Below are 57,671 nucleotides of genomic sequence, written 5' to 3'. Positions count from 1 at the left end.
ATAATCTTCTCCTAGCCATTTTTTGCTTAATTTTGTCAATGTTCCGTCTTCTTTTATTTCTTTTAGCGCTTTATCAACATCTTTTTGTAAACCTGTTTCATTTTTTCGAAGCATAAAATATACTTTTGAATTTGAAATAGCAGGTCCCACAACTTTTTGCTCTGCGTCCGCTTGCTTATTGACAAAGTCAACTGCAAACGGCGTACTAATTGTAGCGTCCGCACGTCCTGTTTTTAGCTGCGTTTTTGTATCATCAGATCCTTGACCTGAATAAACGATATCAATTTTATTTCCATGTTCTTTGTTATACTTATCAATTAAGTTAGCAGAGTTACTCGTTGCTCCTACAATTACCTTTTTACCGCTCAAATCTTTAATTGATTTAATTGACGTATTTTTTTCATTTACAACTACATGTAGCGGAAAGATATTATAAGGTTCTTTATTAAACAGGAACTTTTGTTTTCTTTCTTCATTCACTTCCATCTGATGGGCGACTAAATCAATTTTGTTGGATTCCAAGCTCAAAAGTAAATTAGAAAAATCCATCGTTTTGAATTCAAACTTATAGTTTGGAAGACGTTTGTCTATTTCTTTAACAAGCTCTACGTCATACCCCGTTAGATTTCCTTTATTGTCAAGAAAGCAAATGTTGGGAAATTGCGTACCCGTTCCTACAATAATTTTTTGCACTTTGTCTTTGCTTGCGTTAGCTGCTGTTTCTTTATTGGGTGTTCCGCAAGCGGCTAATAATAAAAGAAGTGATAAAAAGATAGCTGTCAGCTGTAGTTTTTTCATGTGTTTGGTCCCTCACTATGTCTCAAAATAATTTATTGTTTTAACGAGTTAATAAAATGGATGTTGCAGCTATTTAACGATTGGTGAATAGTCTTCAATCAACTTTTCTATTTGTTCATAATCTTTTTCAATAACTCCTTTAAACTGCCCCTTATCTCCAATTTCAACGACCGGTACATGACGAATACCGTATTTAATTTCAAGTAAATCTCGCAAATAATCTTTTCCTTCTACATCGATACTTTCATATTGATGGCCTTTTTCATGAAAATATGCTTTTAGTTCTTCGCAATGATGACAACCTTTTCGATTCCATAATAAAATTTTTACTGACATGGTTTCTCCTCTTTTCTTTTAAATGATTAATTAGCTTGTTGTAACTCCTTGTGTTTTTCTAACTCATATCTTTCGGGATGTAAGATCTTCCTTAAGAATACGCCTTTTCCTTCTTCTCCTTGATCGACTTCAAAAAAGCGTTCATACCCTTTTCTTTCATACATAGGAATCAGCCATGGGTGTCGATCAGAAGTAGCTAATGTAACAGCAGGAGCCCCCAGTTGATCTCGAATAACCGTTTCTTCAACCCACGTTAAGAGTTTAGAACCTACTCCTTTCTTTTTAAGCAAAGGATCTACCGCAAACCACCATAAGAAAGGCCAGTTCGTTATTTCTTTATACGTTCTTGCTGTAATCGTAGCTACGATTTTTTCATCACTTTCCAGCACGTAGCAGCGGCTGTTTTGAATGTTTTCTTTTACAAGTTGAATCGTTGCCGTCGCAGCAGGAAATTTAATTCCTAGCTTTCGAATCGGCTCATATGCTCGAAGCGTTAAATCCAACAGTTCTTCAGCATCTTCTACGGTAGCTAATCGAAATAATTCACTCATTTTTTTCACCTCATTTTATAAATGTTTGAAGGGATAGATTACCTTTGTAAATCAGCTCATCCACCGCTTCCTTTAAACGACTTTTGGCATTCGCATTGTTAATACCTGTAAAAGAGACGTATTCATGCAGTAGAAAAAGACTGCTGAGCCAGTAAGGTCTACCTAAAAAAGACGCTAAAAGTTTTAAATCATACTTAGCTTTTAGTAAAGAATTCACATTTTCACCAATAAGAATTGGCAGAAGTATTTTTTTATACAATAAATCTTCTGGCAATATTTTTGTTAGCCGTTCAAAAGATTCTACGTATGTTTCATTTACTCCCGATAACAGAACGACAATGCTTTTAGCTTGGTTCATTTTCGAAATAAATGCCTTTACTTCTTTCTGCGCTTCCTGCTTCAAAGCGTGTACATCATGATACGAGATAGCTTCGGCGTGCACTCCTTTTGAGGTTAAGCAAGCTTCTAGCTCATCTTTCACTGAGGCTATTTGTTGATAATTATGAGAGCTTCCGTTATATAAAATACATACATCGCTCACCTTTTCCCCCTCCTTTTTACAGCAAAAAGGCTCCTAGCGTTTCCTCAGGAGCCTTTGGTAGACCAATCAGCTTTAACTGTTTTTTGATAAAACCGGAGAATGAAGTGAAGTGTCTTTGAAACATACTCACTCAATTCTTATTTATCCAAGTTGTTTTATCGGCTTTTCTATTTGATGATTCAACTATATAGCCTCAAAATGGCAAAGTCAACTTATTTTTCAAAAAATATTTTTCTTTAAAAAAACTCTTTTCATCTGGAAAATCCTTTGCTAAAATTAATCCCAATTATTCTTACCTTTTTTATCAACTTTAAGGAGTGTTTTCAGTGAAATTAAGTATTTTAGATCAAAGCCCGCGTTATGAAGGTGAGCGTGCTGAAGATGCATTTCAGCATACCATTCAATTAGCTCAGCTAGCAGAAGAACTTGGCTACCACCGTTTTTGGGTAGCGGAGCATCATGACTCTGAACATGTTGTAGGATCATCACCCGAAGTGTTAATTTCTCACCTGCTCGCCAAAACACATCATATCCGTATCGGCTCAGGCGGTGTTATGCTTCAACACTACAGCCCTTATAAAGTAGCAGAAAATTTTAACGTTTTAGCCTCATTATCTCCAAATCGCATCGATCTTGGAATCGGCAGAGCACCAGGAGGACTACCTCATTCTACTCAAGCCTTGCAACAAAACTCTCAGCCCACTAAGTCCTTAACAGACAAACTGATAGAACTTAAACAATACCTAAACGATAAGCTGCCGGAAGATCACCCTCTTTACGGTTTAAAAGCCTATCCAAGGCCCCAAAAAGCAGCAGATATGTTTTTACTGGGAGCAAGTGCTTCAAGCGCAGAGCTAGCGGCATCTCTAAATCTTCCTTATGTATTTGCTCAATTCATTAATGGTGATCAAAAAGTGCTAGAAGAAGCGATTTCCGTCTATAATCAGCACGTTTCATCCCATGCACGCTCGCTTGTCGTTGCCCTTTCCGTCATCGTAGCGGATACCGTAGAAGAAGCAAAAGCATTAGCATCCAGCACAAAAATATTTAAAGTATACTTACAAAATGGGAAATCCGCTACATTAGGCTCCAAAGAAAAAGCGGAAGAATTTGGTCAGCAGTCTAAAGAAAGCTATCGAATTGAAGAAAAAGAAGCAAACGTCATATACGGTACAAAAGAAACCGTTCGTCAAAAGCTCCAAGCTTTGAAACAGGCATTTTCTATTGATGAATTTATTATTCTTACTGCTCTTCAAGATTTTGAACAAAAAAAGCGGTCTTATACGCTCTTAAAAGAAGCTTTCAGTGAAGGAGATGCTCAGAAAACGAATCAAACTCTAGCAGCTTACTAATCAAGAGGCTGAAATAAAAGAATTTTAGTCGAAGTAAAATACGAAGTAATAATCAAAATGATTGATTATTACTTCGTATTTTTTCGTTGTCATGGTAAACGTAGCTTTCATGTGTTTAATTGCTTTTAGCTATTGATTGGGCTGTTTTAGCTATGTCTCAAGTTCTTTGTTTCATCTACTTACGGGGCGTTCAAACAAAGTATACGCATGCTTCTTGTTTTCAAAAAATCATTAAATTGAATCAAACGTTTTTTTATAGTACCATATGAAGATATGAGTCTAGTAGAAGAAGGGAATTTAAAATTATGCCTTACAAAATGATTGTTTTAGATTTGGATGATACACTATTATGCGATGATCACACTATTTCTCCCCGCACAAAAGAAGCATTAATGAAGGCGCAAGAATCGGGAGTAAAAGTTGTACTTGCTTCTGGCCGACCAACTTACGGAATGGTTCACATCGCCAAAGAACTGGAGTTAGAAAAGTACGGAAGCTTTATTTTATCGTTTAACGGGGCGAAAATTATTAATTGCTTAACAAATGAAGAGCTATTTAGCAGCACATTATCTCCGAGAACCGTTGCACGTCTCGACGATATTAGCCGCGAAGAAGGAGTTTTAATTCATACGTACGTTGGAGATGAAATTATAACAGAAGTAGAAAATAAATTTACGGATATTGAAAGTGACATTACAGGTCTGCCGATCCGTGTTGTTTCATCTTTTACTGATGCCGTTACAGAACCTGTTGTAAAAGTACTCATGCTTGCAGAACCGGAAATGCTGGTTCACGTTGAAAAGAAACTTCAAAAGCAGCTTCAAGGAGAGCTAAGCGTAATGCGCTCTAAACCATACTTCCTTGAATTCACAGAAGAAGGTGTCACAAAAGGGACAAGCTTACATTTATTAATTCAGCAGCTTGGCATTACACGCGATGAAGTGATTGCTATTGGCGACAGTTATAATGATCTTGCCATGATTGAATTTGCTGGACTTGGCGTAGCAATGGGAAATGCTCCTGAAGATATTAAAGAAAAAGCCAACCACGTAACAGATACAAACATGAACGACGGTGTGGCAAAAGTTGTGGAAGAATTCATCTTAAAACCTGTTAGTGTTTCATAAGACAAAAAAAGCAGCTCGTACGAACCGAGCTGCTTTTTTATTTTGATTTTATACTCCTAAAAGTTTCATAAGAAGCGTAGCTAAAATAACAGTAGAAGCGCCTCCAAGTCTTGTTGCTACTTGAGCAAATGGCATAAGTGACATACGGTTGGAAGCTGATAAAATCGCTACGTCTCCCGTACCTCCTAAACCGCTGTGACAGCCGGTTACAATTGCTGCATCCACCGGATGCATTTTCATCATTTTACCTACAAAATAACCGGTTGCTACCATAGCCATAACAACTGCTGCACATACGACTACATAACCTGGTGTCACAATTTTCACTACATCTTCAAGAGGAATATACAAAATTCCTAGGCCTACCATTAACGGCCATGTCAAGCTCGTAGAAATGAATTTGTACATATGGTAAGCACCTTGCTCCATCTTAGCAGGCATTACTTGTAAACATTTGACTAGCGTTGCCGCTACGATCATTAAAACTGGACCTGGAATCCCTAAAAACTTATGTGCTAAGCCTCCGAAAATAAAGAAACTACATGCAATTAAAAGACCTGCGCCCATTAACGAAAAATCTACTGGTTTCTTGATATTTGTATCTTCTGAGATGCCATCTCCGCCTTTTGTCTTCACAAGAACTCCATTACCTGTTAATTCTGGCTTTTTCTCTCCTAGACGTTTCATTAAGCCAGCACATACGATAGCAACGATGTTTCCAATAACAGCAGCTGGAATCATTTGCGACACAAAAGATTCTGCTGAACTACCTAAAATTTGAGAATAAGCAAGTGAAAGCGGTAAAATACCTTCACCAATTCCTCCTCCAATGATTGGTACAACAATATAGAAAAATGTATGTTTTGCTCCGTAACCAAATAACATCCCAACGGCTACGCCTGCAGCTACAGCGGCTAGCGTACCTAACACAAGCGGTACGAACATACGTGTAAAGCCTTGAATTAAAACTTTACGGTTCATGCCCAGAATACTTCCGGCTACTAAACAAGAAATATAAAGGTATAAAAAGTTTGATGTTTTCATCAAAGTTGTTACCGCTTCCATAGACGCGGGATTTAAAACATTATAAAAAACTAATACGGAAGGTACAAGCAGTGATAAAATAGCTGGTCCGCCAATATCTTTTAAAATCGGAATTTTTAATCCTAAATCACCAAGTAGCATTCCCATTACCATAATAATCGCAAATCCGCCAATCATATCTGGAGGAAGTTCGTTGTAAACGGCCGCGCCATATACAATTAATGCAAGTAAAACGTATAGCGGTAGAGGAATAACTCCTACTTTAATATTGTTGATTCGGTTCCAAAAACCCTTATTTTCAGGCTGTGAATCTTGAGTAAACGTTTCCAATTTACGTGCTGTATTCATCTCATAACCCCCTGTGGTTCTAATATAGAGAATCATACACAAGTTTAAAAAAACTATATACGTTATGTAACTTAAGAATTCTTTTTGTAACTAAAAAAAGCACAGCTTCTGAAAAAAGAAGCTGTGCTTTTTCTATCTAAAAATTAAGCATTTACTGTTTCTAAAGCTTTAATTTCTTTGTATGTTGGTTCCCACATTGCTGCTTTTACTGCCGCTTTTACATCTGTTGGAACTTCTTTTGCAACGCCATCTTTAATTGCTGCGTTAGCAACCGCTAAAGCAACGTTATATGATACTTCACGTAATTCTTCTACGCGTGGTAGTAATGAAGCTCCTGGTTTGCTGCTGTCTACCATTTGAGCTACAGCGTGTGCACATGCTGCGAACATGCTGTCTGTAATAACTTCTGCTTTTACCACGATTGATCCAAGACCAAGACCAGGGAAAACAAAAGCATTATTAGATTGACCAATTTCATATTCCACACCATCGTAGTTAACTGGTTCAAACGGACTTCCAGTTGCTACAAGTGCTTTTCCTTCTGTCCAATTTAATAGGTTTTCAGGAGTAGCTTCCGCAAGCGGAGTTGGATTTGACATTGGTAAAATAGCTGGGCGTTCTACATGCTTCGCCATTTCTTTTACGATTTCTTCTGAGAATGCGCCTGCTACACCAGACGTACCAATTAAGATTGTTGGCTTAACTTGTCTGACAACTTCTAAAAGAGAAATTTTGTCTTCTTCACGGTTCCAGTCCTTCACTTCTTCTGCTTTTCGTGCATAAGGCGTTTGGAAACCTAATAAGTCGTCCATGTCATCTGTTAAAAGGCCTCGGAAATCGACTGCCCAGAAGTTTTTGTATGCTTCTTCTTCTGTAATACCGTCTAATACCATTGCATCACGTACTTGATCTGCAATACCGATACCTGCTGTACCTGGTCCAAAGATTAAAACACGGTGGTCACGAAGTGGCATTTTAGACACTTGAACTGCTGAGAAAATAGCGGCAAGCGTTACGGCACCTGTGCCTTGAATATCATCATTAAACGTTAGAATTTCTTTTCCGTACTTGTTAATAATATTACGAGCATTTACATTACCGAAATCTTCCCAGTGTAACAGTGCATTAGGGAATATTTCAAGAGATTTTGAAATAAATTGATCTACGAAATGATCATAGCGCTCACCGCGGACACGTTCATGGCGGTTTCCGATATATAAAGGATCATTTAATAATTTTTCATTGTTTGTTCCTACATCAAGAACAACTGGAAGTACTCTGCTTGGATCGATTCCTGCTGCAGCTGTGTACACGGCTAATTTACCGATAGCAATATTAATACCACCAACGCCCCAGTCACCAATTCCTAAAATACTTTCTGAATCTGTAATAACCATTAAATCAATGTCTTCACTATTTGCATCGATATTTTTAAGAGCTTCTTCAATGCCTTCTACATTATCGATTGACAAGTATACGCCACCCGGACGGCGATATTCGTGGCTGTATTCTTGGATTGCTTGTCCAACTGTTGGTGTATAAACAACCGGAAGCATTTCTTTTAAGTGATCTTGCAATAAACGATAAAATAATACAGCATTACGGTTTTGTAAATCGTTTAAATACACATTCTTACCAAGGTTATCTGCCTGAGCTAAAAATTGCTCATATGCACGTTTTGCCTGCTCATCTAAACTTAAAGTCATTGGAGGAAGTAAACCTTCTAATCCTAACGTTTTACGCTCTTCTTTTGTAAAAGCTACTCCTTTGTTTAACATTGGAGCTCCTAAAATTTCTTTCCCACGTAAAGTCGTTTCAATTGTTTCATTATCTGTAAAAAATACGTTGCGCATACGACTATCTTCCTTTCTGTAGACTTGTATGACAAGCATACAAGTTGGTTAGATTTAAGTAATTGATACCTTATATGGATATTACTCATATTATTCAAATGTCCGTTAACTTTTTATGAATAGCTTGCTAATTCATTTGACAATAGTATATTTTATGCCTATCTATTTCTGCTGTCAACTATTTTAGTAGAGCAATTTTTTAGTTATAAAGAGGTAGAAATTTCTGAATTTAATATCTTTTATCAATTTTCTTTTTATATAGGTACTAAGAACCCTTTTTATTCTATTCATCTCTTTTGGAAAGTCAAAATAATCCTTTAATATGGAAAAAATGTTTAATTATAAAAAATTTATTTTGAAATAATTTTAGTTTGCCTATAAAAGAATATTTTTTATTTTTTTGTCTATGCTGATTAGTGAATTACTATGAATATTCTTTCCTTTCTATCTATACATATAAACTACATAGTTCTTTTTTATAATAATGGAGGTTATTATATGTTAAAACCAGATACAGCTATTATTTTTGGATTTCTTATCGAAGAAGCGGCCAGTCGATTAGACGATCAAGAGATTAAAGAAATTGCGTCTAAAGAGCTAGAGAATGGAGAATTGGTGTTTGAAGAAGCCAGTTATTTTTATAAACGCTTTTTTATCCCTGCTTCCTCTGAATTAAGACAAGCTCTTCGCCGAGAGGTCTTATCGCTTCATTTAACATTAAATCAAATTAAAAATGCTTATGCCAACGGATCCATGTCTAAGATTGCTCATATGCATCAAATTATTGCAGAAACTGAAAAATCAACAAACGAACTTAACAGACTTTTAAATCTTGCGTTCTATGAGGGGGAGGACGATCAGACATACGCCTCCTTCATGAATATTTTTTCAAATAAATCATAAAAAAAACCGCCCTTAAGGACGGTTTTTTTTATTGAACACCTTTCATTAAACGCTGAATTTTTGGCGAAATCATTAGTACAATTACACCTAAAATGACCGACACTCCGCCCAATGCAGCAAAATAAACAACTTGCGAAATGTTTTCATAGTATTGAACAAGCTGAGCATTGATTGCCTGCGCCGCTGCGCTTGTTAAGAACCATAAACTCATTGTCTGAGCAGAAAACGCTGCAGGTGCTAGTTTTGTGGTAGTTGATAGCCCTACTGGTGATAAACAAAGCTCTCCAACTACAACTAAGAAGAAGCTTAATACTAGCCATAGCGGGCTCGCTAACGTTTCGTTTCCATGAATACTAGCCGGGATAACCATGACAAGGAAAGAAAGCCCTGCAAATAAAAGTCCTAATGAAAACTTCTTTGGTGTAGAAGGCTGTCTGTTTCCTAATTTCACCCAAAGTGCTGCAAAAACTGGGGCAAATATAATAATAAATAACGGATTTAACGATTGGAACCAGCCAACTGGAATTTTAAAGCCGCCATACGTTAGCTGTGTATGATCTTTTGCATACGTTGCTAAAATTGTTGACCCCTGCTCTTGAATTGCCCAGAACATTACTCCAGAAATAAAAAGAGGGATATAAGCTAATACGCGTGAACGCTCATCAGCTGTTGTCTTGGGACTCTTATACATAACCACAAAGTAAATAATAGGAATAACAATCGCTAAAATACTTACAAATAAAATAACGCCTTCAACTGTTAAAATACCTGCTAAAGAAGTCAGTACAATAAAGATAGCAAGTACAACTACAGCAAGTGCAATAGTACCAAAAACTTTTTTGCGCTCTTCTGGTTTTAAAGGGTTTGGAACTTGTCTACCTGCACGCCCTAGGTTTTTACCTCGTGTAGCCATAAATACAATTAGACCTAAAAGCATTCCTACTGCCGCGATTCCAAAACCTAAGTGGTAGTTATACTTTTCACCTACTGTTGAAACAACTAGCGGCGCGATAAATGCTCCAGCATTTACACCCATATAGAAGATACTAAATCCAGCATCTCGACGGTTATCAGTCGGGCTATACATATCGCCCACAACGCTTGAAACGTTTGGTTTTAATAAACCTGTTCCAATGATAATCAAGAACATTGAAATAAACAGCGCTGTTACACCTGCTGGCAATGCAAGCACTAAATGCCCCAGCATAATAAATATACCGCCGTAAAACACCGTATTAGACGTACCTAAAATGCGGTCTGCAATCCAACCGCCAATAATTCCAGACATATAAACAAGAGAACCATAAATAGAAAAGATCGCTAAAGCGGTTCCTTGTTCCATTCCTAATCCACCGTTTGCAATTGTATCGTACATGTACAATACAAGTAGCGCACGCATTCCATAGTATGAAAAACGCTCCCAGAATTCTGTAAAGAACAAGGTAAATAAACCTTTAGGATGTCCGAAGAATCCTTTTTGAGGAACTGTTTCATACACTTTTTCTCTCTCTACCGACATATTCCTTAACCTCTCTTTCAACCGTAAACCACCATAGACAAAACTGTCAAAAAATTATGATGATATAAAAAAATAGAAACAAGAAAATTTTATTCTTATAAAATGATTCTGTCAATATCAGAATTTTACAATGAGTGCATAATATACGGTTTTTCATTATAAAATTGCACCTATAAAAAGCTTTAAATCAAGATTTCCTTTCTTAAAATATCTTTTTGAAAATTTTTTTATACAAAACCCTTGATTACAAAGCATCTGATTATCTACTTTTCATACAACCAGATAATATTTTTCTTTTTGGGGAATTTTTCTTTATATTTAAAAAGAAGCTTTATTCTTTTTAAATTATGCTTCCCTCAATCAAAAATATACTTTTTTAAAATAATAAAACCTTCTTTAAAAATGTCTCTTTTGTTATAGTAGATACTCTTTTTTCACCTATGTAATACTTTTAATATAAGTCATCCTCATTTTTTTATGTAAAAAAAGAGATAAAAGGTTTATTTTTCATCTCTTTTTTCACTGTGCCTACAATTTTACGTATTCACCATTTACCATTTGTCCTTTGTGAAGAGGAAACACACCTTCTTCTTTAGTGTATACAATCGTTCCTCTATTAATGGTAGTTAAAATAACGCTATTAAATACCGTTCCTTCATATATACTGTGCTTATGTTTGAAAACCATTCCTTCTTTTGTCACTTTTTCAGTTTGATCCAGATCAACGATAACCAAATCCGCATCGGCTCCTAGCAAAATGCTTCCTTTTTTGGGATATAAGCCGAATCGTTTAGCTGGATTGGTTGATACAAGCTTTGAAATGTGAGAAAGAGAAATCCCTCTAGTGATCGCTCCTTCACTAATCATTGCTTGCAAAGAGTACTGACCGCCTGATATTCCACCCCAAACTTTAAATAAATCATTCTGATGAACTGTTTTTAACTCAATCGGGCAAGGAGAATGATCCGAAGAAATCATATCTACTTCTTCTGATTGAATACATGCCCATAATTTTTCTTTTTGACTCCTGCTGCGAAGAGGAGGTGCACACTTAGCCGTTACGCCAATTTCTTCAAAGTCTTCCTCTGTAAAAAGTAAATAATGCGGACAAGTTTCCAGCGTAACGTTCATTCCATTCTTCTTTGCTTCCGTAATAAGCTGCACTGCTTCATAGCTGCTAATGTGTACAAAGTGAAGCGGACATCCCGTTTCTTCACCGTACTCAAGCGCTTGCTTTACTGCGTTTACTTCTGCTACAACCGGTCGCGTTTCTAAATAATCTTTAATAGCCGTTTGCTTTTGATTCTGTTTAGCCTGTTCAAGCTTTTGTATTAAGTCATTTCTTTCAGCATGCAGGGCAAGCACTTTATTTAGTTTTGCAATCTCTTTCATTCCTTCGTATAATGTGAGGTCATCTGAGAAATCAAATTCAGAACCTGCTTCTGACATAAATGCTTTAAAACCTATTACACCCGAATGAGCCATTTTGGCTAATTCTTCTTTATTACCAGGAACCAACCCTCCCCATAGACCGTAATCTACTACTGACTTTTGATCAGCCAGCTTTTTCTTTTCCCACAGCGCTGCTTCTGTTACGGTAGGAGGAACGCCGTTTAAAGGCATATCAAAATATGTAGTGCAGCCTCCTGCGGCCATAGATGCTGAACCGTAGTCAAACCCTTCCCAATGGTCTCGGCTCGGTTCATCAAAATGCACGTGAATATCAATCATTCCAGGCAGAACATATTTGCCTTTAGCATCTACGTATTTTTTTGCTGGTATGCTAACACCTTGCGCTATTTCTGCAATCTTTCCTTTTTTAACACCTATGTCCGCTTTTACTATTTCGTCTTCTAATACGACCGAACCATCCCGAATAATTAAATCGTACATATTATCAAACTCCCCTTTACTTACTTCATCTTTTTGTTAAACGAAGTAGTCTGCTATTGTTCTATCATGCACTGTTTGCTTTAAAAAGTCTTTATCATTGTAAAGAACCCTGACACACAGACTGATTATTACGTCAGTTAATATAACTGAATTATCCGATTTTTTCATTCGCCATTTTGTCTAAACTTTTCTTTTTCATTTGGTCACTTTCACTAACTGAAAAGAGATGCAGACATAACTAAATCAACGGACGAACAAATTGGATAAATGAAACCTACCTCCACTCTAACCATAAAAAAATCCGAACGAGTTTAATTCTCCATCAAGAATCAAACTCGTTCGGATCTTCCTTCAACTAATTTTGTCACAGTCTCTTTTAACTCTTTTTTACTTTTTGTGACATTGGCAACCTTACTGTAAATGTACTTCCTTTTTCTTGTTCACTTTCTACATCAATTTTGCCTTTATGTGTTTCTACGATCCATTTAGCGATTGCTAGGCCTAGCCCGTGACCTCCCATTTGACGGGATCGGGATTTATCAGCACGATAAAAGCGGTCGAAGATTCGATCCTTTTCGTCGGGATGAATTCCAACCCCTGTATCACGTACTTTTAATGTACATTCACTCCCGTGCTGAACCACCTGAATGTTTACACTTCCATGAGGAGTCGTATATTTAATCGCATTGTCTAACAAAATGTAAATCAGCTGAGTGAGGCGCTCTTGATCTCCAGTTACAACTAATTTTTCAGGCGTATCCAGCTGCAAATCAATATGTTTAGAAATCGCTAGAGTTTCAACCGATTCCATTACCTTTTGTACCGCATCTGTAATATCAAATGGCATCATTGCTTTTTCTACTTTATTAGAGTCTGAGCGTGCAAGCGTAAGTAAATCACTGACGAGACTCGTCATCCGCTTCACTTCAGCTTTCATATTATTAATTAATTTTTTAGAGAAGGGATCTTCTGTTACTTCCTCCTGCATTTCTAAAGCGTTGATAGAAGAAAGCATAACGCTAAGCGGTGTCCTTAGCTCATGGGATGCATCCGCCACAAATTCTTTTTGCTTTTGGAAAGCTGTTTCAATTGGGACCATGGCACGTTTTGACATTAAGCGGCTGATATAAATGGCTACTCCTACAAACAGTACCGTAAGGCTCAGCATAATAATGAGGAGCCACTTTAACAGCTGATAAAGAAACGAAACGTCTTTTCCAATATAAAGCATCCCTAAAAATTGGCCTTTATAAAAAATAGGTTCCCCCGCCATCATTAAATCAATATCTATTTTGCCTTCCCCGTTTTGCCCTTTTACTCCTTCGATGTGCTCAAAACTAGGACGCGGGGCTTTTATTCGTTCTTTTCGCACTTCGTTTTCAATAGGGATCCATCCATCAATTAAATCTAACAAGTTAGAGCGAAGACGCTCACTCGCTTCGTTGCCCATAATAAGGTCCCCTTCAGGACTGATGACATAATAAAAAAACTGGTCTTCACCGGCTACGACAATGTTTTTATACTCTTCTTTCGACTGTTGATTCGAACTGTTTACCGCTTGTTTAATTAAGATGCTTTGGACAATTCGAGACTCTTGTTTTAACATGCTATTTAAGTTTTGCTGCTGACTATTGGATACAACCACATACACCAATGCATAAACAATAAATACGAATAAAAGCAGAAACAGCATTAGCAATGCGCTGTATCGGAATGTTAAACGATTTTGCGTCTGGCTGAATAAATCTTGCTTTACTTTTTGTTTTACTTTCTGTTTAGCCCTCGTAAGAAGTTTAGCTTTCAATTTTGTAGCCTACTCCGCGAATGCTTTGAATAAGATCTTGTTTGTTAAATTTCTCTAGTTTTTTTCGCAAAAGTTTAACCGTCGCATCAATCGTTTTAATCGAAACATCTGATTCATATCCCCATACCCTGTCTAAAATAATATCCCGGGAAAGAACTTGTCCTTTGTTTTTTACTAAAAAATCTAGCAGTTGAAATTCACGAGGACTTAATTGAATAAACTCCTCGTCAAACTGCACGGTTTGACTTGCTCTTTTTAATATCATGCTGGCAATCTCTACTTCTTCTTCTAAAATTGGTGCATAATTACGACGAGCCAAAGCGCGAAGCCTTGCAAGCAGCTCGTCAATTTCAAATGGCTTAATAACGTAATCATCCGCTCCCGCATCTAAGCCTTGTATACGATCTTGAACCGCATCTTTTGCTGTTAACATAAGAATGGCTCCGGCGTATCCTTCTTTTCTTAGACGTTTGCATACATCGATTCCGTCTCCATTGGGCATCATCCAGTCAAGAATTAACACATCATAATGTGCTTCAGATGCATAGTCATATGCATCATTCCCTTCCGTCACCCATTCGACGTTATAGCCTCCTTTTTTCTTCAGCATATAACTAACTAATTCACCTAGCTGCAAATCATCTTCTGCTAGCAGTACGTTCATTCTGCGTAACTCCTTCCTTCGTTTGATACATTTCCCTGCATCCTTTTGTTTACTTTATTATACAAAAAGAATCAGCAGAAACAAGCTGCCTCTACTGATCTCTTTTCATTTTAATTTTCCCTACCTGTATTAAGAACGAGAGCAAACTGCTGTTCAGTCGTTCTCGTCTTTTGTACTTTTATGAATGACTAACGATTTGATTTGAATATGAAGGATTTGATCCATTAACAGTTTCTGTGACCTTTACAACACGCCGGCATATTTCAGCTCGTACACCTCTGTGCTTCAATTGTTCGACGATTTTTTCTAATTTGCTATAAGACGCTGTTTGTTTCATATCCATCCCCTCATTTCGTTAAGGTATTATTTATGAATCAAGTTTGTTTGTAATATCATACTTTTTCTTTAGCTTTTGTAACCATGTTGGATACTCTGTTTGGTATTTTTGATCAAGCAGCGTTTGCTTGATTTTTGCTTTGCTGTTTTCATATGTTGCTTTTTGCGCTTCTTTTTTGCCTGTTACTTTAATAATATGGTAACCGTATTCTGTTTTAACAGGATCACTTACTTCATTTACCTTCATTGAAAATGCTTTGTTGGCAAAAGCTTCGACCATATCGCCTTTTTTGAAGTATCCAAGGTTTCCGCCATCTGATTTAGAAGCTGTATCCGTTGAATATTCTTTTGCTAGCTTTGCAAAATCTTCTCCTTTATCAAGCTTTTCCTTTACTTCTTTTGCTGTTTTTTCGTCTGCTACTAAGATATGACTAGCTTTTACCTGTGCTTCTGTAGCTAGTGAATCTTTATTTTGATTAAAGTACGATTTCATTTCACTATCTTTAATATTAATAGTCGACTCGACCATTTTTTTTGCTTCAATATTCGTCTTTAAATCTTTTTTCAGCTCTGACAATTTTACACCGCTAGATGCTAATGCTTGATTTAGTGCATCTTCTCCACCGTACTGACTTTTAAGGTTTTCTAATTCAGCATTAATTTCTTTATCGGTTACTTTAATATTTTGTTTAGCTGCTTCTTTTGAAATGACTTTTTGTTCGATTAGTGAATCAAGGACGCTTGATCCTCCTTGAGCAAGAAGAGCATCATACAGCTGATCTTTTGTGATTTTTTCATCACCAACGGTAGCAACTACCTTTGATTTATTCATTGCTACGGCACCAATAGCTACTGCAGCAATAATGACAACGGCTGCGATAATCATAATTATTTTGTTTTTAGACATCATTAAACTCCTTTTCCATTTCTCACTACTTACCTAAACTTAAACTTTTGCGCGTTGGTAACGGTTTAAGCTCAATTAAAGGCCTTGCAATCGTAGATACGTATTTACTCGACAACAGCCACGCCACTCCACAAGCTCCAATCAAAAGAATGCTGTATCCTTGTACACTTTCTATCCAGTCTCCAAAAGAAGATAAGCGAATATATTTAATCAGAAATCCATGTAGCAAATACACATAAAAGGTTTGAGCACCTCGAGATGTAAAAGACATCGTCTGTGTAGGGATCAAAGCTAAAAAGGAAACCGTCATTGCTAAGCTGATGCTATAAAATAGTGTACGAATGATCATTCCCTCTACTTGATTTACACCTAAGGAGGCATAGGATTTTGAACCAAATAGCCACTCCTTCTCAAAATCCGGTGCTACGTACTGGATCCACAGAGCAATAATAAGCAATGTGCCTCCAGCTATTTTCTTACAAGAAACAGACGTCAACTTTTTAAAATGTTCTTTTTTCATATAAAACCCTGCTAAGAAGAAGGGGAAGAATACAAATGTTCTAGAAAGACTTAACGTTGTTTCTAGCGGTTCACATAAGCCAATCATAATTCCTAAAACTGCCGCGACGGCTAAAGGATATTTGATCTTTGTAAAAATGAACAGCATCGCATTCCAACAAAATAAACTTAGTAAAAACCACAGTGACCAAGCTGGCTGAAATACTGAAACTTCAAATGACGATTCATCATACAGTTTATAATCATATACCGCATAGATAAGTTGAAAGATAATATAAGGAAGTAATACTTTCTTCGCCATCTTCCACATATATCCTTTCTTTCGGTATCCCTTTGCAAAATATCCGCTTATTAAAATAAACGCTGGCATATGAAAAGTATAAATAAATATGTAGAGTGTTCGTAACCACTGTTCATCATTAATGAAGGGAGTTAACAAATGGCCAAACACTACCAGTACAATTAAGATAAATTTCACGTTATCAAAATACGCATCCCGCTTAGCCATTTGACTTCCTCCTTTCTTTTACGTTCTATGGATTTGTACGACGTGCTGCTGCGAATATCTTTTCTTTACATCCCTTACTATACATAGTGAAAATGAAAAAACAGTGAAAACTTTTCTTTTTTCTATTTTTAAATAAGGCGCGGCTAAATAAGTTTGACAAATGGCGCCTCTTTCTCTACTATATAGATACGCACCCTATCCAATTCAATTTCGCTTGTTGCGGGACACTTAACCAGTACGGATGGATAGGGTGTTTTTGTATGCAAAAAAAAAGCAGAAGACCTAGGTCTTCTGCTTTTTATTTTGCTATAGGCTGACTGTCATCTTTTCCGTTTTCTTTTTTGCTTTTTAAATAATAAAACAGATAACAAAAAAGGACAAATGGGATACCGCAGTATAATGCGATACGCTGACTCTTATCAAAAGCAAGTCCTACACAAGCAGCAAAGCATAAAACGAATGCTAAGATAGGAACGAGAGGATATAAAGGAGCTTTGTAAACAAGCTTTGATACATCATTTCCTTCTTTAATATAGCGTCTTCTGAACATAAAATGAGAAGCTGCAATAGCCATCCATACAGCTACCACCGCAAATCCAGAAATAGAAACTAATACTAAGTAAACAGTAGTTGGTGCAACCACGCTTGACAGCAAGGACAGACAAGCCACTCCCATGCTGATAAGCAACGAATTAAATGGAACTCCTTTAGACGTTACTTTCCCTAACCAGCTGCTAACCATTTTTTGATCGGATAATGACCAGAGCATTCTCGAGCATGCATATAAGCCTGCATTAGCGTTTGATAGTAAAGCTGTTAAAATAACCAAGTTCATAATATCTGCTGCATAAGGAATACCTATTTGATCAAACACCGTCACAAAAGGACTTTCTAACACTCCTGCTTGTTTCCATGAGATCAACCCAGATAGTACAAACATGGCGCCGATAAAGAAGAAGAATGTACGCCAAATGATATTTTTAATGGCTCGAGGTATGTTCTTTTCTGGATCTTCGGTTTCTCCCGCCGTAATACCAATTAATTCTGTTCCTGAAAAAGCAAAACTTACGGAAACCATCGTAATTAATACAGGCATAAGTCCATTTGGAAATAAACCGCCCTCTCCTGTAAAATGAGAAAGCATCGGCGCTTTTTCATGACCGCTAAGGGGAATGAATCCAAACATCGCTGCTGCGCCTAAAATAATAAATACAATAATCGTTAATACTTTAATACTTGAAAACCAAAATTCTGTTTCGCCGAAAAAACGTACAGATGTTGCATTTAAACCAAATAATAAAAGAGCAAACAGCGCGCTCCATATCCAAACCGAAACTTCAGGAAACCATCTTTGCATAAGCAGCCCAGACGCTGTAAACTCCGAACCGACAGATACTACCCAAGTCAGCCAGTAGAGCCAGCCCACCGCAAAACCAGTTCCCGGCCCTATAAACTTTGTAGCGTATACTTGAAATGATCCTGACACAGGCATTGCTACGCTTAGTTCCCCTAGACATATCATGACTAAATACATAATTAATCCACCGATTAAATAAGCAAGGAGCGTTCCCCCAGGACCTGCTGCATTAATTGTATAGCCAGAATTAAGAAACAACCCCGTACCGATAACACCGCCAAGGGAAATCATAAATAAATGACGGCTTTTCATTTTTCTTTGTAACTGATTCATAGATGTTGTATTCTCACCCATTATGTACCTCCTTTTTTATAGTAAACCCATCCAAAAACTTGGTTTTTTTACATATTCTCTATAGTCTCTTCTCTTCAGGAATAGGCTCTATTTCTTCGATATGTACGAATTTTGTATATTGTATACAATATACACTTCTTAAATCTTTTTACGATTATATCATTTTTCAGATTTTTTACAACAATGAATAGTAAAAAATATTTCAATAATTCTATTTTTTTATATTCTAACTAAGATTAAATGAAGTGATATGATATGATTATTTTTACACCTGTACGTTCTTTCTTGCTATTTTTATACTCTTTCATCACCATGACATGAAGAGAAAGAACAGCTGATGCGATATTTATTTTAGGGGGAAACAATGAACAAGGGGCCTATGATTTATCATTCATTAAAAGATCATGTATATAACTACATAGCAAGTCAAATTCAAGAAGGTACACTGCTGCCTAACGACAAAATAAATGAAGCCAGTATTTGTTCTCAGCTGAATGTCAGCCGAACGCCTGTAAGAGAAGCGCTTATTAAATTAGCTTCAGACAACCTATTAGAATACAGACCGCGCAGAGGGTTTACTGTAAAGGAAATTGATACACACAAAAAACTAGAAGTGTTTGAAATCGTCGGTGCTTTAGATGGTCTGGCAGCTGCCTTGTCGATTGATCACTTAACTGAAGAAGATTTTACGAAGATGGATGAGCTTATTAAAAAAATCGATGTTTCGATTGAATCAGAAAATTATCAGGATTATCAAAAATATCAAACGTATTTTCATCGAGTATATTTGAACCGATGCGATAATGTGACCTTAAAAGAACAGCTTATGTCTTTACAAGACGGATTCATCAGACAAACGTACTTTAGCGATGACACCAAAGAGCTATACGCCATTTTACGCGTAATGAATGAACATCACCGCCATATTCTAAAACTTCTGCAGCAGAAAAAAAAGGCCGATGTTCAGCTTTACCTTCAAAATGTTCACTGGAAAATCGAATACCCAGAAATGATTTGATCAAAAAGAACTCGAGACATGACTAAATCAATTCGATCAACAGCTAGAAGAAACGAAATACATGAAACCTACGTTTATCATACCAATGAAAAAATCCGAACGAAGTTGATTCTTCATTAAGAATCTCAATTCATCGTTCGGATTTTTCTTCAACTAAAACTCTTTTGTCCCAGCCTCTTTTATTTTGCTATAGCAGAACGCTGTTTTTCTTCTTTTACGTACCAAATGAATTTCCCTGTATATCCGTAAACAATCGCCAAAATAATAGAGACAAAACTGAGCCACATAAACGGCAGATAAGCGAATGTAGAGATCCCAAGCGTTGTAGCTAGAAATACACCGTTATCCGTCCACGGAACCATTCCAGAAGTTAAGGTTCCCCCTACTTCTGAGTTACGGGCAAGCACTAGACGCTGTATCCTTAACTTATCGTAACTTTTCTCCATAATTTTCGGTGTTAAAATTAATGAAACATACATCGCACAACCAAATATATTTCCTAATAATCCAACGAAAATAGTAGAAGCCGTAACGTTTCCTGAATTGACAAGAATTTTTTCAAATTTAGATAGCAGGACTTCTAAGACGCCGAGCTCATCTAATAACCCGCCAAATCCTAGTCCAAAAATAATGACAATAATAGAACCGACCATGCTTAAAATTCCGCCACGATTTAATAGCTCACTTAAAAATGTGTTGTCGGTATTAATTTTAAATCCTTCATAAGCCGTATTAAATGCGCTCGCCACATCCATATGTTGAAAGACAACTGCCCATATAATTCCTAATAATGAACCAACCGCAATTGCTGGAAGAGAAGGTTTCTTTAATGCTAAAAGGACAATGACAGCCAAAGCCGGAATCAGCATCCACCCGCTGATGTGAAATGTATCCAACAGCGAAGATTTTAATTCTTCTACCCGTCCAGCATCAAAATCTTTTCCCCCATACATAAACCCTGTTACCGTAAATAATACTGCCGTAATGAGATAAGCAGGAATATCCAATACTAACATTGCTTTTACGTGATCGATAACGTTCACTCGGGCCATTGACGCAGATAAAATGGTACTGTCAGAAAGAGGAGAAAGCTTGTCTCCAAAATAAGCTCCTGAAATCACGGCTCCAGCTACTAAAGGAAGCGGCATACCTAAGCCTTGTCCGATTCCCATCATCGCGATTCCGGCTGTACCAACCGTTCCCCAAGATGTTCCTGTTGAAATCGAGGTAATAGAGCAAATGATAAGTGTAGCAAGTAAAAAGAATGTTGGATTAATAAACTCTAATCCAAAATAAATAAGAGAAGGAACAACTCCTCCGGCAATCCATGTTCCAATTAACGTACCGACGGCTAATAAAATTAAAATAGCTTCTAAGCCGTTTGATATTCCTCTTGTAATGGCCCCTTGCAGCTGATTATACGTATACCCAAGTCGTACTCCTAGCGCCATAACAATAAACCATGAAATAAATAAAGCGAGCTGAATAGGTAAATCAAAAACAGTTGCAAACGAAATAACAACAGCTAAAAATAAAGCAAGCACAATCATTATTTCCCACATAGATGGTAAACGGGTTGTGTTCAAACTAGCTCCTCCTAAACTGGTATGTAGATTCTGGAATGTGGTATCGTTTAAGAGCAAAACGTCCTTATTTTTTAATTGTTCCTCTTACTGCTCCAACGTATGTATTTCTATGAGTACTTAAACAATAAACTGCATCTTTTTAAGAACATAAAATAAGGATACTCGCGTAAACAATAAGCCATCTTTCTTTTATCCAGTGGTCATAATACCATAAGAGTGTGCTTTCTTACAAGACTCGTTATAAAGCGCTTTCTGTTTGTTTATACATTTTAATATATAAATATATTTTCATTTATTTTATTCAACGAAAAGAGGAAAGTAACATGAAAGAATATGCAACGTTTGCAGGAGGATGCTTTTGGTGCATGGTCGCTCCTTTTGATCAGCTTACAGGAATCATTAGTATCCGCTCGGGCTACGCTAGAGATGAACAAATCGCTTCTGAAGCTAAACAGGAAAGCGAGTACGTAGAGGCCGTGCAAATTGTATGGGATCCTTCTCAAATTACGTTTGAAGAGCTGCTTAACCTGTATTGGCAGCAAATTGACCCTACGGATTCCGCCGGACAGTTTTCAGACCGCGGACCATCGTATCGAGCCATTATTTTTTATCATAACGAAAAGCAAAAAGAAGCGGCTCTCGATTCTAAAAGAAAGCTCGCCCAAAGCGGACGTTTTAAGAACCCTATCGTCACACCTATTTTACCTTTTTCTTCTTTTTACGAAGCAGAAGAACAGCAGCAGGATTATTATCGAAAAAATGCATTTCACTATAAATTATACAAAGAAGGCTCGGGGCGAACTGATTTTCTGACGCAGCATTGGCCCAAGGACCGCTCTTACCTTAAAAAGTTCCTAACGCCTATGCAATATTTTGTTACGCAGGAAAACGGAACCGAACCCCCTTTTACAAATTTATATTGGAATAACAAAAAAAAAGGAATTTACGTTGACCTTCTAACTGGAGAAGCACTGTTCAAAACGTCAGATCAGCTTCCTTCTCATACAGGCTGGCCCATTTTTAAGCGTCCTATCTTATACGGAAACATAAAAAAAGTGCCGGCTCAGCATTCAACAGCGCTAAAAAGCAAAGAAGGAGATAACTATCTTGGTTTACTTTTAACAGAAGAAAACAGCGAATACTATCAAGTAAATTCTGCGGCTCTTCGCTTTATTCCAAAAGAGAAGCTTAAAGAAGAAGGCTATGAAGATTTTTTAATTTTATTTTGATGCCTATACTTTCTTAAACGGGTAAAAATAAGCAGTTACTTTCTTTGCGTAGTGTACAGTTAAATTATGATAGTCCGCCGGACGCAAAAAAGGCTGAGTGATAGAATCATCTCTTATTTCACACTCTCCTTTTTGCAGCTCCCAAGGATCATGATAAAGGTCTCCTCTGTAGACATTTCCTTGGTGAGTGGTAAATAAGCAATAGCGCTCTGTAAGCCAATGAGCTAATTCTCCTTTTCTACTGCGATAGGACGGAGAAGTACCTCTATATGTAAGCTTTACTCGCTCTTTTTTTGAGTCTCTGTGCGTTCGAACTGACTGAAAAGAAATATGGTTCTGAGTTTTGTTGAATGTCATAGCAGCGTGGTAATAAGGCAAGTGAAAAAACTGACGAGCAATCCATACTCCTAGTGGATTGCTTGCGTCTAAACTAAAAAAATAAACGCCTTTTTCCCCTTTATATGTAACATAGGTACGCACATTTAGCTCATATAGCCGTGAAAAGATGGGCACGGCGGGCGTTCCTTTGAATCGAATGTCTGTCATCGTAAAAGGCACAAGCGCAATCCACGCTTGACCATTATAGGTGTCAGGCTCTAACTGACTCGGCAATAAAGAAGCCAAAAATGCCGGATCTACAGGCCAATGAATAAACAGTAAATCTTTCCACGTTTGTTTCATTATCCAATTATTTTTCACTTCTTGGTCCCTCCTTTTTCTAGATGTTCTTTTCCATTAATTCAGCGGCTGCCGATTTGCCTGACAAATATGCGCTCTCTAACCGTGAGTGATTCGTCTCGTCTTCCCTTCTTAAAAAAGCATCTCCTGCCACCAGTAGCGACGGCATAATTTTAGCAAAGGGCTGATGAAGAACTTGTTCAACCTCTGCATAGCGCCATTTCTTTATCTGGATGCTTTTAATATGATTTGCACCTATCCATTCTTTTATTTCATTTTTTATCATCGGCAGCAACTCACGTTCATGTTCATCAAAATGTTTTTCTGACCAGTCTTTATTCATATATATGCTAAGAACGGGCGTCTTTGATATTCCTTTTTGCTCATGATTAATGATTCTTTGGATTGTGCCAGATGGATTCGTGAGTTGACCATGATCACCAAACAGCGTCTCTGTGTAAAGCTCCACGATAGCAACCAAGCAAGGACTGAATTTCAGTGTTTTAAGAATAGATTGGTCCACCTGTAACCTGCTGTTATTAAGCATCTCAATAACCTGAGGAGACGGAGGTGTAAGAATGATATCAGTAGCTTCAAAAATCTCATTTTCTTCTGTATATAACTGATACCTTCCGTTTTGAAAATCAATGGCTTTAACTTTTCGATTTACATATACGCGTAGATCTTCAGCTAAATATTTAGCTAGCGCATTCATGCCATTCGGACTTTGATACCGAGGGTGATGGTCACCAAACCACTTCTTAACCTTTCTATCACCTATCCATTTATTTACGTCTTGTTGAAATTCATCGGATCTCACGGTAAAAAATTGAGCTCCGTGATCTGCTTTTCCATCCCCTACTCTTCGTGTAGCCATTCGTCCCCCTACACTTTTACTCTTATCAAGAAGAAAGACCTCTATTCCCTCTTTTTGTAATTCAGCCGCCGCTGTAAGGCCGGTCATTCCTGCACCTACTATGCCTACTCGTTTCATTTTTTCCTCCTTATTTAACTCATTTACTTACAGTATAAAAAAAGCGGAATGATTGAGCTAATTTAAACTGTCTTTTTCATTTACCTTTGCTCCTGCTTGTCTCAAAAAAATAGTCTACGATTCCTTTCAGCTTAATATACTTGTTGTATACAAATATATTTTTACCCGCTAGCACGTCTATAGATAGGAGGACCGTCACATGATGCTCTATGATATTAAGCACAAAGTATATTACGAAGTATTTAATACAGCTCGCCCTAAAATGAAGGACTCTCACCAAGGACGAAGCTGGGGATATGTTTATAAAAATCTCAATGGACAACCTACAAAGTTCTGGATTGACTTTACACACGGTCGTTTTATGTACTTTCAAGTTGAAGACAAGTGGTATCGCGTGCAATATTTGCAGTCCAATGATAAGAAAAAAACAGCCGATGTCTTTAAAGGCGCTCTCATTGATTTGATTTTAGATGGAATGGATCTCAAATTAGTACGAGGAAACTTTGAGAAGAGAAGACTCTTAGCTTTATAACACATAGAAAAACAGCCGTAAAAGCAGTCCTGCTTTTACGGCTGTTTAATTGTACGAGGAGTAATCAATATTTCAACCCTTCTATTTTTCGCTTGCCCCTCTGCTGTATTGTTAGATGTCACGGGTTTGAACTCTCCAAACCCTTTTGCACTGAACATGCTTGGATTAAGCTTATCGTTTTTTAAGATAACTTTCATAAAGTTAACTGCTCTCATCACGCTTAACTCCCAGTTGGATTCAAAACCAGCGTTCCGAATAGGTACGTTATCGGTGTGACCGCTAATAATAATGTTACGAGGAGGATCAATCACCAAAAGCTCTGAAATATCATTTGCGATTTTTGTATCTTCACTCCGAACTTGTGCTCTTCCCGAATCAAACAATACATTGTCTCGAATGGAAATTAAGAGACCTTCATCTGTTAGCGAAGTCTGCAATTGATTTGTTAAGTTTTTCTTTTGAATATACGCATTAATTTTAGATTGAATTTGCTGAAGCTCTTCTTGGTCAGCTTCTCGTATGGTTTGCTCCTTTTGTTCGCTCGTTAACGATTGTGAAGAAGCAGGAGACTGATTGGGGGCTGTCTCCACTTCATTTGTTTTTTCCGTACTTTTAGCTGCAGGAGTATTTGAAGGCTGAACCGCTTCTTCAGATTCCTGCAGAGATTGAAATTCCATCACGCCCGTTCCTCCAACGAATGCTTCATTAAATGCGCGAGAAAGGTTCTTAAATTTTTGCGCATCCACTGAGCTCATTGCAAACAATACAATGAACAAAGCAAGTAAAAGTGTAAGCAAATCTGAGTAAGGAAGCAGCCAGCTTTCGTCAACATGGTCCTCCTCGTGCTTTCGTTTTCTGCGTCTACTCATTTATGCCCACTTCACTTTCTTGAAGAAGCTTTTTACGTTCCGCTGTTGGCAAATAAGAAGCCAGCTTTTGCTCAATCACTTTTGGTGTTTCTCCTTCTAGAAGTGAAAGCACTCCTTCGATCATCATATACTTTACCTTTACTTCATGTTTCGATTTACGCTTTAGTTTATTTGCAAACGGATGCCATAGTACATACCCAGTAAAAATACCAAGAAGCGTAGCAACAAAAGCCGCGCTGATCGCATGTCCTAGCGTATCTGTATCTTCCATGTTCCCAAGCGCAGCAATTAACCCTATAACAGCTCCAAGTACACCCAGAGTTGGAGCATATGTACCTGCTAAAGCGAAAATACTTGCACCCGTTTGATGTCTTTCTTCCATAGCATCAATTTCTTCAGACAACACGTCTCGTATATAATCCGCACTTTGACCATCAATAGCTAAATTCAAACCATTTTTTAAGAAAGGGTCATCTACATCAATAATTTGGGCTTCAAGTGATAGTAACCCTTCTTTTCGAACAACTTGTCCCCATTCTGAAAACATGGATACTAAATCAACGGGCTGCAGCATTTTTTGTTCTTTAAACAGGACACCAAACAGTTTTGGGACTCTTTTGATTTCATTTGAAGGAAATGCAATCACTACTGCTCCGACGGTTCCGACAATAATAATTAAAATAGCAGCCGGATTTCCTAACACAGATGGATTAACCCCTTTGAAAAACATGCCTACAATAAGAGAGGCTATTCCTAAAATCAGTCCAATAAAAGATGTTTTATCCATATGTAATTCTCCTATCCTTAACTTCCTGTTCTTTCTTTTTGTGTATTTTATCCTCATCTTTTATTTCGACTATTTCATAGAATTTTTAAGCTTTTTATGAATCATATTTACAATTACATCTTTTCTCTATTATAAAAACACTTTTTTCAACTTTTCATACAGAATATCTGAAGGTCCAGCTATAATCGCTACAATTTGATTTTCCACATAAATAGCAGCCGTCATCTTATTATCAATATCAGCTAAAATTGCAAACCCGACGTTAATATTCAACTTTACTCACCTCTGTAACGTTGTTGTTTATTCAACATATAAAAAGAGCAGTCTTACCATTTATTTTTCCGTGTTTTATTGACATTTGTAAATTTTATATTAAGATTATGTAAATGAGTTGACAAAATGGAGGTGATATTATGCTACTAGAAAAATACTGTAAAGACACTGATTTAATGATTATCCAGTTTACAATCGAACTAACAAAAGATATTCACGCTAAAATCTCCGCACGTACTTTATTTTATGAAGAACAGGTGATACGTTATGCTGAAAAAAGAATACGTTCTTTCTTACATCCTCTTTCCCTTAAACATACGCTGAAATTTGTCTATCAATCTGAAATACTACAAACCATTCTATTCAAATTAAAACCAACTTTTGAACAGCAGCACGTACTGCGCTGTATTTCATCTTAAAAAGGAGTTCCCTTTAGCGGAAACTCCTTTTTGATTTGATTCTACGATATAGACGATATGTTTTTCTGATAACGTTTAAAAGCGGATACGGCAAGCGGATATGGTATTTATCAATAAACGGATAAAAGGTGTAATAAGCTTTTACAAGGTCTGTCCATTTTTTATCAATACCCTCCTTATAAAAGTCAGAAATATCCACCACATATCCTCTTCCATCTTTCATCATGACATTTTTGCCATGCACATCATACGGGTTTAACCCCTGGCTTCTTGCATAGTCCAAAGCTTTGTTCACATCTTTTATGACTTGTTCTGGAATCTTTATTCCCCGCTGTACAGCATCATACAAAGTAACACCTGTAAGTCTTTTTAAAATCAAGTACGTCTTTCCCTCATGAAAAAGTTGAGAATAAGCTGGGTGAACGCCCAGCTTTCTATACACTTGCGCTTCTTTTTTTACACCATAAACGTCTCTTCCGTATACTTTTACGACAAATTCAGGATAATTCTCGTGCGTAAACACACCGGCATAGTTTCCTTTACCAATAAGTACCCACTCTTTTGTTTTGTTCGTAACTTCAACTGGATCATAGTCACTTTCACTTTGAATCTTAACTTGCGTTAGTAATGATGTTTCAACTAGCGACACTAACTGTTTAATTGTTTTATCCATAGTCCCCTCTAAAAATCCTTCAGTAATCTCTATCAAATATTATCCTATGATAAATCTCAATGCAGGATGTGTCAATAAATTGACAGCCTGATATAAAGAGGGAAAGGATTCCCGTTCATTCAAGACTGCGTGTGAACTTTGTGAACATTCACATCCAGTTCTTCTTTCATATTCAGCATAACACCCGCCATCGGAGCAATAGGCTCGGGCTTAGTCAGTTGAAATAAAAAGCGCTTTGTCATTTCTGACAGAAAAATAGTTACTATTTCAGTGATATAGTCCATGCCTCTTTCCGCTTGATGCTCAATCCCAAGCGGCATATACATATAGCTTGGGACATCAATGGACCCTCCTTTTTCAAAACGGTCAGGTAAAAATTCACTTGGCTCTAAAAAGTAATCTTCATGGCGATGCATCATATAAGGGCTAATTAACATAATCTCCCCTTTTTTAATGCTGTAACCATCTATTTGTATATCTTCACGTGCTTGACGCCCAAATAGCCAAAGAGGCGGATACAGCCTCATGCTTTCAGCAATTATTTTGCGCATATAGGTCAAATTTTTGGTTGAAAGTGATTCACCGCTAGCATAGGCTTGAATTTCTTTATGCAGCTGAAGGTGCTCCCTAATATTTTGAGACAGTAAATGAATAGACCAGCTGCATACGTGCGTAATCATTTCATACATCGAAAGGAATATAGAATTTAGCTGTTCGTATATTTCTCTTTCATCGATGTCTTCCCCGTGAGAATTTAATACACACTGCAGTAAGTCATTTCCTTCGGTTTTGTTTTGAACACGCATTTGAACGCGTTCAAAAAGGAGTTGTTCTAGCTGCTCATCTGAGTCAGGCTGGTGCAAGGGTAGACGAATATAAATTTTGCCTAACTTTTCTTTTTTTCTCATAAGCGCTTGAACATAGTGAATTTTGTCTTTATCCTCAATCGAAATGCCAAATACAAGTTGAAGGAGTACAGCTACGACTATCTGTCTTATGTCTTTTACTATCGTTCGAAGCTGCCCTTCTTCCCACGTTTCCGTATGCTTTTCAATTATTTTTGCGATTGCTTCCTTATTATAAGTTAGATGTTGTTTAAGTTGTGAGGGTTGAATGGGGCTCATGTATAATGCTTCATCTGTCCATAACATTTCTTCACCCAGCAGCGTTTTAAACATATGCGTTAGTTTAATTTTTTGAAACGCCTTGCTGTTTGTAATGACTACATCTTTAATAAGTTGAGGGTCTCTCGTTACATAAAAGCGTTTGTGCGCAACTCTAAATGTTGCAATTTCTCCATACTGAGTCAAGTTTTCCAAAAAACCCAATGGGTTCTCTCTAAACTTTTGCAGGTGACCGGTAAGCTTATACGACGAGGGGCCCTGTATAACCGGCAATGTTATCACTCCTTTTCTAAAAATGCGGGACTTAAACAAATAAAAGAGTAGTCCACTAAAGACTACTCTTTTTCACACAAAGATATGCTATTGATTTTCACAAAAAATCTTACTTATTATTCCATATTGATCCATACGCTTTTCACTTCAGTGTAATTATCAAGCGCATAGCTTCCCATTTCACGACCAATTCCCGACTGCTTATAACCTCCAAACGGGCTTGCTGCATCAAATACGTTGTAACAGTTCACCCAAACTGTACCCGCTTTAATACCATGAGCAATATAGTGTGCTTTCTTTAAATCCTGTGTCCAAACGCCTGCTGCTAGACCATATGCTGTATCATTTGCTTTGGCAATCAAATCATCAAGATCGTCAAACGGCATAGCAGCTACAACCGGACCAAAGATTTCTTCACGAGCAATCGTCATCGAATGATCGACATCTGCAAAGATAGTCGGTTCTACGAAATAGCCTTGATCAAACGGTATGTTTCCTCCTGCGAGTACTTCCGCTCCTTCTTCAATTCCTTTATCAATATAGGTTTTCACTCGTTTTTGCTGCTGCGCAGATACAAGCGGACCCATTGTTGTCTCATCAGCTAATCCATTTCCTTGTTTAATAGATTTCGTTTGAGAAACTAAATCAGCTACGACATTATCATATAAGCTTTTTTGGACATACAGACGACTTCCAGCACAACATACTTGTCCCTGGTTAAACATAATACCTGAAAGCGCACCAGGAACAGCTTTTGTTAAGTCTGCATCCGGGAGGATAATGTTTGGTGATTTTCCTCCAAGCTCTAACGTCACACGCTTTAAAGAGTCGCTAGCTTGTTTCATAATTGCTTTTCCGACAGCAGTAGATCCTGTAAAAGCAATTTTATCGACAAGATCATGATGAACGAGCGGTTCACCTGCTGTTTTCCCGTAGCCTGGCACAATGTTTAGCACGCCTTTTGGGAATCCTGCTTCATCGGCTAGTCGAGCTAAGTAAAGTGCAGAAAGAGGCGTTTGCTCGGCTGGCTTGAGCACAATTGTACATCCAGTTGCCAAAGCGGCTCCGAGCTTCCAAGCGGCCATTAAAAGCGGGAAGTTCCACGGAATAATTTGGCCAACAACTCCTACTGGTTCATATCTCGTATAGTTAAAATACGCTCCTTGCACAGGAATAGTTTGTCCAACCATTTTAGTTGACCACCCTGCAAAGTAGCGGAAATGTTCGATGGCTAATGGAATGTCTGCATTTGATGTTTCACGAATTGGTTTTCCGTTATCAAGCGTTTCAAGCTGCGCAAGTTCCAATTGATGTGTTTCCATTAAATCAGCTAATTTATAAATAAGTCGACTTCTTTCAGCTGCTGACATCTTTGTCCAAGGTCCATGATCAAAGGCTTCTCTAGCCGCTCTGACGGCGCGATCAATATCCTCTGGATTTGCTTCAGCTACATCTGCCAACTTTTCACCCGTTGCTGGATTTACTGTTTCAAACGTTTTTCCTGAAACAGAGTCTACCCATTCGCCATTAATGTATAGCTGTTTAACTCCTTTTAAAAACTCCACTACTTTCGGACTCATTTCAACTTTTTTCGCTCCAAGATTTTGCATCAAATACATACCTCCCCACGAATTTTGAAAACGCTAACAATGAATATTTTACCATGTTATCTAGTAAAATCAACAATTTTGCATACAATATTCCGAATTTTTCTACATGCATTCTAGCTATCTAAAACTTATCTTACTAGTACAAATGTCGAAAGAGGCGAAACGTTTATTGTATTTCCTTTCACCGTACGGAGCGTTTTTGTTCCGGCCCGCTCGCCGTCAACAAGTAATCTCCACGTTCTGTTAGAAGGCAAATGAACCGTTTGAGCTTGTTTATTTGCATTATGAATCACCATTATTTCGTTTGCTTTATCTTTATTAGCTTTAGCATTTAACGTATAACCTACTACGTTTGCTGGTGCATCAACAAAGCGTAAATTTTGATGAATAGCCTGTGCACTCGTCATTCTAAATGACGAATATTGCTTTCGAAGCGCAATAAGTCCCTTCATGTAATTTACTTCTTGTCTGAAAGCTGCTCGGCGCTTCCAATCTAGCTGATTGACAGAATCGGGTGACTGATAGCTGTTATGGTCTCCGCCTTTTGTTCTCATAAACTCTTGACCTGCATGTATAAAGTTCATTCCTTGAGATGTTAAAATAATAGAAGAAGCAAGCTTGTGCATTTGCTTTTTCGTTTGCTCGGTGTCAGCAGGGTTCGTCAGCTGAAGCTTATCCCATAAAGTATGGTTATCGTGCGCTTCTACATACGTAACAACTTGATCTGGATCTTCATACGTGGCAGTTGAACGATCATAATCAATTCCAGCTGCTATACTTTGCTGTATGAGCTTTTCTTGTCCTTGCTTTCCATTCACAAATCCGTTGTCATGATCAAAAAATACGCTGCCTTTAAGACCATCCCGCATACCGTCATTAAAGTGAGCGATGCGCTTCATATCCTGAGCGTTTTTCTGGTTAGCTTTGAGCTTAGCGTCAAGCTCGGTTCCTAGATCCCAGCCCTCTCCTAAGACGATAATGGAAGGATCAAGTTCATCTAACTTCTTTCTCACTTCATTCATTGTCTTTGTATCGTGAATCCCCATTAAATCAAACCGAAACCCGTCAATGTGGTACTCTTTTGCCCAATACGCAACAGAATCTACGATAAACTTCCGAACCATTTTCCGTTCAGACGCCGTGTCGTTTCCAACACCTGTTCCGTTGGATAGAGTTCCATCTTCTTTATAACGGAAGTAGTAGCCTGGAACTAGTTTATCAAAGCTATGCTCACTCACTGCATACACGTGATTATAAACAACGTCCATTACCATGCGAAGCTGCTTGTCATGAAGCGTTTGAATCATTTGTTTGAGCTCAATAATTCTAGTCTTAGGATTATATGGGTTTGTTGAATAAGAGCCTTCTGGGACGTTATAATTTTTCGGATCATATCCCCAGTTAAACTGCGGCTCGTTTAATTTCGTTTCATCCACCGTACGATAATCGTAAATAGGCAGGAACTGGACGTGCGTTACACCTAAATCTTTAATATGACTGAGTCCTGTTTTTACTCCATTTGGTCCTTTCGTATTCCACTCCGCTACGCCTAAATATTTTCCTTTGTTTTTGATACCGCTCTCTTTTTGAGACGATAAATCTCGTACGTGCAGTTCATAGATAATGGCATCTTCTGGATTTTTAAATTTCGGCTTATTTGTACTCCACTTTTTCGGATTTGTTTTAGCCAAATCTACGACGACTCCGCGATCTCCATTGACCGTTGTTGCTCGTACATATGGATCAACCGCTTCATTCCAGACGTTCCCAATTTTTACTTTGTACGTATAAATTAGTTCATCTTGATTTCCTTTTAACTCCGCTTTCCACGTTCCTTTTTCACTTTTAGTCATAGAAATTTCTTTTAAAGCTTTCGAGTTCCATGACGAATAAGTCACTAGCTTGGCTTCGCTTGCAGTTGGAGCCCATACGCGAAAATTTGTTTGTTTCTTAGAATATGTGTTTCCTAAATCGTTTCCGCTATATGCATACTTTTCGTCAAATTCTTTCGTACGCACGACATTTCCATTGACTACATCAGCTGATCCGTATCCTTTTTGCTTAACTCTATACGTTTGTGTAACGTCCAAAGGCCGTTTTGTTATGATTTTAATTTTAGTAGTAACAGCGTCTCCTCCCTCTTTATAAGGTGTCACTTTCTCAATTTGAGCTCCGTCAATTTCAATGTCTCCTAAACTCTTAGAAGAGTCAAACGGCACGTTTGTTTCTAAGGTGATTTGATTAAATGTATCCATCGTCGCCTTCATGATTTTCCGAGTGAGATCTACTCCAGTTCTATCGTAATAAATTCGATTTTGCCCTTGAACAATCCATACTTCTACATTCCCATCTTTACCAACCTTGGTAATAAAGCGGTTTCCTCCGTCTTTATTTTCCCAATCGCTATCACTAGTAGAATGGTGTACAATAAAACCAATTTTGTCAAATAAATTACCACTTCCACTGTTAATTGTGTAAGTTGCTTTCTTCCCAAAATTCGTGTCTTCCGTAAATTCGATTTGCTTGCCTTCTTTTTCATCACCTGGCCATGTCCAAATGTTCCACCCGCTATAATCTCCATCGTACCGATGATAGTTTAAGGTAACGTTTACTTTATCAAATTCCGGTAAATCTCGATATTCACCGTCAGGAGGAGACGTATATGTATGTTCATCTCCACTTTTTACCCATACTTCTCCTTCACCGTTCTCCACTGAAACGAAGCGGTCTCCTCCATCTTTTTCCCACGACTCTGTTCGTACAATAAAACCTACTTTGTCATAAGTACCGGGTAGTTCAACTTCCGCTACTTTTCCAAATTGATCTTCCCCTGTAAATGCGTAAGGCTTCCCTTCTCCTCCTTCAGGAAAAACCCATAATCCCCATTCTTTTGTATCGTTTGAAGCAGGCTGATAGTGAATCGTGAGTTTTGTGGTATCCGCTGCAGATGCAAACGATTGCATAAACGGGCTAAAAAAAGAGCTTACTAGTAAGAGTAAAGCCGTCAGTACCATTGTATATTTAGTCCAACTACGTTTCAATTAAAACCCTCCCGTAAAATAAAGTACGTACACATTTTTCACTATAACCTTTTTTGAAAGCGTTATCATAAGTATTTTTTCCTATTTTATGCGGATAAAGAAAAAAAATCCATAGTTAACAATGTTAACTATGGATACCGTATCTCTTTTACACTTCTGCTGTTTCAGGTGAGATGGTTTGATCGTTGTATACGTTTGTATCTAACTCTTTTGTTAGTTTACTAGTTACGACTCCGGCTGTCATGCTTCCACTTACATTAAGTGCCGTACGTCCCATATCAATCAGTGGTTCTACTGAAATTAATAAGCCTGCTAGCGCTACGGGCAAATTCATAGAAGATAATACAAGTAAAGCCGCAAATGTCGCTCCTCCGCCAACCCCTGCTACGCCAAACGAACTAATTGCTACAATGGCAATCAACGTGAAAATAAATGAAGGCGTTAAAGGATCAATACCTACCGTTGGTGCAATCATAACGGCTAACATAGCTGGATATATTCCAGCGCATCCGTTTTGACCGATTGTAAGACCAAATGAACCTGCAAAATTCGCAATTCCTTCTGGAACCCCTAACTGTCTTGTTTGTGTGTTAACATTCAAAGGCAATGCTCCAGCACTCGTACGAGAAGTAAAGGCAAACGCCAATACAGGAAATACTTTCTTAACATATGTGATCGGATTTACACCGATGATTGTTAGAATAACTAAGTGAACGATAAACATAGCTGCCAATGCGACATATGATGCTACAACAAATTTTCCAAGTTTAACAATTGCATCAATATCACTCGTTGCTACTGTTTTGGTCATAATTGCAAGTACCCCATAAGGAGTTAAACGAAGAATTAGCGTCACTACACGCATGACAATTGCATAAAGCGTATCAATAATTTTTGAAAATAACGCCGCTTCCTCAGCTTTTTTACGCTTCACGCCTAAATACGCAATTCCAACAAATGCGGCAAAGATGACAACGCCAATCGTGGAAGTTGATCGTGCGCCTGTTAAATCAAGAAACGGGTTAGCAGGTAATAATTCTACTACTTGCTGCGGAATTGTTTTTGCTTCTAAACTAGATAAATTGTTTTCCAAGTCCTCTCCGCGCTGAAGTTCCGCTTCCCCTTTTGTGATTTGGACAGATTCTAAATTAAAGCTCGTTGTTGTAAAAATACCAATTGCAGCTGCTATCGCTGTTGTGACAAGCAAAATCCCAATAATTAAACTACTAATCTTTCCAATATTGCTCGTCAATTTCAAACGAGTGAATGCCGCTACAATCGATACAAATACAAGCGGCATGACAATCATTTGAAGAAACTTCACATATCCGCTTCCTACAATGCTAAACCAATCGGCGGTCGCTATCGTTACTTCATGAGTCGGACCATACACCCACTGAAGAGCAAAGCCAAAAATAATCCCTAGGCCAAGCGCCGTGAACACACGCTTTGAAAATGATACATGTTTTTTCTGCATCATAAACAGCCCCGCAAGCAGTGCCAGCATAATAAGGATGTTTAGAATGACTAATAAGTTATTCATAGATGTTCCCCCTGTAATTTTTCCATAATTTATGTCTCTATTACTTATAATACAACAATACCAATAAGTCAACTAGGTTTTATGTTTTTTCCTAAAGACAGTTTTTTTGAATAATTTTGACAAAACAAAAAAGCTAAGGATTTTCCTTAGCTTTCTATTTTACGCTTGTATGTACTTCAGTGGTCTTTTGCTCCGTTACCAGAGATGGCCTTTCTTTCATCAGACCGGATGTACTACAATTCATATATAGGATTACATTTCATATAATTCATTTAGCCATTTTACAAACAAATGTCTGGGTAATTCTAGTTCGTGAAGCTCGACATATTGAATATCAGATAGCGTCGTTCCTCTAGCCATATAAAAGTACCACTGCCAGCCAATATCTTTAGCAATGGCATAGGATTTAGCTAGATCTTGCCTATTATCTGTCTGCTGCATATCATTCATCCACTGCGTTTCATCCGCTTCATACTCATAATAATGGAGAGTATATTTATCACACCAATACGCAAGGTCTTGATGGGAAAACGGATTTTCTCCGTCACATACTTGAAGCAATAGCATTCTTAAATTTTCCGGTGTATACGGTAATATAATTTTTTGATCTGCACGTCTCATTTTGCTACCTTCCTGACATGTTCGTTTCTTTTATTACATCATGTACAGCTGCGTTTAGCAATAAGAAATGGATGACGTTTTCATTACTTTTCGTTTACAACATTTCATTTGCTTGCAAAAACCGCCGTATCTTCGACATACAGAGGCAGTCGGATTTTAACAATCGTCCCTTTTTTCTGTTCACTCTCAATCTGCAGGGTACCGTGATGATCATGAATAATTTTAGAGCTGATTGTTAATCCAAGCCCCATTCCTTTTTCTTTTAAAGTAAAAAACGGTTCTCCTATATGTTCTAGACGGTCTTTAGAAATTCCTACTCCTTCATCTCTAACTTCTATAAAAATATGGTCATCCTGCGCTGTTTTGATTGTGATATAAATATTTCCAGGCTTATCCATGGCTTCAATTGCGTTTTTAAAAACATTAAGTAATACTTGGATAAGGTGATTTTTATTTCCATATACACTAGCGTTATTTGTTTGTTCATCGTATAAGAAGTCAATATTTTTCAATAAAGCTTCATGGGAAGTTAGACTCATTACATACTTAACCGCTTCTGTAAGAGAAAACACGCGAAAATGTTCACTTTCAGGTTTTGACAACAGGAGCATTTCACTAACAATACCATTAATTCGTTCCAGCTCATCAAGCATGATATTAGCATACCCTACCGCGGATCGGTCTGTTTCTTTCATGAGCTGAACAAACCCTTTAATACTCGTAAGCGGATTTCTAATTTCATGGGCAATTCCAGCAGCTAATTCGCCTACTACAGAAAGCTTTTCCTTTTTTATCAGAAGCGCTTCTGCAAGCTTTTGCTGAGTGATATCTCGTCCAATCGTAATAAGAGCTTTTCTTGAGCCATCATCAAAAAACACAGGTACTTTAATGACGTCAAATGTTTTGACCTCGCCGTTTGGTATTTCAAATGCTTCTTCCATGCGTACCTTTTCCTTTTTTCTCCAAGCTTCTTCATCCGATGAAATACAGTGTAAGAAAGCCGCTTGAAAGAAAGGCACAAGCTCCCCAAGCTCTGCATCGGTTTTACCCCTGTAATCAATACCCTTTAAATGATAAAGTTCTCTTCCAAAATCGTTCACCGCCACCCATTTGCCAGCTCCATCTTTAAAACAAATAAAATCTGGCATTGAGTTTATTAATGTAGCAAGCTGATACTGTTCATCAGACACCTGGGTATAAACCGAACGCTTATGAAGTAAATAAAACGTGCCAGCCGTTATGCCCACTAGTAAACTATCTTTTATCAAACTGCTAAGAGCATATGCTCCTTTAAAAAATGCCATTGTTTGAAAGACGGTGTACACCCCTAAAAGCAGAAGACCCGTTACCGCCGCTGCTTTTCGTACACCCTCCCTATTTTTTATCAATATTTCCCACCAGCCTTTGTTTTTTATGTGAATACTCTCTATGTTTCATCAATTAAGTTCTGAATATTCTTCTTACTTTTAAACTAGTTTACCTTATTTTTTTATTCTTATCTAATACCTTTTCTTATTACTTTTGACACAGTTTCTTTTATCCTCTTTATTTGTTTCCGCATTTTCATTTTATTTGAATTATTTTCTCTATTAAAATAGGAATTTAGATACGGAATATCCTGGAACATTTAGGTAATAATACTCTTTTTTGTATTTTCTTAATATTGTAAATTCGAATAGTACCAACTACATCGATAAATTTAGGGGGATTTTAATGAAAAAAACCGTGATTTCTTTGGCTGTAGCCACAAGTTTGACTTTATCTTTTACAAGTGTACAAGCTTCTACTTCTGCAAATGCTTCTCACCATCAAAGTTCTGAACAAAAAGTATTAAAAAAAATCAATGCTGAGAAAATTTATCAAGACATTGCGTATCTCTCAAAAAAATCTCGTGTGGCAGGAACTGAAGCTGAACGCGAAGCTGCTACATTTGTTCAAAAGCGTTTGTCTAAACTAGGCTATGAGAGCGAAGTGGAACCTTTTACCTTTACCGGTTACACACCAGCAGCTAGTTTTTCACTAAGCGTAAACGGTACCGGCTACTCTCCAACAACTTTTACTTATAGCACCAATGGAAATGTCACAGCTGAAATTGTCGATGGAGGGCTGGGTACAAAAGATAATTTAGCAAACAAAGATGTGACAGGTAAAATTGTATTAGTTCAGCGAGGCACTATTACTTTTGGTGAAAAAGTATTAAATGCTGCTGAAAAAGGGGCTGCAGCCGTCATTATTTTTAATAATACAGACGGTGAGCTAAACGGAACGCTTGGCGGCGCTAATGATAACTACATTCCGTCTCTTGCTGTTACCAAAGAAGAAGGTGAAAAGATTCTTACTTCTATTCAAAAAGGCGAAAAGCCTTCAGGTACAGTAAAAATTGAAGGAGCTGTCGTAAGTGAGCGAACATCTTATAATGTAACCGCTGCTAAACCTTCTACTTTTAAGAAAAAAGGAACAAATGATATTATTGTAGTAGGTGCTCATCATGATTCTGTGGCCGGAGCACCTGGGGCAAATGACGATGCTTCTGGAACAGCAATGGTGCTTGAATTAGCTCGCGTATTTAAAACTCTTCCTACCGATACAGAACTGCGATTTGTTACATTCGGGGCTGAAGAAGTAGGCTTACTAGGATCCGAGCATTATGTTAGTGAGCTATCTGAAAATGAGAAAAATCGTATTGTTGGAATGTTTAATTTAGACATGGTAGGAAGTCGAGATGCGGGAGATTTGGTGATGAATACAGCTGATGGAACACCAAATCTTGTCACAGAATTAGCTCAAGCTTCAAGTACAAGATTAAATGGATCACCTACGCCATTCCAAGCTGGCGGCCGCAGTGATCACGTTCCTTTTGCAGAGGCAGGAATACCGGCTGCTCTATTTATTCACAGTCCGTCTGAACCTTGGTATCATACGCCTGAAGATACCCTTGATAAAATAAGCAAAGAAAAACTTCAAGATGTGGCTGAGATTGTTGGAACAGCTATTTACGATCGTTCCCGTCCAGACCAACAAGGTTCTTCCGTTAAAAAGAAAGCAACATTTAAAGCTCCTCATCTTTATCACGAGCAAGATGTTAAATAAGAATCTATCCCTGTTATTCATACATGACCAAAAAAGAGATGTTTATGCATCTCTTTTTTTGATAAGCAGATTTCTCAAGGTTTTAAATCCATTATGCTACAATTATTATAGAGGAACCTCACTTATTGCTTACATAAAAATTTTGAACAAAAGAGGTGTATTTTTTGGATTTTACGGTAGACCATTCAATTCTCTTATTATCCATTCTCCTTGTCATAGGGGTACTTACTGCAAAGTTCTCTACTCGCCTTGGGGTCCCTTCGCTTGTACTCTTTATTATTGTAGGAATGGTTGTTAGCCACTACATCTACTTTGACAATGCTCTTTTAACACAAGGATTCGGAATATTAGCGCTTATCATTATTCTTTTTGATGGAGGCGTGCAGACCAAATGGAAAGATGTTAAACGCGTTGTTCGCCCTTCCGTTTCATTAGCTACTTTCGGAGTCCTCATTACGACAGTTTTAACGGGTGTACTTGCCAAATATATTTTAGGTGTTACTTGGCTTGAAGGCTTTTTATTTGGGGCAATCGTTGGCTCTACAGATGCCGCAGCCGTGTTCTCTGTACTAGGGACACAGAACATCCGCCAAAAACTAAACTCCACGCTAGAAGCAGAATCTGGTTCCAACGATCCGATGGCCATTTTCTTAACCGTTTCTATTATTGAATTAATTCAACATCCAGACTCTCCTATCCTCTCATTAATCTTTAATTTCTTTTGGCAAATGGGAATCGGGCTGGTACTTGGTTTAGTACTTGGAAAAGCATCCGTTTGGATTATTAATCGAATTAATTTGGATTCTTCTGGGCTTTACCCTGTGCTTACATTGTCATTGGCCGCCTTAACCTATGGAATTTCCACATTTGTAGAGGCAAGCGGTCTACTTGCTGTATACGTAATGGCAGTGGTAGTAGGAAATGCAGATCTAACTTATCGTCACACAATTGTCCGCTTTAACGAAGGTTTTGCATGGATGATGCAAATTTTAATGTTTATTTTACTCGGCCTTCTTGTCTTTCCTAATCAACTGCTAGATATCATTTGGCAGGGTATACTGTTATCTCTTTTACTTATGTTTGTCGCTCGTCCACTCGGCGTATTTCTTTCGATGATGTTTGCTAAATACTCATCCAAAGAAAAACTGTTTATTTCTTGGGCCGGTTTAAAAGGAGCTGTTCCAATTGTATTGGCTACTTATCCTATGATGGCAGGTTTGGAGAACAGCACGCTCATTTTTAACGTCGTTTTCTTTGTGGTCTTAACTTCCGCTCTTCTTCAAGGAGCAACAATCGCTCCTTTAGCCAAATTTCTAAACCTTTCTCAAGGTGAAAAAGAGACGGTTCCTCACAGTCTCGAGCTTGTTTCGATGGGCAAAACCAAAAATGAAATGATTGAGTTGAAGCTCGTGGAACATGCAGATATATCAGGTAAATCGCTTGAAGAACTTCACCTCCCTGAAGACATTTTAGTGACTGCTGTTATTCGAGATGATAAATTACTTACACCTAGAGGAAATACACAAATTTTTGCAGGTGATACATTATATATTCTTATTTCGAAGAAAAAACGAGATAAAGTAAAAGCATTTTTCCAAAAAAATACGTCTGATGGGGACGAAAGAGAAGGAAAAACCAGTTAAAAGATTAGCTAAAGCTTTTACTAGAAAAACAGCACCCGCTTATTGAACGGAGTGCTGTTTTTGCTGTTGCATCAAATAAAGAGATTTATAATTGGGATGATGTTTTAAAAGTTCTGAGACCGTTACAAATTTATACCCCTCTTCCTTTAACTTCGGTAAAATTTGTTTTAATGCTTCAATGGTTTGAGTTCGATCTCCTCCCGTATCATGAAACAATACAATATCTCCTGACCTGGCATGGTTAAGCACTTGACTTACAATTTTACCGACGCCTGGATTTCTCCAATCAAATGTATCTTGATGCCAAGACCAAAGAATAATCGTATACTGCTGATTTTTAGCAGCTTTTACTACCCGATCGTCATAATAACCAGTAGGTGGACGAAACAGGTAAGGTTTTATTCCTGTAATAGCTTGTATACGTTCATCGGCTTTTTCAATTTCTTGTTCAATTCTCTCTACTTCCTGGCCCCTTACTTTCAAATGGCTATATGTATGATTAGCAAGTTCATGACCTTCACGAACTTCTCTTTGAGCAAGCTTGGGAAATGACGTTATTCGATCGCCGACTACAAAAAAAGTTGCTTTGGCACCGTATTTTTGCAATAAATTTAAAATAGTCGGCGTATATTTAGGATCTGGTCCATCATCAAATGTAAGCGCAATTAACTTCTCATCTTTCATGGGAACTTCCCACACGATATCTCCTTTTCTTTCATAATAAAATCTGCTCTTCTTTGCAGCATCCACCTGAATACCGTAGAAATTAATGGAAACAATAATAATAATTGACAAGCACCATTTCACTCAATGACCTCCTTTTTTGTCTAGGTGTGATTCATGCGTATTGTCAATAAACGCTTTAATACCAACTGCAAATAATCGTTCATCACCCAAACACACGCGCTGTTGACGGCGATTAGCTGCAGAAGTTGATTTACGGTTTTTCATAGTCTTCTCTCCATTACTAATTGATTGTGTTTTTAGCTTTACCAAAAAGTCAAAAATAAACCTACGGCTTCTAACATGGCGAAAACATTTTTATATAGTAATTACACGCTTTCTAGCGTTTTGAATAGGAGATATATACATGCGAAAATTTTATTTAGCGCTTCTGTTAATGATAAGCGGAACCATGGTTATACTGCCTTCTGTTAAAGCAATCAGTGAAAGCAACGAGAAACATCAGCAGCTCACCGTAAGCGAACAAGGATATTCTCTTTCATTGCCCGGTGAATATACGCTTCAAAAAGAAGAAGATGGAAAAGATATTCTTTTTTCAACCAAGACTCCCTATACGTGGATGCGAATTGAAGTCCTTTCCGGGAAAGAAAGTACAAGCACACCATATCTAGATCGTTCAAAAGAATTGTTTGATGACCAGTTTGGAAAATCGTTAAAAATTTCTTCTACATCCCCATTTATTCAACCCGTTGTGTTTGCATCTATGTCTGGGAGTAAAAAAGAAACGGCAAAACTATATGTATTAAGAGAAACAAAGGGGCACCCTGCTTTAAAAATCACGATGGTTACGGCTAAAAATTCCGATGATGAAAAAAAGTTAATTTCAATTGTTAACTCAGTAAAAACGCATGAATGAAAATAGATAAGGAAGCCAGCTATGAAAAAAAAGATATTTCTTGTTTGTTTTATATGTTTGATGAGTGGCTGTTCAACTGCTTTTCGCGAAGAGCTTATCAACACACAAAAAGAAATTCCAAGAGAACGCTTGCCACAGCAAAACTTCACCTATCCTTACAAAGGAAGCAGCAGAACAGATGTAGGTTATCTTAAAAGAAGCAGTAATCAAAACTATACGCTTTACGTACTAGAAGGATACGAGTTTACAGAAGAAGAGCCCCGAAAAGATGTCATTTACAATAAAAAAAATGATGCTTTGTGGATGCGGATTGAAGTGTTTCCCTCAAATAAAAGTGTAGAGGAGCTGAAGAAAGAAACAAAAGAAATTTTAAGAGCTGGCTTTTCGGAAGTGGCTTCCCTTGACACGCACCTCATTCAATCTAGCTTAGAGATAGAAGCTGCGTACAAAGCGTCCGATGATAAAAGTAATGCATACGGCTTTCTTGTTCGAAAGCAAAATCAACACCCTACTTTCCGATTAACGATCTTTGCTCCTAAATCCGAAAGGGATTTAACTCCGTTTTTGGAAATGGCGAAAACACTTCAAAATGCATAAAACAGAAAAAAAGTCGGTTTACAAAGTGTGTAAACCGACTTTTTCTTTATTTCATATCTAACAGTTTGGTTTTTAAATCTTTTTCCATTTGATACAGCTCTGATTCTGCCTCGGTACGCTTTGTACGCCCTTCTTCTTGTATCTTTAGTACTTCTTCTAACGTAGTAATCAAGTCGGACTGCGTTTTTTTCAATGTTTCGATATCGACAATCCCTGCCTCGTTTTCACGAGCTACTTCAATTGTATTCTGCTTGAGCAGCTCTGAATTTTTAGTAAGCAAGTCGTTTGTTGTCTTAGATACTTGTTTTTGGGCTTCCATTGCTTTCTTTTGGCGCAATAAAGTGGTTGCGATGACTACTTGATTTTTCCAAAGTGGAATAGCTGTTAAAATAGAGCTTTGAATTTTTTCCACAAGGGTCTGATTGACTTCTTGAATTAATCGAATCTGCGGTGCACTTTGAATGGCAATTTGACGGCTCAGCTTTAAATCGTGCACTCGTTTTTCTAGCCTATTGATAAATTGATTTAAATCATTGACCTCCTGAGCCATCAAGTAGTCATTTTTTTGAGAGGCTGTTTGCTGCAGCTGGGGCAGCGTTTCATTCTGCAGCCCCACTAACTTGTATTCTGCCGCTGCAATGTAAACGTTAAGCGCCTCATAAAACTGTTTATTTTTATCATATAAGCTATCTAACATTGTAATGTCTCGATACAGCATTTGTTTTGAGCGCTCTAACTTATCTGCAATTTTATCAATTTCAACATTAATGCTTTGATATTTTGTTAATAAATTTTGAATAGGTCTAGAGACTCCTGAAAACAATCGACCGATGACTCCTTTTTTCTTTGAAGAAAAGTCATCGGGATTTACTTGGCGAATCTTACTCATCAAATCTCCTATAACGTCTCCTACTGGTCCTGTATCTTTCGTTTGAACATGCTGTAGTACAGATTGAGAAAACTGAGATAGTTCTGACTGAGCTGCTACCCCGTACTGTAAGATAGCCTGCTGATTTTTATAATCAATTTGATTTGCGATTTTCTGTGCTTTTTCCTGATATTCCGGTGTCAAATCATCGTATGTGCTTCTTTTTGCAGCGCGAGTATCCGGTTGTAACTGCGGGGTAGGCGAAGCAAAAGGATCATCAAGCAGCGCATCTAACGATTTATTTTGATCATATTCTTTCATCATAAAATCCCATCCTTTGCATTTACATTACTTTGTGCGATTAGTAGCTGTCGGTATATACGGCTGCTCTTCTTCAAATGCTTGCTTTAGCACTTTAAGCTCTACATCTAATGTCAGCTTATCTTGTGAAAGAGCATTTGTTAATAAATGCTCATACTTCCCTGATAACCCGCGCAGCATGTCTTCCGCTTCATGAAGACTTTCTTTTACTTCTATGCTTTTCGTTGGTTTTGATAATAAAAACATATACCTTTCAATGACGGTAACCGTTGATTGTAAGTAGTTCGTAAAAAAGGGCTGAACATCTTTATATCGTGCGGGCTCTTTTTCTACCATTTCAATGATGCTTTTGCCTACTTTGTATAGTTTAGAAAGTTCTGTCCACATATGAACAGACCGAATTTTAAAACGATAGCTTCCAATGGTTCTTAATTGCTTTCTTGCCTCTTTTACTTGATGACGCACGTATGCAATTTCTTCTCTATATGGATTTTGATAATGACGTCGAGCACTGCTCATAATAAAAAACAGGCTCATCACGACCATTACTCCTACACTAATGCCAACGGATTGAATCATCGTGGTACTGAATCCAAAATAGCTGACCGGAACGGCTACTGCTCCTGTTACCCAAATGGCAAGAATCTTTTTTATGATTCGAACGACTTTCATCGCTTTCACTCCTATCTTAAATGTGACCGAACTTTTAAACGTATACATATTATACCATTGTCTTCCCATCTCTTAAAACGATTACTGTTATAATTTATATACGGATAAATCCCTTAAAAGTTTCACAAAACAAAAAAACAGGCAGCTTTTATAGCTGCCTGTTTTTTATTGATCTTCGCGCTTGTTGTAATCATACTTCGAACGTTCAATTGGTTTGAACCCTTCTGGTGTATGAAAGCGGAGTAAGTCTCCGTAAACAAGTTTATCTGATAGTTCTAGCTTTTTCTTAACTAGTTCATCATACTTATCATACTGTTTCGCTTCCTTATCTGAAAGCTGCTTGCCCGTTGCGTTGTCATACACTTTCTGATCAACTTTTGTTACCTTCGGTGTAACAAAGTCACCGTTACGGAAAGGTACAACTTGCTGATGTTCTTTTGATAATAAGTCTGTACCAAAGTCAATATAGTCTTTTGTATCAAGACCTAATAAATGCATCACTGTTGGACGAACATCTACATCTCCACCATACGTATGATTTACGCCGCCTTTAAGGCCTGGTGAAGTAATAAATAATGGTACGCGCTGCAGTTGAGCTTGTTCAAAATCATTGATGTTTTTACCCATTACTTTGCCCATTGCACGCTTATGGTTTTCAGAAATACCATAGTGGTCACCGTACATCACAACCATCGTATTGTCTGCTAAGCCAGAGGCCTGTAAGTCCTCAAAGAATTGCTTAATTGATTCATCTAAATAACGAGCCGTTTGGAAGTATTGGTCAACTGACTTATCTCCCGTATTATGAGGTCCAATCGTTTGGTCTTCCTTATCTAATGGATAAGGGAAGTGGTTTGATAACGTAATGAACTTCGCGCTAAATGGCTGCTTTAAGCCTTTTAGGTACGGCATTGATTCTTTAAAGAATGGTTTATCTTTTAAACCATAGTTCAGCGTATCTTCGTCTGACATATTGTAATAAGCTGAATCAAAGAATTTTTCTACACCCATTGATTTATACATCTCATCACGGTTCCAGAACGATTTTCCATTTCCGTGGAACACAGATGTTGTATAGCCTTGCTGATCTAGAATACCAGATAGCGACTGATAGGTGTTATTTGCTTTTGTTGTAAATACAGAACCTTGAGGTAAGCCGAATAATGAGTTCTCCATCATGAATTCAGCATCTGACGTTTTACCTTGCCCTGTTTGATGGAAGAAGTTATCGAAATACATTGTGTTCTGATCTTTTAATAGTGAATTTAAGAATGGCGTTACTTCTTCACCATTTAACTTATAACCAATCATAAATGACTGAAGTGATTCTAATGAAATATAGATAACGTTTTTGCCTTTTGCTTGACCGAAATATTCTTTGTTCGGTTCAGCATACGTTGCTTTTGCATAGTTCTCTACCTCAGCCACATCACTGCTATCTGCTAGCGCGCGCTGTGCTGAAGATTTCGAGCTCTGGATGATGTCATAGATCGTATAGTTATACGTTCCTAAATATTTTACTAAATAGTTGCGGTCAAATGTTCTTGTTAATAGTTGAGGACGATCCATTTCCGCTAGTGCGATGTTGGCACTTAAGAATAAAATCCCTGATAAAAATACACCTGTCACAGTACGTCGACTAATTGTTGCTGGTAAGTCAACTTTTTTCCATAATACTAAAACTAAAAGAATAAAGAAATCTGTGAAGTATAAAATATCAGTTGGGCTAATTAAAGCCATAGCACTGCCGCCTAATTGACCAAAGTTGTTTGACTGAGTCAATACAGGAACAGTAATAAAATCATTAAAGAAGCGATAGTATACTACATTTGCGTACAGGATGAATGAAAGTAAAAAATTCATTCCAAGCAGTGCTCGTACTTTTCCGCGCCCTTTAAATAGTAATGCAATGGCAAAAAAGAAAATTGCCGAACCAATTGGGTTTATGAAAAGTAAGAACTTTTGCATAAAATTATCTAGCCCTAAGTTAAATTCGATACGATAAACGGTATACGTTTTAATCCAAAACAACAAAACTGCAATTAGAAATAACGGCAGTTGTTTCGAAAAAATATTTTTACCGTTTGTCATGAGCTGTTTCATATTCCCACCTCTGTCTCTATTGAAATTTAAGCTCACTTTTATTTTTATAGTAAATGTAAAAAGAAATCTCCCTTACAAAAAATGTAAGAGAGCTAATCTGTTCTTTCACATTTTAACTCTTTAAAAAAAATTGTCAACACCGCTACGTATAATTTTCACCAAACGTGAGAAAATAACTACTTTCTTATTCCCAGCTCTATCGGCTTTCAAACACAAATATATCCTGCGCTTTTTTCTTCTCACTATTTAATACGGACAGCTTCTCTTTAGGTTTCACTATTTTATATTTATTTTTTATTTTGTCCACTATACATATAAATTTAACACTTGCCTTAGTTTTCCTTCTGCTTTACAAGAGAATGCATAAAAGCACTTGTGAATATTTGTTATATCAATGCCTCTTATTTTCTTTTCTTTCTACAGTAAACCACATATTCTGAGTTATTTCTTTCTTTAAATATGAAAAAAATGTGTCAGTTTGCATCGAAAATTTTTATTTTTTTACCTTTTTGTTTATAATATAAATTATAAATATTATTTGAAATTTCAGATCTCTTTAATATTTGATCTAGAAAGTGCATTTTTTATATAAAATTGGAATGAGTACGGGCTACGTATACTTGTATACCTAGAAGTTTAAACGTCTTACATTTTTATAAAGGAGAAAAAATGAAAGAATGTATTGTTTTCATTACAAATATTATTAATGTATTGCACGATGGATTAATTTATATTTTTTATTTACTAGGATTTTCTCTTTCAGATAAAGAACTTCACTTCTGGATTATTGGCATTATTGGACTGCTCACGTTTTTAAGCGTTTATATGATCTTTAAATTATTGTCAAAATGGAAATTTAGTATTACAGCTATTTCTTTTATCTACACTCTTACGGTTATGCTTGTCTTAGTTTTTGCTATTGAAATTCAGCAAGGAATTACCACTCGAGGCAACATGGAATTTGATGATGCCATAGCAGGCTTATGGGGATTTTTAGTGTTTTTTAGTATTTATATCGCCTTTGCTTCTTTTTTTCTTTTATCCAAGAAATTATTGTCTTCAAATAAGGAGAAAAAGATAAAAACCGAGGCCCCTACTCGGAGCCAAAGGCATGTTAATTAATTTCGTTTGAGTTTTAAAACGACTTGATGAATCCGTATTCGATTATATCGTTGAACCAAAATAAACGGTACGTTTGCAATAATCGCATAAATAACCATCCAAACACCTATAGAAGGAGAGTTCCATATAAAAAAAAGAATAGAAGGAAGTATGCTGATCCAGTGAGTTAACTCTGCTCGATTTGTTTCCATTAAAAAAAGCTGTGCATATTCCTTCGTTCTACTCTCCCATTTCTTTTTATAAAACCCTCGTTTAAATAGCTTTCCTGCATCAGGAAGCCACGTTTTCCATCGGTGTACCCCGAATTTTTTATATATTCCAACTGTTTCCCAGCTGTGAACCTTAAACAGCGCAAGGTCTTTTTTTAAATAAAAGGCAGAAATTTTTGTGCACCTGTAGGCGATGAACATGTGAATCACAAACCATGCCATGATATTAATTAAGAGCTGAGCGCCTGTCATTTTATCACTTTCTTCTTTTTTTCTTCTTCTATAGATATGCTGCGTTCTTTCCATTTAACTTGCTTTCTCACCGCTGTTTGGATGAAAGACCATACGAATAGGCCCAGAAAAAACAGCACGTGAATAGGAAATAAGCACAAAGAAAAAAAAGTAAACGAACCTATTTTTCTTAAGCTATTAAATAAGAGACTGACATAGCAAACATAACTGCTAATTGCCAAGCCTGCATGTTGATTCCATAGAGTAGGTAAAAAAAGAACATAATTAATCATGCTAGTAAGCCATAAACTTACTAGAAATAAATAAATGGCTTCCGTTTTCCCCGCACCTGAAGCAAAGCTTTTACTCCACCCTCTTATCAGGCTTTTCATACCATCTGGATACATGCGCATGGAAAGAGCTCCTTGTCCACTCATACACGTAATAAATTCACCTTGTTTGCTCATTTTCTCAACCAGTGCCATATTTTCAACCACTTCTTTTTTTATCCCTTCGTGACCTCCGCTTTGAAAGTAGGAGGCTGCGCTGCAAAGCAAGCACTGCCCGAAACCGACGGAAGGACTTTTCCAATTTTTAAAGGGGTGAAAAGCGCCAATCGATGCAAACGTAACATAGTGAAATAAAGCAGAAAACATTTCATAAGGCCTCTTAACAAGATGATAAGGATGAACCGACAGCACCCCCCCTTGCTGTTGATAGTAGAAAAATACTTTTTCAATTCCGTCTTTCTCTACTGTAAGATCAGCATCTAAAAACAAAAGCACCGAGCCTTTTGCTTCTCTTGCTCCATTCCAGCATGCCCATGACTTTCCTAACCATCCAGCTGGAAGTGTCCCCGGGTGCACTACTTTCACGCCAAATGCTCTGGCTACCCGCTCAGTATGATCTGTTGAGTTGTCATCTACAACAATCACTTCAAAGTCAGCGTTCTGTAACTGGAGTGACTGCAATAAAAAGGTAAGGTTTTTTTCTTCATTTCTAGCTGGAATAATAATGGATAAACATGACATATCGTTTCTTACTATTTTTACACGTTTAAATGTAGGGATAGTGATGACAAGCGTACCTGTCAAGACAAGAGCAACCAGTAAAAAAGACATCTCTTTCTCCTTTCCTTCACGTATGAAAATTAGCGAACTGGACAAAATAAAAAGTTGTAGACCTATTTTTATTTTGCGTGAAGTCATTTTATACACATTGTTGACAACTCGCTTTTGTTTTATAAGGAGGAAAAAGATGAAAAAGAAAGTAATTGTTGTAGGCGCAGGTTTAGGTGGTCTGTCAGCTGCTATTCGTCTGTCAGCTGATGGATATGATGTAACAGTCGTTGAAAAAAGCGAGCGAATTGGCGGTAAGTTAAATATTCGCAGCGGCAAAGGGTTTTCTTTCGATACGGGACCTTCTATTTTAACAATGCCGTGGGTGCTAGAGCAGCTGTTTGACAGTGCAGGCCGCAATATCCACGACTACTTGACAATAGAACGAATTGAGCCTCAGTGGAGAACTTTTTTCCAAGATGGAACACAAATTGATTTGACCAGTGACCTTCCTCGCATGCTTCAGCAGCTTCAAGAACTTGCTCCAGAAGACATTGAAGGTTTTTTTGACTATTTATCTTATGCAAATAAAATGTACGAATCGAACTTAAAAAGTTTTTATAAAAAAAGTTTATCTGGACTGCACGATTTACGAACGATGCACACGGTAAAAGAACTGCTTCAAATGGATCCAATGAGATCTATGGATGCTACTACACGCAAATATTTTTCAAACAAACATTTGCGTCAATTGTTTAATTTTTTAATTATGTACATCGGTTCTTCTCCTTATCATGCGCCAGCTGTATTAACGCAGCTTGCTCACGTTCAGCTAGGGTTAGGTATTTATTACGTAAAAGGCGGAATGTACAAAATTGCTGAAGCGATGGATAAGCTCCTTCAAGAACTTGGCGTCACTGTGCATCTAAATACGCCAGTAAAAGAAATCACAACAAGCGGAGCAAAGGCAACTGGAATTACACTAGAAAACGGTGAAAGCCTATCAGCAGATGTTGTGGTATCTAATCTAGAAGCCATTCCAACTTACCGCTATTTATTAAAAAATCATGCGCAAGCAGCTAAGCAAACTCAGCAGCTTGCAAAATTTGAACCTACTGTTTCTGGCCTTGTTCTTTTATTAGGGGTTAACAAACAGTACAAGCAGCTTCAACATCACAATTTCTTCTTCTCAAAGGATCAGAAAGAAGAGTTTGATACAATCTTTAACAAAGGGAAAATAGCGATGGATCCGACAATTTACATTGGCGTATCATCTAAATCAGATCCTACGCAAGCTCCTGAAGGAAAAGAAAACCTGTTCGTTCTTACTCATGTACCTCCTTTAAAAGAAGGCGACGACTGGGCTGCATTAAAAGACCGCTACCGTGATGTCGTACTAAAAAAGCTTGAGGCAATGGGATTAGAAGACTTACGTTCCAGCATTGAGTTTGAATATACGTTTACTCCTAACGATATCCAAGAGCTTTACGGCGCTAACGGCGGGTCCATTTATGGCGTAGCAACTGACCGTAAGAAAAATGGAGGGTTTAAAATTCCGGCAAGAAGTCAGCTTCTTTCTAACCTTTATTTTGTAGGAGGCTCTACACACCCTGGAGGCGGCGTGCCGATGGTGACATTATCAGGTCAGCTTACAGCGGACGCAATTAATGAAGATTTTCAGATTCCTCGTATGCAAAAAGATATTGGATAATGAAAAAGTGCAGGAAATTCCTGCACTTTTTTTAAAAGTTCATTTTTGACTGTCCACCATCTACGTTTAACGTCGCACCTACTATCCATGAAGCTTGAGAAGATGCTAAAAAAACAACGGCGTTTGCCACTTCTTCTGGCTCTCCAAAGCGGCCCGCTGGTATTTCATTTTCAACAAACTGCTTAATCTTTTCCGGATTTTCCTCCATTCTCTTTTTCCAATTACCCGTCTCGTGCAAAATGCTTCCCGGAGCAACACCGTTTACACGAATTCCTTTAGAAATCATTTCATCTGCAAATGACTTTGTAAAGCTGATAAGCGCTGCTTTTGCATTATTGTACGTAACTTTCCCTCCACTTTCTCTCCCAAAAATAGACGTAACATTAACGATTGCCGCATCTTTTGTCATACGAGCTGCTGCTAGCTTGCTCAAGTGGACAGCTGAAAAGTAGTTTAGCTCCATTGCTTCCTGAAAAAGAGATAAATCTGTTTCCATTGCCGTGCTTCCATTACTTCCTCCAGCGTTATTAATTAAAATATCAATACTCCCAAAGTCGTTAATGAATTTCTTAATTAACGCAACTCTATCCGCTTCGTTTGTTAGATCTGCTGTATATGTACGTACGTTTTCTAATTCTGACTGTGCATGCTGTAATGCTTCCTCTCCTCTTGCAGCAATTCCAACGTTTGCTCCTTCTTGAATAAACAAAGCAGCTATAGCTTTCCCAATCCCTTTTGATCCACCGGTAATGAGTACATTTTTACTTTGCAACTGTAAATCCACACGTATCCCTCCACGTTAAATGATAACTACTATACTTTCTATCATATCCCACCGCGTCTCAAAATTAAAATCATATACTACTTTACCTTTTACTTCCTTTCAAAGTGTGTTCTTTATGGATACATTCTTTGAATTTATTGTCAGAACTCTTAGCAAAAACAAGCCTTTGCGTGATATAATGCTTTTTGGTGTAAATGTTTTCAAATTGGGGGTTTTTTAATGCAACAAACGTTTTCAACGTCTCAAAAAGTTAAGCAGTTCGTTTTTATTTTATTTCCGATATTGGTCACCCAGTTTGGAATGTTTTCAATGACTTTCTTTGATACGATGATGTCAGGAAGAGTTAGTGCAGATGACTTGGCAGGGGTAGCAATTGGTTCGAGCTTATGGGTGCCTGTTTTTACAGGGCTAAGCGGAATTTTAATGTCTATTACGCCAATTGTTGCACAGCTGGTGGGAGCTAATCAAAAGAAAAAAGTTCCGTTCTCTGTCATTCAAGGGCTTTATGTCTCCATTTTAATGGCCGCTGTTATCATTTTAATCGGCTTTTTTGTTGTTAGTCCTATCTTAAAAGGAATGAATTTAGAAGCAAACGTGATGCGCATTGCCAAACAGTATTTAATCGCTTTATCTTTTGGTATTATTCCGCTTTTTATTTATACGGTTTTACGAAACTTTATTGATGCTTTAGGGCAAACTCGTACGTCTATGCTGGTCACCATTTTAGGGCTTCCGATTAATGTGGCTTTAAACTATGTATTAATCTTCGGTAAGCTGGGCTTCCCTCACTTGGGTGGCGTAGGCTCTGGTTATGCAACGGCCATCACATATTGGTGCATACTTGTCATATCGATTTTAATTATTCATAAAAAAGAGCCTTTTTCTAGCTTCGGTTTATTTAAAAAATTTCACCGTATCTCATTTTCTGCCTGGAAAGAAATATTAAAAATTGGTTTACCTATCGGTTTTTCCGTATTTTTCGAAACAAGTATTTTTTCAGCTGTCACGCTGTTTATGAGCTCATATAATACCATTACAATCGCTTCTCACCAAGCAGCTATTAATTTTGCCTCATTTCTCTATATGATTCCACTGAGTATTTCGATGGCTTTAACAATCGTTGTAGGATTTGAAGCGGGTGCTAAACGGAATCAGGATGCACGAAGCTATAGCAGAATTGGTATAACAATTGCTGTTGGCATGGCTTTTGTTTGCGCAGGTCTTTTATTTACTCTTCGAGAATCCGTAGCATCCTTATATACAAAAGACGCAGAGGTACTGGCATTAACTTCTCACTTTTTGATTTATGCAATTTTCTTTCAGCTTTCTGATGCTCTTCAAGCTCCTATTCAAGGTGCGCTGCGAGGATATAAGGATGTAAATGTAACCTTTTTAATGTCCTTGGTATCTTATTGGGTAATTGGTCTACCTTTAGGCATTGTGTTAGCAAAATACACCGATTTGCAGGCGTTTGGCTATTGGGTTGGACTAATTGCTGGGCTCGCTGCAGGAGCAACAGGACTTGCGTATCGTTTGATAAAAATACAAAAAAAGCAGCTGCTAGAGGAGGATAAATCTTCTCGAACGGCTTAAACCAAAAAAGAACGTTCTTAAAAGAACGTTCTTTTTTGGTTTAAAGATGGATGGATATTCTTCCCTATACTAAGACCTAAAACTTCTTATTTATTTAAGGTACGCTCTAACTCTTGTAAAAGCTGTTCCGCACCTTTTTTACTTAACACAACGTTTCCATTACCAAAGGTTAAGTTTTCACGCGTAATTTCCCCAGTTACTAAGCAAGCACCATACGGGCTATACTTTTGTAAAATAATAATATCTTCATCAACATATATTTCTACTGGATCACCTGTGTTGATATTTAAAATACGGCGCAATTCAATAGGAATTACTACGCGACCCAATTCATCTACTTTTCTTACAATTCCTGTAGACTTCATAAAATCCATTCCTTTCATAGTAAACAAATAATATCTTCTCGATACAAATCTAGTCAAATTCGTCAAAGTTGCTAAAACCAAAATGCTTCAATGATGGTCTGATAACGGTTTATAAGTTCTTAAAATATGGCAAATAACGCATTAAATAGATTTATATACACTTTGTATCATATCAATTCGTACACTATTTATGAATAGTGCATAATCTTTAAAATCGAATTCATCCATATATGTTAAAAGTGTGTATTTTATCCATAATATAACTATATATCCATCTTTTACACTACTTTGTACCCATTTTATAACTTTTATTCCGACATAAGACGACAAAATCAGCTATAGAAAAAACGTGTCTTTTCTAACTAAAGACACGTTCATTTGGACCCGAAGTTGTCACGAATAGCTTTTTGAATCATAGCTTCACACCGCTCCAGCTCTACTTTTAATTGTTTTTTATATAATTTAGCTTTCTCTTCTCCCTCATTTGTAAATGTATAATAAACCACTTCTTGAAGCTTCATTCCTTCTTTTTTACGCTTCACCTGTTTGAGGACACCGTCTTCAATCAAGTCATGAAGAGCTTTGTATACCTCAGAATGATTAGGTTTGAATCCAAAAGGTCGAAATTCATCTCTCAACACATCTAATAACCGAAGGCCATACAGACGCTCTTGCTCCGTCATTGTAATCATATATAATTTTAAGAAAGCACGTTGTTTTAATAGAAAACCACTGGATGTACGCTTTTCTCTCATCTCAACTTCCCCCTTCACATACTTGCTTTCATTTAGAATAATAGAAAGCTCTATACGTAATTATACTTTTTTTATTCTACATAATCCTTCTTTTTCACTCAAAATCTCTTTTTTTCCTCACATTTTTTCACTTATTTACGCATTTTTCTCATTCTTTGTAAGCAGGCATTGAATTTTCTTTTTTTCATATATATAGAAGGAATTTACGTGAATATAAGGAGGGGTTCCTTTGAGTAAAAAATATGAAGAGATTGATTGGGGTTCAATTCAGCATAAGGTAGAAGATATGCTTGGAAATCACTTTTGGAGCGATTTAAATCACATCTTGCCAAAGCGATTTCCAAACGTCGATTTATATGAAACCGATAAAGAAGGCATTATCGTCGTTGAAGTTCCTGGACTACATTCCACTAACGACATTCAAATTAAGTTGGACGCAAATATATTAACAGTTGAAGGGAACGTTCCTTATGCTTATGAAGCATCTAAACAAAAGCTAAAGCTGAACGAACGCCATACAGGCGTATTTTCTCGCACGGTCAAACTTCCTTTTCACTACACGGACGAACCAGTTCGCGCTAAGTACAAAAATGGTTTATTGGAAATTCGACTGAATAAGATAGAAAATGATCAAACCATTGCTATACAGTTTGAAGATGATTAACTGCACGTAACAAAAACCCTTCTGCTAGCAGAAGGGTTTTTGTTAGAGCGCTGAACTTAACACAACGTTTCCTTTTGGCGTCTTATTATTCGCGTTCGGTTCTAAAGTAATGGCCATAACATCCCACTTTTCACTCTGTTCTTTTTGGCTCATCGTATAGACCACTGTCCCATTTCCATTTTTATCTGTTACAAAAGCACCTGCCGGGTGAGGCTTATCACCTTTTATGAGCCATACCTGATAGACTTCATTCCCTTTTACATTTTTCAAGTTATTCGCTTGAATGACCACATTTAAATTTCCACCTTTTTTCGTCAGAGATGCTGTTGCTTCACCAGAAACATTCGGCTCTGCCTGCAGCTTCATCGTTTTCTCAGATGTAAGAGGTTCATTTTGAGGAGCAACCGAAACATTTGGTTCTTGTTTGCCTTTGTCTCCATCTTTCAACAGAAAGTAGCTGTTTCCTACAAGGGATAAAATAAGTGCCGCAGCTAATCCAATAATGACGGATTTTTTATTTGATTTCTTAGACGCAGCATATTGTTTTTCATTTTTAAAAGCTATTGATTCTCTCTTTGTCTCACCTTGATCTTCTTCGAATACATTTGCAAGTATTCGCTGTTTCATTTCTGGAGGAGGAGATTGCTCTGGTGTCAAATACGTTAGATCTCCAAGAACTTCCTCCAGTTCTTTTAGTTCATCCTGACAGCTTTGACAGTTTTTTAAGTGCATTTCAAACTCTTTTTTCTCATGGGAAGTCAACTGATCATTATAGTAATCAATTAGTTTATCGCACATACTCATGAATCAGCTCTCCCTTCTGCATCGGTACCTAAATATGTTTTTAATTTCCGCAACGCTAATCGCACCCTACCCTTTACTGTTCCTAATGGGATTTGCTGCTCTTCTGCTACTTTTTGCTGCGTTAATCCCTTAAAATAAACGGATTGAATAATCTTTTTTTGGTCTTCAGACAATTTTGATACAGCGTGCCGTACTCTCTGCTGTTCTTCTTTCCACTGAAGGTGCTCGTCAATCTGAGGATGATCATCTTCAATAAAATCAAAAATTTCTTCTGAGAAAATAGGATCGTTTTTTCTTTTTCTCACCATATCAATCGCGGTGTTTCTTGTAATCGTAAACAGCCATGATGAAAACTTCCCTTTTTCATCGCTGTAAACTCCCTTTCCTCTCCACAGCTTAATAAATACTTCTTGAACAGCTTCTTCAGCAATATCAGAGCTATTTGTTAACCGGTATACAAACGAATAAAGAATTCGCTCGTACTTGTCATACAGCAGTTCAAGGGCTTTTTTGTCTTGTTCTTTTATTCTATTGTATAAGACAACGTCGTTTTGCTCTTTCATACCCTTCTCCTTTAACTCTTATGAGTCCTTATTATATAATCGAATTACCTTTGCATTTGGATCACTTTCACATCTTTTAAACGTACCTTTATTTTTCAAAAATGACAAGTAATTATACTTTTTTTATGGAATAGGAGCGAAATTGTCCAATGAAACATTTGATTCTTTTTGATGGCATATGTAATTTATGTAACAGCAGTGTTCAATTTATTATTAAACATGATGAACAAGCTTTGTTTTCTTTCGCCTCTCTTCAATCAGATTTCGGAAAGCAGCAGCTCGCCTCTCACGGCTTACTTCCTGAGCAATTAGACAGCATTGTATATATCCATGGAAAACAAAGATATATAAAATCAACGGCTGCTTTAAAAATCGCCAAGCGCTTAGATGGACCCGTTAAATTTTTATATGCACTTATTATCATTCCTGTGCCTATTCGAGATATCGTATACAACTGGATCGCTCGCAACCGATATAAGTGGTTTGGCAAACAGCAGCACTGCATGCTCCCAACTTCTGATACAAAAAAGCGATTTGTCGATGACTAAAAAAGCTCGGCACATAGAGAAAAAACGATTCCAAAGAGGCATATTTTTATGTTAAGAAAGTCTATTCATAAAAAAATCCGAACTGATTCAACATTCTAATGAAAGAATGCTGAACTATAGTTCGGATTTTTTAGCTAACATATGGTTGTATGAGCTTTTTTAGCTTCCACCCATTGCTTTTTTATTCGTTGCTTCAATTGCCTGCTTCATTGTTAAGAAAAAGTCTTGTTCTTTCATCACTTTTAATCCTTCGGCAGTAGCGCCGCCTGGAGTTGTTACTTGCTCTCTTAAAGACGCAGGATTTTTGGTTTCATGCAGCATTTGTACAGAGCCATACATCATTTGAATAACTAAATCTTTGGCTGTTTTTTCGTCCACACCGTAAG

Annotated in this window: 56 protein-coding genes (2 of these 56 only partly in view); 16 read left to right on the top strand and 40 right to left on the bottom strand. The window is 37.3% G+C overall.

The features are described 5' to 3' along the window. The 4 genes from MKX72_RS10340 to MKX72_RS10325 form a co-directional block, all read right to left on the bottom strand. Nucleotides 1-798, bottom strand: the 5' portion of a protein-coding gene (locus tag MKX72_RS10340) for an amino acid ABC transporter substrate-binding protein (RefSeq protein ID WP_033578803.1). It extends 24 nt beyond the left edge of the window; the window shows 798 of its 822 coding nt (coding positions 1-798); its start codon is at nt 796-798; the stop codon falls past the left edge of the window. A 69-nt stretch (nt 799-867) separates the two neighbouring features. Next, the gene (locus MKX72_RS10335; RefSeq protein ID WP_028413591.1) at nt 868-1,134 is read right to left on the bottom strand and encodes a glutaredoxin family protein; all 267 of its coding nucleotides are present in this window, start codon (nt 1,132-1,134) and stop codon (nt 868-870) included. Between the two features lie 26 nt (nt 1,135-1,160). Then, a complete protein-coding gene (locus MKX72_RS10330; protein ID WP_028413592.1) occupies nt 1,161-1,685 on the bottom strand; it encodes a GNAT family N-acetyltransferase in 525 nt (174 codons plus the stop codon). Between the two features lie 10 nt (nt 1,686-1,695). Then, nucleotides 1,696-2,226, bottom strand: a complete 531-nt coding sequence (locus tag MKX72_RS10325) for a hypothetical protein (RefSeq protein ID WP_028413593.1) — start codon at nt 2,224-2,226, stop codon at nt 1,696-1,698. Nucleotides 2,227-2,552: 326 nt separating this feature from the next. Here MKX72_RS10325 and MKX72_RS10320 point away from each other — a divergent pair, with 326 nt between their 5' ends. Beyond that, a complete protein-coding gene (locus tag MKX72_RS10320) occupies nt 2,553-3,578 on the top strand; it encodes an LLM class flavin-dependent oxidoreductase (protein ID WP_155008167.1) in 1,026 nt (341 codons plus the stop codon). Between the two features lie 305 nt (nt 3,579-3,883). Beyond that, nucleotides 3,884-4,705: a Cof-type HAD-IIB family hydrolase gene (locus MKX72_RS10315; protein WP_013082899.1), complete on the top strand. Its 822-nt coding sequence runs from the start codon at nt 3,884-3,886 to the stop codon at nt 4,703-4,705. Between the two features lie 48 nt (nt 4,706-4,753). On the opposite strand, the gene MKX72_RS10310 is transcribed toward MKX72_RS10315, so the two are convergent. Both MKX72_RS10310 and MKX72_RS10305 read right to left on the bottom strand, forming a co-directional pair. After that, nucleotides 4,754-6,097, bottom strand: a complete 1,344-nt coding sequence (locus MKX72_RS10310) for a 2-hydroxycarboxylate transporter family protein (protein ID WP_028413595.1) — start codon at nt 6,095-6,097, stop codon at nt 4,754-4,756. A gap of 143 nt (nt 6,098-6,240) precedes the next feature. Beyond that, the gene (locus MKX72_RS10305) at nt 6,241-7,950 is read right to left on the bottom strand and encodes an NAD-dependent malic enzyme (protein WP_155008168.1); all 1,710 of its coding nucleotides are present in this window, start codon (nt 7,948-7,950) and stop codon (nt 6,241-6,243) included. A 498-nt stretch (nt 7,951-8,448) separates the two neighbouring features. Between MKX72_RS10305 and MKX72_RS10300 the strand changes: the two genes are divergently transcribed. Further along, nucleotides 8,449-8,853, top strand: coding sequence for a hypothetical protein (locus tag MKX72_RS10300; RefSeq protein WP_155008169.1), 405 nt, complete (start codon nt 8,449-8,451; stop codon nt 8,851-8,853). A gap of 28 nt (nt 8,854-8,881) precedes the next feature. On the opposite strand, the gene MKX72_RS10295 is transcribed toward MKX72_RS10300, so the two are convergent. The 8 genes from MKX72_RS10295 to MKX72_RS10260 all read right to left on the bottom strand — a co-directional run bounded on the left by MKX72_RS10295 (nt 8,882) and on the right by MKX72_RS10260 (nt 18,714). After that, nucleotides 8,882-10,372, bottom strand: a complete 1,491-nt coding sequence (locus MKX72_RS10295; RefSeq protein ID WP_033578798.1) for a peptide MFS transporter — start codon at nt 10,370-10,372, stop codon at nt 8,882-8,884. 528 nt (nt 10,373-10,900) lie between these two features. After that, nucleotides 10,901-12,265 (bottom strand): allantoinase, encoded by a 1,365-nt coding sequence (locus MKX72_RS10290; RefSeq protein WP_155008170.1) that lies wholly within the window; start codon nt 12,263-12,265, stop codon nt 10,901-10,903. Between the two features lie 376 nt (nt 12,266-12,641). Further along, nucleotides 12,642-14,069, bottom strand: coding sequence for a sensor histidine kinase (locus MKX72_RS10285; RefSeq protein ID WP_028413600.1), 1,428 nt, complete (start codon nt 14,067-14,069; stop codon nt 12,642-12,644). Further along, entirely contained in the window at nt 14,059-14,733 is a 675-nt protein-coding gene (locus MKX72_RS10280) for a response regulator transcription factor (RefSeq protein WP_028413601.1), read from the bottom strand. Before MKX72_RS10280 ends, MKX72_RS10285 begins: the two co-directional genes overlap by 11 nt. A 178-nt stretch (nt 14,734-14,911) precedes the next feature. Beyond that, nucleotides 14,912-15,070, bottom strand: coding sequence for a hypothetical protein (locus tag MKX72_RS10275; protein ID WP_155017217.1), 159 nt, complete (start codon nt 15,068-15,070; stop codon nt 14,912-14,914). A 30-nt stretch (nt 15,071-15,100) separates the two neighbouring features. Continuing rightward, the gene (locus MKX72_RS10270; RefSeq protein WP_048021256.1) at nt 15,101-15,976 is read right to left on the bottom strand and encodes a peptidylprolyl isomerase; all 876 of its coding nucleotides are present in this window, start codon (nt 15,974-15,976) and stop codon (nt 15,101-15,103) included. 25 nt (nt 15,977-16,001) lie between these two features. Continuing rightward, nucleotides 16,002-17,003: an acyltransferase family protein gene (locus MKX72_RS10265; protein ID WP_033578795.1), complete on the bottom strand. Its 1,002-nt coding sequence runs from the start codon at nt 17,001-17,003 to the stop codon at nt 16,002-16,004. A 298-nt stretch (nt 17,004-17,301) separates the two neighbouring features. Next, nucleotides 17,302-18,714 (bottom strand): amino acid permease, encoded by a 1,413-nt coding sequence (locus tag MKX72_RS10260; RefSeq protein ID WP_155008171.1) that lies wholly within the window; start codon nt 18,712-18,714, stop codon nt 17,302-17,304. 364 nt (nt 18,715-19,078) lie between these two features. On the opposite strand from MKX72_RS10260, the gene MKX72_RS10255 reads away from it, so the two are divergent. Continuing rightward, nucleotides 19,079-19,732, top strand: a complete 654-nt coding sequence (locus MKX72_RS10255) for a GntR family transcriptional regulator (RefSeq protein ID WP_033578793.1) — start codon at nt 19,079-19,081, stop codon at nt 19,730-19,732. Nucleotides 19,733-19,911: 179 nt separating this feature from the next. On the opposite strand, the gene nhaC is transcribed toward MKX72_RS10255, so the two are convergent. Then, nucleotides 19,912-21,318, bottom strand: a complete 1,407-nt coding sequence (gene nhaC / locus MKX72_RS10250; RefSeq protein ID WP_028413606.1) for a Na+/H+ antiporter NhaC — start codon at nt 21,316-21,318, stop codon at nt 19,912-19,914. Nucleotides 21,319-21,641: 323 nt separating this feature from the next. On the opposite strand from nhaC, the gene msrA reads away from it, so the two are divergent. Then, a complete protein-coding gene (gene msrA, locus MKX72_RS10245) occupies nt 21,642-22,547 on the top strand; it encodes a peptide-methionine (S)-S-oxide reductase MsrA (RefSeq protein WP_155008172.1) in 906 nt (301 codons plus the stop codon). 3 nt (nt 22,548-22,550) lie between these two features. On the opposite strand, the gene MKX72_RS10240 is transcribed toward msrA, so the two are convergent. Together MKX72_RS10240 and MKX72_RS10235 are read right to left on the bottom strand one after the other, a co-directional pair. Next, complete coding sequence (locus MKX72_RS10240; protein WP_155008173.1) at nt 22,551-23,246, bottom strand: YqjF family protein; 696 nt, start codon at nt 23,244-23,246, stop codon at nt 22,551-22,553. Nucleotides 23,247-23,265: 19 nt separating this feature from the next. Then, complete coding sequence (locus MKX72_RS10235) at nt 23,266-24,219, bottom strand: NAD(P)/FAD-dependent oxidoreductase (protein ID WP_155008174.1); 954 nt, start codon at nt 24,217-24,219, stop codon at nt 23,266-23,268. Between the two features lie 199 nt (nt 24,220-24,418). On the opposite strand from MKX72_RS10235, the gene MKX72_RS10230 reads away from it, so the two are divergent. After that, entirely contained in the window at nt 24,419-24,751 is a 333-nt protein-coding gene (locus tag MKX72_RS10230; protein WP_043982072.1) for a hypothetical protein, read from the top strand. A 35-nt stretch (nt 24,752-24,786) separates the two neighbouring features. Here the strand turns inward: MKX72_RS10230 and motB are convergent, their stop codons facing one another. From motB to MKX72_RS10215, 3 genes are all read right to left on the bottom strand, one after another. Then, nucleotides 24,787-25,620, bottom strand: a complete 834-nt coding sequence (gene motB, locus MKX72_RS10225) for a flagellar motor protein MotB (RefSeq protein ID WP_014460419.1) — start codon at nt 25,618-25,620, stop codon at nt 24,787-24,789. Beyond that, on the bottom strand, nt 25,613-26,407 hold the full coding sequence (gene motA, locus MKX72_RS10220; protein WP_013056745.1) for a flagellar motor stator protein MotA: 795 nt from the start codon (nt 26,405-26,407) through the stop codon (nt 25,613-25,615). Before motA ends, motB begins: the two co-directional genes overlap by 8 nt. 129 nt (nt 26,408-26,536) lie before the next feature. Then, on the bottom strand, nt 26,537-26,680 hold the full coding sequence (locus MKX72_RS10215; protein ID WP_014460421.1) for a hypothetical protein: 144 nt from the start codon (nt 26,678-26,680) through the stop codon (nt 26,537-26,539). A 140-nt stretch (nt 26,681-26,820) separates the two neighbouring features. Here MKX72_RS10215 and MKX72_RS10210 point away from each other — a divergent pair, with 140 nt between their 5' ends. After that, nucleotides 26,821-27,099 (top strand): hypothetical protein, encoded by a 279-nt coding sequence (locus tag MKX72_RS10210; protein WP_014460422.1) that lies wholly within the window; start codon nt 26,821-26,823, stop codon nt 27,097-27,099. A gap of 13 nt (nt 27,100-27,112) precedes the next feature. Here MKX72_RS10210 and MKX72_RS10205 read toward each other — a convergent pair whose 3' ends face one another. From MKX72_RS10205 to MKX72_RS10175, 7 genes are all read right to left on the bottom strand, one after another. Further along, nucleotides 27,113-27,772 carry a serine/threonine protein kinase gene (locus tag MKX72_RS10205; protein WP_033578788.1) on the bottom strand — a complete coding sequence of 220 codons (660 nt, stop codon included), beginning with the start codon at nt 27,770-27,772 and terminating at the stop codon, nt 27,113-27,115. Nucleotides 27,773-27,891: 119 nt separating this feature from the next. Further along, a complete protein-coding gene (locus MKX72_RS10200) occupies nt 27,892-29,178 on the bottom strand; it encodes a cytochrome P450 (RefSeq protein WP_080963438.1) in 1,287 nt (428 codons plus the stop codon). 107 nt (nt 29,179-29,285) lie between these two features. After that, on the bottom strand, nt 29,286-30,779 hold the full coding sequence (locus MKX72_RS10195; RefSeq protein WP_013082880.1) for an aldehyde dehydrogenase family protein: 1,494 nt from the start codon (nt 30,777-30,779) through the stop codon (nt 29,286-29,288). 128 nt (nt 30,780-30,907) lie between these two features. Beyond that, nucleotides 30,908-33,793: a type I pullulanase gene (gene pulA, locus MKX72_RS10190; RefSeq protein ID WP_412973662.1), complete on the bottom strand. Its 2,886-nt coding sequence runs from the start codon at nt 33,791-33,793 to the stop codon at nt 30,908-30,910. Nucleotides 33,794-33,968: 175 nt separating this feature from the next. Next, complete coding sequence (locus tag MKX72_RS10185; protein ID WP_034269283.1) at nt 33,969-35,363, bottom strand: L-cystine transporter; 1,395 nt, start codon at nt 35,361-35,363, stop codon at nt 33,969-33,971. Nucleotides 35,364-35,615: 252 nt separating this feature from the next. Next, the gene (locus tag MKX72_RS10180) at nt 35,616-35,984 is read right to left on the bottom strand and encodes a hypothetical protein (protein ID WP_013056739.1); all 369 of its coding nucleotides are present in this window, start codon (nt 35,982-35,984) and stop codon (nt 35,616-35,618) included. 104 nt (nt 35,985-36,088) lie between these two features. Then, on the bottom strand, nt 36,089-37,372 hold the full coding sequence (locus MKX72_RS10175) for an ATP-binding protein (protein ID WP_033578786.1): 1,284 nt from the start codon (nt 37,370-37,372) through the stop codon (nt 36,089-36,091). A gap of 325 nt (nt 37,373-37,697) precedes the next feature. Between MKX72_RS10175 and MKX72_RS10170 the strand changes: the two genes are divergently transcribed. Continuing rightward, the gene (locus MKX72_RS10170; protein WP_033578785.1) at nt 37,698-39,074 is read left to right on the top strand and encodes a M28 family peptidase; all 1,377 of its coding nucleotides are present in this window, start codon (nt 37,698-37,700) and stop codon (nt 39,072-39,074) included. A gap of 164 nt (nt 39,075-39,238) precedes the next feature. Continuing rightward, a complete protein-coding gene (locus MKX72_RS10165) occupies nt 39,239-40,717 on the top strand; it encodes a potassium/proton antiporter (RefSeq protein WP_033578784.1) in 1,479 nt (492 codons plus the stop codon). 39 nt (nt 40,718-40,756) lie between these two features. Here the strand turns inward: MKX72_RS10165 and MKX72_RS10160 are convergent, their stop codons facing one another. Beyond that, on the bottom strand, nt 40,757-41,524 hold the full coding sequence (locus MKX72_RS10160) for a polysaccharide deacetylase family protein (protein ID WP_033578783.1): 768 nt from the start codon (nt 41,522-41,524) through the stop codon (nt 40,757-40,759). Beyond that, the gene (locus MKX72_RS10155; RefSeq protein ID WP_013056734.1) at nt 41,525-41,668 is read right to left on the bottom strand and encodes a hypothetical protein; all 144 of its coding nucleotides are present in this window, start codon (nt 41,666-41,668) and stop codon (nt 41,525-41,527) included. It abuts the gene before it with no gap. Nucleotides 41,669-41,807: 139 nt separating this feature from the next. Between MKX72_RS10155 and MKX72_RS10150 the strand changes: the two genes are divergently transcribed. Both MKX72_RS10150 and MKX72_RS10145 read left to right on the top strand, forming a co-directional pair. Continuing rightward, a complete protein-coding gene (locus MKX72_RS10150) occupies nt 41,808-42,317 on the top strand; it encodes a hypothetical protein (protein ID WP_033578782.1) in 510 nt (169 codons plus the stop codon). A gap of 21 nt (nt 42,318-42,338) precedes the next feature. Next, nucleotides 42,339-42,914 (top strand): hypothetical protein, encoded by a 576-nt coding sequence (locus tag MKX72_RS10145; protein WP_033578781.1) that lies wholly within the window; start codon nt 42,339-42,341, stop codon nt 42,912-42,914. 46 nt (nt 42,915-42,960) lie between these two features. Here the strand turns inward: MKX72_RS10145 and MKX72_RS10140 are convergent, their stop codons facing one another. From MKX72_RS10140 to MKX72_RS10130, 3 genes are all read right to left on the bottom strand, one after another. Continuing rightward, nucleotides 42,961-44,106 carry a toxic anion resistance protein gene (locus MKX72_RS10140; protein WP_098626775.1) on the bottom strand — a complete coding sequence of 382 codons (1,146 nt, stop codon included), beginning with the start codon at nt 44,104-44,106 and terminating at the stop codon, nt 42,961-42,963. Nucleotides 44,107-44,130: 24 nt separating this feature from the next. Next, nucleotides 44,131-44,775 carry a 5-bromo-4-chloroindolyl phosphate hydrolysis family protein gene (locus MKX72_RS10135; RefSeq protein WP_033578779.1) on the bottom strand — a complete coding sequence of 215 codons (645 nt, stop codon included), beginning with the start codon at nt 44,773-44,775 and terminating at the stop codon, nt 44,131-44,133. 165 nt (nt 44,776-44,940) lie between these two features. Beyond that, nucleotides 44,941-46,878: an LTA synthase family protein gene (locus MKX72_RS10130; protein WP_013056729.1), complete on the bottom strand. Its 1,938-nt coding sequence runs from the start codon at nt 46,876-46,878 to the stop codon at nt 44,941-44,943. Nucleotides 46,879-47,547: 669 nt separating this feature from the next. On the opposite strand from MKX72_RS10130, the gene MKX72_RS10125 reads away from it, so the two are divergent. Continuing rightward, entirely contained in the window at nt 47,548-48,000 is a 453-nt protein-coding gene (locus MKX72_RS10125) for a hypothetical protein (protein ID WP_013056728.1), read from the top strand. Here MKX72_RS10125 and MKX72_RS10120 read toward each other — a convergent pair. Continuing rightward, on the bottom strand, nt 47,997-48,515 hold the full coding sequence (locus MKX72_RS10120) for a glycosyl-4,4'-diaponeurosporenoate acyltransferase CrtO family protein (RefSeq protein WP_228307693.1): 519 nt from the start codon (nt 48,513-48,515) through the stop codon (nt 47,997-47,999). The two genes, MKX72_RS10125 and MKX72_RS10120, sit on opposite strands and share 4 nt — an antisense overlap. Continuing rightward, nucleotides 48,458-49,561 carry a glycosyltransferase gene (locus MKX72_RS10115; RefSeq protein ID WP_155008175.1) on the bottom strand — a complete coding sequence of 368 codons (1,104 nt, stop codon included), beginning with the start codon at nt 49,559-49,561 and terminating at the stop codon, nt 48,458-48,460. The genes MKX72_RS10120 and MKX72_RS10115 overlap by 58 nt, the downstream gene beginning before the upstream one ends. A gap of 136 nt (nt 49,562-49,697) precedes the next feature. On the opposite strand from MKX72_RS10115, the gene MKX72_RS10110 reads away from it, so the two are divergent. Beyond that, nucleotides 49,698-51,209 (top strand): phytoene desaturase family protein, encoded by a 1,512-nt coding sequence (locus tag MKX72_RS10110; protein WP_033578777.1) that lies wholly within the window; start codon nt 49,698-49,700, stop codon nt 51,207-51,209. Nucleotides 51,210-51,240: 31 nt separating this feature from the next. Here MKX72_RS10110 and MKX72_RS10105 read toward each other — a convergent pair whose 3' ends face one another. Then, entirely contained in the window at nt 51,241-51,993 is a 753-nt protein-coding gene (locus MKX72_RS10105; RefSeq protein WP_033578776.1) for an SDR family NAD(P)-dependent oxidoreductase, read from the bottom strand. Nucleotides 51,994-52,212: 219 nt separating this feature from the next. On the opposite strand from MKX72_RS10105, the gene MKX72_RS10100 reads away from it, so the two are divergent. Continuing rightward, complete coding sequence (locus MKX72_RS10100; RefSeq protein ID WP_028413627.1) at nt 52,213-53,586, top strand: MATE family efflux transporter; 1,374 nt, start codon at nt 52,213-52,215, stop codon at nt 53,584-53,586. Nucleotides 53,587-53,672: 86 nt separating this feature from the next. Here MKX72_RS10100 and MKX72_RS10095 read toward each other — a convergent pair whose 3' ends face one another. Beyond that, nucleotides 53,673-53,951 (bottom strand): AbrB/MazE/SpoVT family DNA-binding domain-containing protein, encoded by a 279-nt coding sequence (locus MKX72_RS10095; RefSeq protein ID WP_025752053.1) that lies wholly within the window; start codon nt 53,949-53,951, stop codon nt 53,673-53,675. A gap of 374 nt (nt 53,952-54,325) precedes the next feature. Next, nucleotides 54,326-54,706, bottom strand: coding sequence for a helix-turn-helix transcriptional regulator (locus tag MKX72_RS10090; RefSeq protein WP_013056721.1), 381 nt, complete (start codon nt 54,704-54,706; stop codon nt 54,326-54,328). Nucleotides 54,707-54,935: 229 nt separating this feature from the next. Here MKX72_RS10090 and MKX72_RS10085 point away from each other — a divergent pair, with 229 nt between their 5' ends. Further along, entirely contained in the window at nt 54,936-55,370 is a 435-nt protein-coding gene (locus tag MKX72_RS10085; protein ID WP_013082862.1) for an Hsp20/alpha crystallin family protein, read from the top strand. Nucleotides 55,371-55,412: 42 nt separating this feature from the next. Here the strand turns inward: MKX72_RS10085 and MKX72_RS10080 are convergent, their stop codons facing one another. Together MKX72_RS10080 and MKX72_RS10075 are read right to left on the bottom strand one after the other, a co-directional pair. Then, nucleotides 55,413-56,174, bottom strand: coding sequence for an anti-sigma factor (locus tag MKX72_RS10080; RefSeq protein WP_033578774.1), 762 nt, complete (start codon nt 56,172-56,174; stop codon nt 55,413-55,415). Beyond that, nucleotides 56,171-56,737: an RNA polymerase sigma factor gene (locus MKX72_RS10075; protein WP_028413629.1), complete on the bottom strand. Its 567-nt coding sequence runs from the start codon at nt 56,735-56,737 to the stop codon at nt 56,171-56,173. Before MKX72_RS10075 ends, MKX72_RS10080 begins: the two co-directional genes overlap by 4 nt. Nucleotides 56,738-56,886: 149 nt before the next feature. Here MKX72_RS10075 and MKX72_RS10070 point away from each other — a divergent pair, with 149 nt between their 5' ends. Next, nucleotides 56,887-57,285 (top strand): thiol-disulfide oxidoreductase DCC family protein, encoded by a 399-nt coding sequence (locus MKX72_RS10070; protein ID WP_155008176.1) that lies wholly within the window; start codon nt 56,887-56,889, stop codon nt 57,283-57,285. 159 nt (nt 57,286-57,444) lie between these two features. On the opposite strand, the gene proC is transcribed toward MKX72_RS10070, so the two are convergent. Then, nucleotides 57,445-57,671, bottom strand: partial view of a pyrroline-5-carboxylate reductase gene (gene proC, locus MKX72_RS10065; RefSeq protein WP_155008177.1) — the end only. 577 nt of this gene lie beyond the right edge of the window; 227 of the gene's 804 nt are visible here — the last part of the coding sequence; its start codon lies off the right edge, out of view; its stop codon occupies nt 57,445-57,447.

It is taken from the genome of Priestia sp. FSL R5-0597, from assembly GCF_038006305.1.
GTDB lineage: Bacteria > Bacillota > Bacilli > Bacillales > Bacillaceae_H > Priestia > Priestia zanthoxyli.
The sequence above is the reverse complement of the archived record's forward strand: the minus strand, read 5'-3'. Positions and strand labels throughout refer to the sequence as shown.

What these genes read in the sequence shown, in the direction of transcription:
- MKX72_RS10255 (WP_033578793.1), top strand. Translation starts at nt 19,079, where the DNA reads ATGAACAAGGGGCCTATGATTTATCATTCATTAAAAGATCATGTATAT.
- MKX72_RS10330 (WP_028413592.1), bottom strand. Translation starts at nt 1,685, where the DNA reads ATGAGTGAATTATTTCGATTAGCTACCGTAGAAGATGCTGAAGAACTG.
- MKX72_RS10260 (WP_155008171.1), bottom strand. Translation starts at nt 18,714, where the DNA reads ATGGGTGAGAATACAACATCTATGAATCAGTTACAAAGAAAAATGAAA.
- MKX72_RS10315 (WP_013082899.1), top strand. Translation starts at nt 3,884, where the DNA reads ATGCCTTACAAAATGATTGTTTTAGATTTGGATGATACACTATTATGC.
- MKX72_RS10230 (WP_043982072.1), top strand. Translation starts at nt 24,419, where the DNA reads ATGATGCTCTATGATATTAAGCACAAAGTATATTACGAAGTATTTAAT.
- MKX72_RS10130 (WP_013056729.1), bottom strand. Translation starts at nt 46,878, where the DNA reads ATGAAACAGCTCATGACAAACGGTAAAAATATTTTTTCGAAACAACTG.
- MKX72_RS10170 (WP_033578785.1), top strand. Translation starts at nt 37,698, where the DNA reads ATGAAAAAAACCGTGATTTCTTTGGCTGTAGCCACAAGTTTGACTTTA.
- MKX72_RS10115 (WP_155008175.1), bottom strand. Translation starts at nt 49,561, where the DNA reads ATGTCTTTTTTACTGGTTGCTCTTGTCTTGACAGGTACGCTTGTCATC.
- MKX72_RS10140 (WP_098626775.1), bottom strand. Translation starts at nt 44,106, where the DNA reads ATGATGAAAGAATATGATCAAAATAAATCGTTAGATGCGCTGCTTGAT.
- MKX72_RS10120 (WP_228307693.1), bottom strand. Translation starts at nt 48,515, where the DNA reads ATGGAAAGAACGCAGCATATCTATAGAAGAAGAAAAAAAGAAGAAAGT.
- MKX72_RS10145 (WP_033578781.1), top strand. Translation starts at nt 42,339, where the DNA reads ATGAAAAAAAAGATATTTCTTGTTTGTTTTATATGTTTGATGAGTGGC.
- MKX72_RS10300 (WP_155008169.1), top strand. Translation starts at nt 8,449, where the DNA reads ATGTTAAAACCAGATACAGCTATTATTTTTGGATTTCTTATCGAAGAA.
- MKX72_RS10280 (WP_028413601.1), bottom strand. Translation starts at nt 14,733, where the DNA reads ATGAACGTACTGCTAGCAGAAGATGATTTGCAGCTAGGTGAATTAGTT.
- MKX72_RS10135 (WP_033578779.1), bottom strand. Translation starts at nt 44,775, where the DNA reads ATGAAAGTCGTTCGAATCATAAAAAAGATTCTTGCCATTTGGGTAACA.
- msrA (WP_155008172.1), top strand. Translation starts at nt 21,642, where the DNA reads ATGAAAGAATATGCAACGTTTGCAGGAGGATGCTTTTGGTGCATGGTC.
- MKX72_RS10305 (WP_155008168.1), bottom strand. Translation starts at nt 7,950, where the DNA reads ATGCGCAACGTATTTTTTACAGATAATGAAACAATTGAAACGACTTTA.
- MKX72_RS10275 (WP_155017217.1), bottom strand. Translation starts at nt 15,070, where the DNA reads ATGAAACAAACAGCGTCTTATAGCAAATTAGAAAAAATCGTCGAACAA.
- MKX72_RS10310 (WP_028413595.1), bottom strand. Translation starts at nt 6,097, where the DNA reads ATGAATACAGCACGTAAATTGGAAACGTTTACTCAAGATTCACAGCCT.
- MKX72_RS10090 (WP_013056721.1), bottom strand. Translation starts at nt 54,706, where the DNA reads ATGAGAGAAAAGCGTACATCCAGTGGTTTTCTATTAAAACAACGTGCT.
- MKX72_RS10270 (WP_048021256.1), bottom strand. Translation starts at nt 15,976, where the DNA reads ATGTCTAAAAACAAAATAATTATGATTATCGCAGCCGTTGTCATTATT.
- MKX72_RS10210 (WP_014460422.1), top strand. Translation starts at nt 26,821, where the DNA reads ATGCTACTAGAAAAATACTGTAAAGACACTGATTTAATGATTATCCAG.
- MKX72_RS10150 (WP_033578782.1), top strand. Translation starts at nt 41,808, where the DNA reads ATGCGAAAATTTTATTTAGCGCTTCTGTTAATGATAAGCGGAACCATG.
- MKX72_RS10125 (WP_013056728.1), top strand. Translation starts at nt 47,548, where the DNA reads ATGAAAGAATGTATTGTTTTCATTACAAATATTATTAATGTATTGCAC.
- MKX72_RS10080 (WP_033578774.1), bottom strand. Translation starts at nt 56,174, where the DNA reads ATGAGTATGTGCGATAAACTAATTGATTACTATAATGATCAGTTGACT.
- MKX72_RS10110 (WP_033578777.1), top strand. Translation starts at nt 49,698, where the DNA reads ATGAAAAAGAAAGTAATTGTTGTAGGCGCAGGTTTAGGTGGTCTGTCA.
- motB (WP_014460419.1), bottom strand. Translation starts at nt 25,620, where the DNA reads ATGAGTAGACGCAGAAAACGAAAGCACGAGGAGGACCATGTTGACGAA.
- MKX72_RS10185 (WP_034269283.1), bottom strand. Translation starts at nt 35,363, where the DNA reads ATGAATAACTTATTAGTCATTCTAAACATCCTTATTATGCTGGCACTG.
- MKX72_RS10070 (WP_155008176.1), top strand. Translation starts at nt 56,887, where the DNA reads ATGAAACATTTGATTCTTTTTGATGGCATATGTAATTTATGTAACAGC.
- MKX72_RS10095 (WP_025752053.1), bottom strand. Translation starts at nt 53,951, where the DNA reads ATGAAGTCTACAGGAATTGTAAGAAAAGTAGATGAATTGGGTCGCGTA.
- MKX72_RS10265 (WP_033578795.1), bottom strand. Translation starts at nt 17,003, where the DNA reads ATGGCTAAGCGGGATGCGTATTTTGATAACGTGAAATTTATCTTAATT.
- MKX72_RS10235 (WP_155008174.1), bottom strand. Translation starts at nt 24,219, where the DNA reads ATGAAACGAGTAGGCATAGTAGGTGCAGGAATGACCGGCCTTACAGCG.
- MKX72_RS10100 (WP_028413627.1), top strand. Translation starts at nt 52,213, where the DNA reads ATGCAACAAACGTTTTCAACGTCTCAAAAAGTTAAGCAGTTCGTTTTT.
- MKX72_RS10335 (WP_028413591.1), bottom strand. Translation starts at nt 1,134, where the DNA reads ATGTCAGTAAAAATTTTATTATGGAATCGAAAAGGTTGTCATCATTGC.
- motA (WP_013056745.1), bottom strand. Translation starts at nt 26,407, where the DNA reads ATGGATAAAACATCTTTTATTGGACTGATTTTAGGAATAGCCTCTCTT.
- MKX72_RS10290 (WP_155008170.1), bottom strand. Translation starts at nt 12,265, where the DNA reads ATGTACGATTTAATTATTCGGGATGGTTCGGTCGTATTAGAAGACGAA.
- MKX72_RS10205 (WP_033578788.1), bottom strand. Translation starts at nt 27,772, where the DNA reads ATGGATAAAACAATTAAACAGTTAGTGTCGCTAGTTGAAACATCATTA.
- MKX72_RS10195 (WP_013082880.1), bottom strand. Translation starts at nt 30,779, where the DNA reads ATGCAAAATCTTGGAGCGAAAAAAGTTGAAATGAGTCCGAAAGTAGTG.
- pulA (WP_412973662.1), bottom strand. Translation starts at nt 33,793, where the DNA reads ATGGTACTGACGGCTTTACTCTTACTAGTAAGCTCTTTTTTTAGCCCG.
- MKX72_RS10155 (WP_013056734.1), bottom strand. Translation starts at nt 41,668, where the DNA reads ATGAAAAACCGTAAATCAACTTCTGCAGCTAATCGCCGTCAACAGCGC.
- MKX72_RS10295 (WP_033578798.1), bottom strand. Translation starts at nt 10,372, where the DNA reads ATGTCGGTAGAGAGAGAAAAAGTGTATGAAACAGTTCCTCAAAAAGGA.
- MKX72_RS10075 (WP_028413629.1), bottom strand. Translation starts at nt 56,737, where the DNA reads ATGAAAGAGCAAAACGACGTTGTCTTATACAATAGAATAAAAGAACAA.
- MKX72_RS10180 (WP_013056739.1), bottom strand. Translation starts at nt 35,984, where the DNA reads ATGAGACGTGCAGATCAAAAAATTATATTACCGTATACACCGGAAAAT.